Raw genomic sequence first — 57,671 nt, 5'->3', positions numbered from 1 at the left:
CATGATAGTGCGTAGAGAAAATCGTTCTTGATTTAATGACATTATTTATATATTCAATAATTGCTTGAGCTAAAGCCATACCATCATAGGTTGATGTCCCTCGACCAATTTCATCAAAAAGAATAAGTGATTGCTCAGTAGCTTTAGTAATGGCACGTTGTGCTTCAGTCATTTCCACCATAAAAGTAGACTGACCCATCAGAATATCATCACTTGCACCCATTCGAGTAAAGATTTGATCTACCAGGCTTAGCTTCATTGATTCACAGGAAACATAGCATCCCATTTGTGCAAGAATAACGTTTACTGCGACCATTCTCATAAATGTACTCTTACCACCCATGTTAGGACCAGTAAGTATGAGTGTTTTGATGTCTTGATTCATATCAACATCACTCGCAATGTATTGGTGTTCTGTTAATGTGTCCTCAAGTACTGGATGTTTTCCTGTTTTTATTTCTAACACTTTTCCTTCGACAAACTCTGGTTTTGTAAATCCAGGTTTGCTTGAAAGAGCTGCAAAAGCAACAAGTACATCCACATTAGCGATAATATCACCAATGCTATGAATACGCTTGGAATATGACTTCACGTAGTCACTCAATTCATTGAAAAGTTTTGTCTCCAATTCAAGAATTCGATCAGATGCCTGACTTGATTTAACTTCATATTCTTGAAGCTCTTCACTAATGTAGCGCTCTGCATTCGTTAATGTTTGTTTTCTAATGTAGCCAAACTCATCTTTGACATTTGCTATTTGTCCTTTAGAAATCTCAATAAAATACCCAAATGCTCGGTTATACGATACTTTAAGATTCTTTATTCCCGTTAAATCTCTTTGTTCTTTCTCATAGTTAATCAACCAGTTCTTACCATTACGAGATAGTTCAAACAACTCATCAAGCTCTTTGTTTACTCCATCATTAAAGGTTCTACCCTCTTTAAAGGTAACAGGAGCATCCTCACGTATTAAGGTATCGAGTTTATGAGTTAGTTCAAGTAGTGGATCGGCATTACGAACAAATGAAAACTCCTCAAAAGATGCAAGCATATTTTGAAGTGTTTCAAATACCATTAATGTCTTTTTTAATCTTACAAAGTCTTGTGCATTATGCTTATCTGTTGAAAGTCTTGCAACAACTCGGTGAATGTCATAGCTCTCTTTTAATTCAGCTATAATTCCATCATACAATGCATAATCAACAATCAGTGTATCAATTTGTTGATGACGTAGGATTAATGCTTCTTTACTGACAAGAGGTTTCATTAAGGCTTGTTTTAAGGCACGAGAACCCATGTTAGTCTTTGTCTTATTAATATAGTGGTACAAGGATAGCTCTTGGCTATTTTGATGGTCAATAAGCTCTAAGTTAGTCATGGTTGCATAATCCATTCGTAAGTATGCTTGATCATTGAGTACCACAACATCATCCAAATGATTCAAATGTCTCTTATGAGTATAACTTAAGTACTGAATTAAGCGTGCAAGTGCCATTTTAATCGATGGATCATTATGTTTCACAGTATCATCAATTTCTTCTTGATACGATACATAGATACTGGTCTTGTTTTTAATTTCTTGAATTGTCTGTGGGTCAAAGTGAGAACTTACAACGATCTCATGGACTTGAAACTGTTGAAGTACTTTTACTATTTCTACGAACTCGTTCATAACACGAATTGCTTGAATCGATCCGCTTACTACATCACAGCTTACAATTGTTGCATACACTAAATCACTTTCGATTGAAGCAATTTCTCGTGATTCATTATCATCCATTTCAAAATATGTACCTGGTGTAACAATTTCGACTACTTCGCGTTTCACAATTCCCTTTGCAGTTTTAGGATCTTCTACCTGTTCAACAATAGCTACTTTATACCCAGCACTAACAAGCTTTTGAATGTATGACTTTGCAGCATGATATGGAACGCCACACATTGGGGCTTTCTCATCCCCTCCTGCAGATCGTGAAGTTAAAACTAAATCTAAGACTTTTGAAGCTGTTATTGCATCTTCAAAAAACAATTCATAGAAATCACCAAGGCGATAAAACACCAACGCATCATTGGTGTTTTCTTTTATCTCCATATATTGTTGTAACATTGGTGTTAGTTTTGATTTAGACATTATTTGCCCCTTCCTCGATAACTGGGCTTATTTCTAATTTAGAAATACTTTGATTAATATTTCGCTGAATCATAAATGCCGATGTTCCGATAGATAGAATAAATCCTTGACGAGATTCAATAATCCTCACAACTCCTTGTCTATGAAGTGTTGAAACATTGAGTAAATCTCTATCTTTTAGCTCTACGTGAATATGTGTCATTGTACTTGAGATGGATTCAATATTTTCAATGCCACCGAATCCTTCGATAATATCATCAATTCGTGATTGTTTGTTTACAACATTTAAGACATCCATTGCAATTCTTGAGAAATAGAATCGTGTGAAAGCAAAGTAGCCAACAAACATGATCACACCAAATAAGATTACAATTATTATTTTATTGAAGTACATAGCATTTTGCGAAATACCAATTAGGTCGATAATATTCCCTGGAGTCGCTGCAGCGATATTTCCAAAGAAACTGAATCCAAGTCCGACTGAAAAACCAGTTAAGACAGCGTAAGTAAAACTTGTCATAAATAAATGGAATAGATAAAGTGTTGGGCTTGTTGCTAACATTAGGATTTCTATTGGGAACAATACACCACCAAGCATTGATACAAGGATACCAATAATGAGTACGATGATATTTCGGTTACGTGCTCGTTTATTTGACATGATTGATGTGATTGCTGCTAAGTATCCTGGAATTGAGAACATATTGATGACATAATATGCACTAGTATAACGCCCAAATCCTGAGTTCATAACCCCCTCTTTTAATTGAGCCGCCCAAATATTAACGTCTCCGAAGAATGTCTCTCCCGATAAGTTCATCCATGTTCCACCAGTAGCTGATAACCAGAACTCACGATAAATAATTGCATCAAGATTCGCTAAAGCTAATATTCTTTCAAGTGCTCCATAGGCAAACATACTCATTGGATTGTTTGCGTCCTCTGCAATAAACTTCATCATTGAGTCGATACTTTCAAGAATAAATGGCCACATGTATGTAAAGATTGCACCAATTAGGGCACTCCCTACTATTGCGGTAATAAACTTCGTTGTCTCGAAATCAATATAGTATAAATTACTTCTATTCTTACGTGCTGAAGTCTTACGATAAATATATCGAACCAACAGGAAGATAGATAGATATCCAAAGATTCCAGTATGATATACTGTAAATGATGTTTTACCAAATTCAAGTGAAAACGACTGAACAACAGCTGACTCTGTAGCTGCAGAATTTGTTAAAACTAACATAGTTGTAATAAACACTAAATAGGAAATAATTCCTGTTACAATGATGTTGGGTTCATTCTTCTCATGTGTTAATAATTTCATGAAAACATACAATGGGAAATATGTTAAAATAATACCACCGCAAGTCATTAGGAGTTGCGAGAGCGTTACTAAAAATTGATTATCTAATTTTAAAATATTATTCAAATAAGGATTTGCAATAATTGCGCCAATAGTAATAATTGTTGACGCGAAAAAAAGAGATTTAATGGGTAATTGTAGTTGTTCGTAATACGACTGTAATCGATTCATAAAAAATACACCTCTTACTAATTGTCCTTATCTATTATACACTATTATTTTCATTCACAAAAGGAGGCTCTATGAACAAATTCATCAATGAGTCGAAACGACAGTTCACTATCGATAAAGTATTACTTTTAGTTCTTTTGGGTCTAGCAAGCTTCAGTATTGCTGGAATCTATGCTTCGGCACCACTTCTAAATGGTGGCCAGGATGCTGCTAATGGACTAATCAAACAACAAATATTCTGGTTTGGTGTGGGGATAGGAGTTATCATCTTTCTAATAAAGTTTGGTATTGACCGTATATTCTCACTCGTTAACTATGTCTATATCATTCTAATGATTGCTTTATTAGGTTTGTTGATTCCAAAGTTTGGTATCGCAAAGCCGGGATTTATACCTTTAACTAATGGTATTTATGGTTGGTATCGATTTCCTTTCGCTTCCTTTCAACCAAGCGAGTTCATGAAAATTTGTTTGGTCATTATGGCAGCAAATACGATTACAAAACATAATGCCGAAAAAACAGATCAAAGCTTTAAATCAGATTTTCAATTAATTGCTAAAATTGCTGTATTCGCTTTGCCACCACTTATATTGATATTACTACAACCTGATACTGGGATTCCTATTGTCATCATTATTAGTCTTGCAGTAATGTTCATGCTCTCAGGAGTGCGTAAAGAGTGGTTTATTATTGTTGGTACAATAGCCATTGGTTCATTACTTGGAATTGTATTCCTTTATAACAACTATCCTGAGATTCTAGGAAAGATGCTTGGTGGAGGTTCCACGGGTTATCGATTAGATCGTTTCTATGGTTGGCTTGATTATGAAAAGTACGCTAATACTCATGGATATCAACTGTTTAGAGCTCTTATCTCCTATGGTACTGCTGGATTTACAGGACATCCAATAGGTGAACTAATTGCGCCTTTCCCTGAAGCACAAACAGACTTTATCTTTGCTGTTATTTCTAATTACTATGGCTTTATTGGTGGGGCATCTGTAATTTTATTATCGATTGCCTTTGATATTAGAGTCACTCAAATTACTTTAAGAAGTGATTTAAATCGTGAGCGTTATATGATGATGGGAGTGCTTGGAATGATTGTTTTCCAACAAGTTGAAAACATTGGAATGATTATGGCACTCTTACCGATTACGGGGATCACACTTCCCTTTGTTTCTTATGGTGGTTCATCTATTGTCTCGTATATGCTTGCCCTTGCTGTTGTATTCTATATGCACAGTGAAACTACCAATCGACACAGACACTAAAAAAGAAGGATTAATTCCTTCTTTTTTAAAACAATGCGTTTAATCTATCGATATGTGATATTTCTTTGAAATGTGCGAATTTCATTCTCTTGTCACTGTTTCTCACTCTTATTTCATGGATATCATCCAAATGGATATGAAGATGATCATAGCAAAGTAGTGCATGATCAAAGGAATCGCTCTTTAATGTTACTTGAATATTAGGGTTCATAATTAGTGGAGCACCTAAACTTCTCGAATGACGGTGGTGGATTCCAGATATTTCTGTTACCTGGAGTAACTCCAATCCTGGATATATTACTGCGCCACCGATGGATCGATTATAGGCTGTTGAACCATATTGTGCAGAAATGCAGACACCATTACCTCTAAAGGTTTCAAAATATGTACTATCAAGGTACAAATCCATAGCTTGTGTTTTTACAATGTTCTCAACGCGAACCTCGTTTAATGCATAGTAATGTTTGCTAGTATGGGTGTTGTAACATTCAACTTCAAGCACTTGCTTTTCCTCGATTACAGGTTCATTATCTATATTTTCTAGAAATTCTTCTACTTCTTGAGCTGTATAATCTGTCGAAAACCCCAATGTTCCTGTGTGAATTCCTACAAATGAAACATTATCTAATATATCTAGATATTCGTGAAAGGCTTTCAATAAAGTACCATCGCCGCCAACATAAATTATTAGCTCTGGATTCTTTTCATCAATAGTAAAATTTTTCTTTACCATTGACTCCCTAATATACTTACATAAACGTTTTGATTCTTCATCTCCACGATTAATTGTTATAAAACGTTTCATGTTACACTTCCTTTTCTTTCTCTCATATTGTAACATAGATATATGAAACGAAATCTAGAAATTGAATATAAAACACTTATAGAACGCGATACATTTGATGCATTTAGAAATGCGTTGTTTTTTTCTGCTCCTGTAAAACAAGTTAATGAGTACTTTGATACAGAGGATCTAGCATTATTTAAGAAACATATTATGTGTAGGATTCGGGTTATTGATTCGTATTATGAGTTTACTCTTAAAATACCTCAAGAAGATGGTGTTATGGAATTTGAAGTGGTGCTCGACGAAAACAAGCTCGAATCAAGCAACAAGGTCATTAATTTGCTTGAGAGTCATTCTGTTGATGTCACAGAAATGAACAAAGTAGCTACAAGCACAACATTTAGAAGTACTTTTGATGATCAGTATGGGACATGGTGTCTTGATGAAACGCACTTTGATAACTCTGTAGACTACGAGATTGAGTATGAACTCTTTGGTCCTCATGAAAAAGCATACCAACATTACGTTGATACGCTTGATAAATATAATATTCCATTTAGAAAGGCTAATCCTAAATTTATACGTGCACTACTTGATAATCAGAGAATAAATCGCTAGACTTTGCTGATTCACGTAAAACAATTGAGAAAACAAGATTCTTATCTTTGTTTTCTTTTTTTATCGTTTCGATAATTCCTACTATTGCGTATTGTTGTGTTCTTGCAGAAGTACATGGAAGATAGATAGTATATTGATTATCTTTCTTATCGTATGCTATTCCATTAACATGACGGAACTCTTTTAGCACTTGAATTAATTTGAATTGTTGCGTAGACCAAGGATGAGTAATACGATACAATGTTTCTCGAATTTCTTGTTCTTCCTTATCTTCTACAATTTCTCGTAGTGACAATTCTGGATTCAGTGAGGAATACCATGAATCGATACCGATTTTTAATGCCTTGTCTAAAATAGCTTGAGTAAGTTGTTCATCCTTATCTAAGTACATATATGATTCAAGTTGTTTTGGCATTTTGTCACCAACTTCACTTAGGTAAATTGGACCTTTGAAAAATATAATATTGTTGAGTTCAATAGATTGCAATGTTTTAGGGAGTGTTTCAGCCTTATTTGTACTTTGTAAAGCTTCAATAAAGCTGTCTCTATTATGATAACCGTTTTGAGTTTCATACTTCTCCCACATTTTATCGACGCTCATTTTAGTAAATGCAGCAGCTTGTCCATAGCCTATAATGCCCTTTTCCCGTGTCTTACTATGCATATATCTTCCATCCACAAAGAAAAGTAGTGACCCCTCAGAGAACTGATCGAAATTACGCATACTTAAACGCCAGAAGTTTAAATTACGACTTCCTGAGCTTCTAATATACTCTATCATTTTTTCGTCTGAAATATATGCAATTGAACTCATCGCTTCTCCTTTAGGACTCTATATCATTACGTCCTTCGAATGCTTTTTGCAGAGTCATATCATCCGCATAGTCTAAATGGCCTCCTATTGGTAAGCCAAATGCCAATCTCGTTGTTTTAACTTTTCCATCGAGTTTCTTTGCAATATAAAGTGTCGTCATTTCACCTTCAACTGTTGCATTTAAAGCGAGAATAACTTCACGTGTTTGATCATTTATACGATTTAATAGCGATTCTAAAGTTAAATCCTCAGGAAGGATTCCTTTTTGTGTGGATATTAATCCGTTTAATACATGGTACACTCCGTTATACTCATTCATTCTTTCAATACTAAATGCTTCTTTTGCACTAGAGACAACACATATAGTATTGTGATCCCTGCTTTTGTCGGAGCACACATTACAAACTTCTTGATCTGTAAGATTATGACAGATAGTACAAGTTCTTATTGAGTCTTTAACATCTATAAGTGATTTGGCAAATTGAGCAACATCTTCCATATCGTTGTCTAAAATGCTCAGAGCATAACGTTCTGCTGTCTTTTGACCAACTCCTGGAAGTATCTTTAGTGACTCAATTAAATTATTCAACGTTTTTGGGTACATACTATCATCCTAATCTAAAATTTCTACTTCATCTCCAAAGAGACTCTTTATTGCTCGAAGCGAAGCATCTTCTACTTCTTCTTGATCTCCAGGTAGTAAATCATTAATTTCTTGTTTTGATATTTGATTTGGAAGAGTCTGACTTTGAAGTCTTTCTCTAAAAGATTCAACTGTTTTCGAGAATTCATCCATTGTGATAGCTAAAATTGCTTTATCTATACCAAATATTTCTTGTGAGAACTTCAACAATTCGACTTGGTTTCGTGTTTCTCCAAGTTCTTTTGCTTCAATACTTGTTCCCATTGCAACTACTACAAAGTAATCGTTACTAATTACAACTTTTCCACCTGCTAAAAGTCGTGCTGGCCGTGCCCATGAAGGATTATTTCTATATTGATTAATACGTTCAAAACTACGCTCATCATCGATACGTATGTCTTTATTTCCTGTAACCATGAGACGTAATAACGTTTCTTCATCTAACTCAGTTCTTTGACTCTCTTGTAGATCCAAATCCAAAGATTCTTGAGTTTCCGCTTGATTGTTTGTTGTTTTTACTTCAGTAACTGTCTCTTCTTTTTCATTTTCTTGAACTTCAACAAATTGTTCAAACATCTGATTTGACTGAGGTTCTTCATAGGACTCAGTCAAGTCGATCTCATCTAATTTTTCTTCAATTACTGGTTTCTCTACTTTTTGAGATACTTTTACAACTTCTTGTGTATTACTTGCAAGTGCTGGTTTATCTACTAACGAGAATAATTCCAGTACAGATATTTCGAAATATGTTTCTGGTTGTTGAGTAAAGCGCATCTTCTCTACATACTTCAACAACACTTCGATCATGTGCATACGATCTTCAAGTTTTATTGATTCATCTAAATACTCAATAAACTTTAAATTATTGATATTTACCAAATTTTTATTCGAAGTATGACTTAGAATAACGCTATCTTTTATGTCTGTAATGAAATCCATGAGTAAACGTTCATATTGGACGCTTTGTGATTCCATAATTTTTATCATTTCCAGTAAGGCTTCCATATTTTGAGTAATAATATTCTCGAATAGTTCTATTTTTACGGTTTGAGAAATAATTCCATTCGTACTATTGATTTGATTAATTGTTATAGCATCGTCCGCTAATACAATTGCTTGTTCAAGAATTGTAAGAGCATTACGAAGTCCACCACCCGATAATGATGCAATTAAATCTGTAACACCTGGCTCAGCTTTTACTTCTTCGTTATCTAAAATATCATCTAATCGCTTAGAAATTGCTTTATTTGGTATTCTAGTAAAGTCAAAACGTTGACAACGTGAAATGATTGTAGGGATTACCTTATGGATTTCTGTTGTTGCAAGAATAAATACAACGTGACTTGGCGGTTCTTCCAAAGTCTTCAAGAGTGCATTAAAAGCACCTTGAGACAACATATGAACTTCATCAATAATATATACTTTATACTTTCCAAGAATTGGTGTATATTTTACTCTTTCGATAAGTCCTCTAATTTCATCAACGCCGTTATTACTTGCTGCATCTATTTCCACTAGATCTGGATGTGTGTTGTCATTAGCTGCTAAACAATTTTCACAGTGTCCACATGCTATTGTATCAGAGCTTGTACAATTTATCGCTCTTGCAAAGAGTTTTGCGATAGATGTCTTCCCTGTTCCTCTTGGACCACAGAAAAGATAAGCATGAGAAATCTTATCTTTCTTAATTGAATTTACTAATACATTCATAATATGTTCTTGTGCTACGACATCGTCAATTTTGACGGGTCTATATTTACGATATAACGATTGATACGACATTTTATCACCTACATATCATTATACCATAGGCTTAATCTGTTGTAATTAAATTCTTATTTTCGTATAATCAATATATGGAAAAGAAAAAAACAATTAGAAAACCGGATTGGTTGAATATCATTGGCATCCTTTTAATCCTCACTGGATTGACTATTGGAGGCATTGATTTATTTACAAAATATACAGATCGTCGTGATCAAGCACAAGAGTTACAAGATTTTATGAAGGCTCCTCAATTGACTGACACTTCTGAAATGCCAGAAGAAGATGCTAATAAGAATGTATGGGGCGCAATAACAATCGACAAGTTAGGAGTAAACCACTTAATTGCCAAAACAAACGACTGGAGTTATTTAAACCGTTACGTTGTGGCTTATGAAAGTTCACCTAACCCACCAGAGAATGGAAACTTTGCAATTGCAGGACATAACGGTAACTGTGCTTCTTGTGTATTTAGAGACTTTGATAAGTTGGAAACTGGAGATATTGTTAAATTAGATGATAAGGTTAATACTTATGTCTATAAGATTGAAAAAATCTTTACAGTATTCCATACTGATGTATCAGTACTTGATCATACACCTAATGAAGCCACTTTGACTCTCATTACATGTACACGACAAAGCACTGAGGATGAGTATCGTACTATTGTAAAAGCAACTCTTGTTGAAACCATACCAAACTAAAGAAAAGATAAACTTCATGAAGTTTATCTTTTTTTAATCTCTTTTTTCATCATCTTATGATCAATACCTGCATCATCGAATACAGGACCATAAGATTTGTATCCTGATTTTTCATAAAATGGGATAGCCTGAAGTTGGGCTCCTAGCTTAAGATACTTATACCCAGTGTTTTCTGCTTGACGTTCAATGTACCTCATCATTTTTGAACCAACACTTTTCCCTCGAAACTCTTTGAGTACTGCTACTCTACCTACTTTGACGCTATCTCCATCCATAATGTACCGAGATGCTCCTACCGCTTTACCTTTATACATGGCAACAACATGACGAACATCATCTCTTTCCAAAGAATCATACTCGTCTATTTCTTCTTCAATTGAAACATTTTGTTCTTCTACGAAAACTTTTGTACGGACTGCAAGATACTGTTCCCACAAATCACTATTTACTCTTTTAACAGCTATTTCTTCTTCTCTTCGTTCTTTAAAAAAAATCTGAATTAATTCTTTGTTTTCCATTTCTAATACCCCTTTTACTACGTTGGGATAATGATTAAACCCTTTAATATCATTTAGGTCAAAAACAGATCCATAACTACCACTTTTCGGCTCATATGCTCCAAATACAACCGTATCTAGATGTGATTGCATAATTGCACCTGCACACATTGGACATGGTTCCAAGGTTACATAAAGAGTACACCCTTCTAGATTCCATGTGTTCAAGTGTTTTGCTGCATCATTCATGGCAACAATTTCAGCGTGTGAATCAACACTATTACTAATCTCTCTCTGATTGTAGCCTATTCCGATAATTTTCTCTTCATAGACAACAACAGCACCAACAGGAACATCACCGTTTTCATATGCAATTTTCGCTTGTTCTATTGCTTTTAACATATAGTATTCGTGTTTCATCGTATCACCGCCTTTTGAGTATTAAAAAAGCCACTACACACATAAGAGCTAAATTAAGGCTGCTGTATTCCTACCCTGACCTGGTTCATTAGATTACGTTGTAGTAGCATAGTTATTATAACAAATTTATAATAAATATCAATGTTTCACGTGAAACATATTGAGTTTTCTTTATACTTTCACTTACACATATATGAATATCTTAATGATGCATAATTTGCTACATCAGATTGATTGTAATCTGATATTTACTACTTAATTACTGGTCTATATGTTATAATTCTCAGAGAAGGAGTTATGATATGACAAAGCTATTTGTAACAGATATGGATCACACCCTCTTAGATGATGAGTCTCGTGTTCCTGAAAATTTTAAAGAAATACTAGATGACGTAAAAAGTCAAAATAAATACTTGGTGCTCGCATCAGGAAGAACTTTAGTAAGCATTAAAAATAAAGTTCCTGAGTACGCTGATGAGTTATGCATTATTTCAGATAACGGTGCAATTGTTGAGCGATTTGGTAAAATTGAGTACGTTGACAGTCTGTCTGATAATGATGTTGTTGAAATTCTTGATATATTAAGAAACGTTAAGGAAACAACAGTGATCGCTGCAACTGCACATGATGCATTCATAGAACTCTATGATGATTCTCATATTGAGGCTTTAGTAGAGTACTATCCTAATTACACAAAAATTGATGATATTCTTACTATTGATGATCCAATATTAAAAATAACTGCTTTTTCAAAGGATTATACTGTCTTTAACTACGAAAACACAATCTACCCTAAACTTGGGGAGAAATTTAATGCTGTAGTTGCCGGAAAAGTGTGGGTAGACGTTATGAACAAACACACGGACAAAGGACACGCATTAAAGAAGCTTACAGAAATTTTAGATGTTAAATCTGAAGATGTCGCAGCATTTGGTGATTACAACAATGACATCGGTATGCTCACATATGCTGGCAAGTCTTATGCAGTAGCAAATGCACATGATGATGTTAAGAATGTTGCAAATGAAGTTATTGGCTCAAACAATGAAAATTCAGTTCTAAAAACAATTGAAGATCTTCTACAATTAAAATAAGCTAAACAAGAGCCCTTATCTAATAGATAAGGGCTTATTTTATTTGTTATCAGGAACTATTTTGTCTTTAAATCCCATGTATGGTCTTAAAGGTTCTGGTATTAGTACACTACCATCTTCTTGTAAGTTATTTTCTAAGAAAGCAATTAACATACGTGGTGGAGCAACAACAGTGTTGTTTAATGTATGAGCGTATACTCTTCCTTCTTTTGTATCAATTCTGATTTTAAGACGACGAGCTTGAGCATCCGTTAAGTTCGAGCAACTTCCAACTTCAAAGAATTTCTTTTGACGTGGACTCCATGCCTCAACATCTACTGATTTATGTTTTAAATCAGCTAAATCTCCAGAACAGCATTCCAACACGCGTACTGGAATATCTAAAGAACGGAAGAATGCCATTGTTAACTTATACATTTGTTCGAAGATAGCTGCACTTTCTTCTGGACGACAAACTGCAACCATTTCTTGTTTCTCAAATTGGTGAATACGATATACTCCTCGTTCTTCTATCCCATGAGCCCCTACTTCTTTTCTAAAGCAAGGAGAGTAACTTGTAAGTTTTTGTGGCATTGTTTCTTCTGGGTGAATTGTATCGATAAACTTACCAATCATTGAGTGTTCACTTGTACCAATTAAGTAAAGATCTTCTCCCTCAATCTTGTACATCATATTTTCCATCTCTTCAAAGCTCATAACACCCGTTACAACATGACTACGAATCATGAATGGTGGAATTACATAATCATAGCCACTATCAATCATAAAATCACGTGCATACGCAGTAACCGCTGAATGTAGACGTGCAATATCTTTTTGCAAGTAATAGAAACCTGTACCACTTGTTTTGCGAGCTGAGTCTAAATCAATACCATTGAAAGACTCCATAATATCAACATGATAAGGAACTTCAAATCCTTTATCTTCTGTTGACCCTTCACGGTACCACTCAACGTTCTCACTATCATCTCTACCAATAGGTACATCATCGGCTATAATATTCGGAATTTGCATTACTAGCTGTTGAAGCTTATCAAACAAAGGTTCTTCGCGTTGTTGAATGTCTTCTAACTCAACCGCCATGTCTTGAACTTGTTTCTTTACTTTTTCGGCTTCTTCAAACTCTTTTTTACCCATTAGCATTCCAATTTCTTTGCTTAACTTGTTACGCATTCCTCGTAACTCATCCGCACGAGTCTTAATACCACGGTATTCTTTGTCGAGCTCTACAATTTCGTCAACCATAGGTAATTTATGATCTTGAAATTTTTTACGAATGTTCTCTTTGATTAATTCTGGGTTCTCTCTGAACAAATTAATATCTAACATAATCTCTCCTCCAATAAAAAAAGCACCCACGTAAGGGACGGTATGAACCGCGGTGCCACCCTTTTCAAATGTTTCACGTGAAACATCACTCGTACAGATAACGGTTGTTGCCGGAAACATCTCAAGGGTAGAACTATAAAACAATTATAACGATTTGCACCAAACATCGTCTCTCTGCGATAATCTTATTTATATTAGTCCCTGTCATCGTGTTTCATAAATTATCTAATAAAATAGGCTCTTTGTCAACGTGAAGAGCAAAGGAAAAGGGCTATTCGCCCTTTTCTTCTGTTTCTTTTTCAGTAATTACTTCTGTTTCTTCTAATTCTTCTTCATTTTGAAGTATAGCAACAGATGCTACTGTATCATTTTCTGCTACTTTGATAACACGAACACCAATTGTGGATCGTCCGTAGATACCAATATCTTCAATAGGAGTACGAATTACTGTACCACCATTGGAGATTACGAGAAGATCTTCATCTCCATCGACTGCTCGTACAGATACTAATGGACCGTTCTTATCTGTCACATTAATAGTCTTAACACCTTTAGCTCCACGCTTGGTTAAACGATATTCATCAATCTCTGTTCGTTTTCCATATCCCTTTTCAGTAATTGCTAGGATATACTTACCTTCTCTGTCTGTTGCGACCCCAACTACTTCGCCACCATCGACATCAAATCCACGAACTCCAGAAGCAGTACGTCCCATTACACGAACATCCTCTTCCTTAAATCGAATTGCTTTACCGTTGCTACCACCAATGATAATTTCGTTAGTACCATCAGTTACTTTAGCTGCTACTAATTCATCACCATCTTTAAGTGAGATTGCGATTTTCCCGTTTTGACGGATTGAATCAAATTCTGAGACAGCAACACGTTTAACAACACCATATTTTGTCACAAAGAATACAAACTTAACGGATTCGTCATTATCTCTAACTACCTTGGTTAAAGTCTTAATTTCTTCTCCTTCATCCAAGTTTAGTAAGTTAACGACTGGTATACCTTTCGCAGTTCTACTTGCCGCAGGAACATTGAATCCTTTTAATCGATAAACTCGACCTTTATTTGTAAATAACATCAAGAAGTCATGAGTAGACATCGCAAGGAATTGGTCAACAACATCCTCATCGTAGGTACTCATACCTTTAACACCTTTTCCTCCTCTATTTTGAACATTGAAGGAATCTACTGTTGTACGCTTGATATAGCCGTTTACAGTCATTGAGATTACAATATCTTCTTGTGGAATAAGATCTTCATCAAGCATATCAAAGTCAGCTTCGATAATCTCTGATCGACGATCGTCACCATATTTTTCTTTAACTTCTAGTAAATCTGTCTTAATAATATCTAATAGACGACTGTGATTTGCAAGGATATCTTTTAAGTCATCAATTGTAACTAACAACTCTTTGTATTCGAGTTCTAGACGTTCTCTTTGTAATCCTGTGAGACGTCTGAATTGCATATCGAGAATTGCTTTCGATTGTATTGGAGTTAAACCGAAACGTTCTAGTAATCGATTACTTGCTTCAGTGTCATCTTTAGAGCTTCTGATAATATTCATGACTTCATCAATATTATCAATAGCAATAATCATACCCTCTAATAGGTGCGCACGTTCTTCTGCTTTTTTCAAATCAAAACGTGTACGACGTGTAATTACTTCAATTTGGTGATCTCGATAATGCTCGAGAATTTGTAAAATATTTAGTAACTCTGGTCTGCCATTTACAAGAGCCAGATTGTTTACACCAAAAGAAGACTGTAATGCAGTCATTCTATACAGTTGATTAAGAACAACTTCTGCTTGAACTTCACGTCGAAGTTCAATAACAATCTTAATACCATCACGGTTCGATTCATCACGAAGATCGGTAATACCATCAATTTCTTTATCACGTACAAGTTGAGCAATTTTCTCAACCATGTTCGCTTTATTCACTAAATATGGAATTTCAGTAATTGTAATAACTGGTTTCCCATTGCTTAATTCTGTAATGTCTGCCTTTGCCCTCATAACAACTGAACCTCGTCCAGTTTCGAAAGCTGACTTAATACCACTACGTCCTAATATATAAGCCCCTGTTGGAAAATCTGGTCCATAAATATGGTCTTCCATAAGCTCCTTAACAGTAATATCAGGATTTTCAATTAACGCGATTGTTGCATCTATAACTTCCGATAAGTTGTGTGGCGCCATATTTGTAGCCATACCAACCGCAATCCCTGTACCACCATTAATAAGCACATTAGGGATACGTGAAGGTAAAACAGCAGGTTCTTGCTCTTCACCATCATAGTTATCTTGGAAATCAACTGTATTCTTATTAATATCTCGAAGCATTTCCATCGAAATCTTCGACATTCTTGCTTCGGTGTATCGCATAGCAGCTGCTCCGTCACCATCGATTGAACCAAAGTTACCGTGTCCATCAATTAATGGGTAACGATACGAGAAGTCCTGAGACATACGCACCATTGAGTCATAAACAGCAGTGTCACCATGAGGGTGATACTTACCAATTACGTCCCCTACAATACGAGCAGACTTTTTATAAGGTTTATCACTAGTCATTCCTAAATCATTCATTGAATAGAGAATACGGCGGTGTACTGGCTTTAAACCATCGCGTACATCAGGTAGAGCACGTGCTACGATAACTGACATTGCATAAGAAACGAAGGATTGTTTCATTTCCTCGACAATACCACGCGTTTTTATTTTATCAAATTGTTTTGTTTCTTCCATGCGTCCTCCTAGATATCAAGATCTGCATATTGTGCATTAGCTTGAATAAACTCACGACGAGGTGCTACTTCATCGCCCATTAACGTTTCAAAGATTAAATCTGCCTCCATAGCATCTTCAATTTCAACTTGAATTAGTGTACGTGTAGCTGGATCCATTGTAGTTTCCCATAATTGCTCAGGATTCATCTCACCAAGACCTTTATATCGTTGAACATTGTGTCGTTCACCAAACTCGACCTTGAGTTCATCCAATTCTTCATCACTATAAGCATATGCGATTTTATTTCCTCTAGAAATTTTATAGAGTGGTGGTTGCGCAATATATACAAATCCACCTTCAATCACTGGTTTTAAGAATCGGTAGAAGAATGTTAAGAGTAATGTACGGATGTGAGCTCCATCGACGTCAGCATCGGTCATGATAACGATTTTATGATAACGAAGCTTATTAATGTCTAATTCTTCACCAATACCGGTTCCAAATGCTGTTAACATCATACGAATTTCAGCGTTATCAAAAATTCTATGAAGACGAGCTTTTTCAACGTTAAGAACTTTACCACGTAGAGGTAAAATAGCTTGGAATTTACTGTCACGACCTTGTTTTGCACTTCCGCCAGCGGAATCACCCTCGACGAGATAGATTTCACTTTCGGATGGATTACGGTTTGAGCAGTCTGCAAGTTTTCCTGGAAGCGAAGACACTTCAAGAGCTCCCTTACGACGTGTAAGTTCACGAGCTTTACGAGCAGCAACACGTGCTTTTGAAGCAACGATTGCTTTTTCAACCACAATCTTCGCGACATCTGGATGTTCCATTAGGAAACGATCTAGTTGTGAGCCGAAGATGTTTGATACGATTCGACGAACTTCACTATTACCTAGTTTAGTTTTTGTTTGTCCTTCATATTGAGGATCAGGGTGTTTAATTGAAATGATAGCTGTGAGACCTTCACGAACATCTTCTCCAATAAACCCATCATCATCTTTTTTAAGTAAATTATTATCTTTAGCATAGTTATTAATTACTCGAGTTAAAGCAAGTTTAAACCCATCTTCGTGAGTACCACCTTCTTGAGTATTAATGTTATTGGTAAAGGAATAGATGTTTGGTACAAAACCCTCGTTGTATTGCATTGCAACTTCAACAAGAATTTGTTCCTCTTCTCCCTCTACATAGATTATTTCTTTATGTAGTGTCTGTTTGTTCTTATTTACAAACGCAACATACTCACTAATCCCGTTTTCATAATGGAAAACACTCTCGCGTGTTTCTTCTGGCTCTCTCTCATCAATAAAGACAATTCTAATTGCTTTATTAAGAAACGCCATCTGACGTAAACGATCACGAAGTACTTCATGAGAATATTCCGTTGTTTCTGTAAAGATTGTTGGGTCTGCTTTAAATCTAACAGTTGTTCCTTGTTTTGTAGTTGGTCCAACCTCTTTAAGTGGTACTGCTGTCTCTCCACCGTTTTCAAAACGAAGGAAGTATTCAATACCATCTTTATAAATGCTTACTTCTAAGAATGATGACAAGGCGTTAACTACGGATGCACCAACACCGTGAAGCCCTCCAGAAACCTTATAGGCTCCTCCACCAAACTTACCACCAGCATGAAGTACTGTATAGATAGTTTCAGCAGTAGATACACCTGTCTTCTCATGAATCCCTACAGGAATACCACGACCGTTATCAGAAACAGTAACTACATTCTCTTTATCAACTATGACTCTAATTTCATCTGCAAAGCCCGCTAGAGCCTCGTCAATACCATTGTCTACAATTTCCCACACCAAATGATGCAGTCCACGAGCAGCTGTACTACCAATATACATTCCAGGACGTTTACGAACGGCTTCTAGCCCCTCTAAAACCTGAATATCTTCAGATGTATAGGAATGATTTACTTTTTCAACTGTCATACAGAACCTCCTAATTTTTGACGAACTTGACCACTCTCTACTTCAAATACATAATGATCACGATCCGTTATAATAAAACTTAAATCTGTTGTTGTTATAAATACTTGCATTGCATCTGGCAACATTTCTACAACACTCTTACGACGTCCGCTATCAAGTTCAGAGAACAAATCATCCAAACATAAAATCGGGTACGTCTTTGACTGTTTATGAATTAGCTCTACAAGAGCCAGTTTATAAGCAATCATGAGCATGCGACGTTGACCTTGAGAAGCAACGTGCAGAACAGGACTTCCATCCACTTTAAAAATAAAATCATCTCGATGAATCCCTACATTTGTCATCCGTGTTTCAATATCACGTTGCAGAGAATCTCTCATTCGTTGCAATAGTTTACTAGAAATATCTCCATCACAACTTACGGGTGATTTATATTCAAGCGATACAAGTGCCTCTGTCCCTGTAAGTTTTTGATATATTTCACTGATATATGGAATTATTTCCCGGGAAAACTTTTCCCGAATACATATAATTGGTTCCTCACTCTTTATCAGCTGATCCGTTAAGATCTCGAGATAGTCATAATCAACTGAATTACTTTTTAAATGAGCATTACGTTCTGTCAACAACTTGTTATAAGAACTTAGAAGACCAATATATTGATTGGACATCTTACCTAACTCTAAATCAATATCGTGACGTCGTCTTCGAGGAGTATCGCTAATAAAATTTAAATCATCGGGACTAAATAACACAACGTTACACTGTCCCATGAAATCACTCAGCTTCTTCACAGTATTTTGATTAATTTGCATGTACTTCCCTTTATCACTAATCACAACCTTAAGTTGTGTAGAATTATCGAGATCAGCATCTATACTTGCAAATTCTTTGGCTGTATGAATAAGCAGAGAATCATCAGCAACTCTAAATGATCTTCCAGACGACAAAAAAACAAGTGATTCGACAAGATTGGTCTTTCCTTGACCATTATCACCAACAATGACATTCAATCCACTATGGAACTTTAAAGATACATTGTTGAGATTACGAAACTGTCGCAACCGAAGATTATGAATCTTCATTGGTGTCTGATATGACATATTTGTGTCCATTTATTACTACTTCATCACCAACGTAAAGTTTACGTCCACGACGGTTATCATCTTCTCCATTCACCTGTATCGAGAATGTATGAATAAGATGTTTTGCTTCACCACCTGATTGAACAAAATCCTTTAGTTTTAAGAACTGTCCAAGTGTGATATATGAGCTATTTTTTTCCATAACATCCATCCTTTTTACACATGATTATTATACCATAAATACAGTATAATAGCACCTTTTTAGTATAAAGTTAAATCTCTGAAAACATAAAAAAAAGCGAGCTCTTAACTCGCTTCATAAAAGCATAAAATATAAAACTATTCTTCACCTTTAGGGAGTACAAATACTTGCTCTCCATCTTTGGATAATAGTTGTGTTCCACGAGCATAGTTTTGAACATATGCTGGATCTTCAAGTTTATCTTTTTCATTCTGTAAATCAACATTTTCGTCTTGTACTGAAGTATATTGTGTTTTAACTTCTTTCAACTCATTTCTTAGTTGAAATGTAGTATACACTTCTTTAACTGCACCTGTTATAAGGATTCCAGACATCACAAGGACAGCTCCTGCTGCTACCATTGAGAATAGTTTTACAATCGGCGATTGTTTTTTAGCTTTTCTGACTTTTGCCATATCTAATCTTCCTTTGCTATACCTTAACATTATACTGACAATCCCTATGATTTCAAGAGTTGGCAGTTTTCTTTCATGGTCCTAACACATGGTTCTATGTGAAAATACGATTAAAACATCGAAAACAGGTGAAAAACTACTGATTTAAGCTAAATTAGTGCTTTCTATGTGAATACCTTAACAATTTTAACGTGTGAAATTGAATCAATCTACTGCTTTTTCAATTCGTTTATCTTCAATCAATTCATACATTGGAGGATTACTACGTAATATTTTATCACTTAAAAAACTAACTTCTATCTTAATATGTCTGTGTTCAAATCGAATTTCTACGACGTCACCCACCTTAACTTCACTCGATGGTTTCGCTAATTTATCGTTGATTAACACTCGCGAATCATCTGCGAGATCTTTGGCAACGGTACGTCTTTTGATTATTCTCGATACTTTTAAGTATTTATCAAGTCTCATGATTGTTTCTCCTTAACATTATCTAGGATATAGATTAAATCTTCTGTCCATTCTTTATAGATGGGTACATGCAGTGTTATCTTTCTGTTGATATATTTTATCACAATATCGACAGAACGCTGAGATACGGTCTCAAACAGCGCCACACCATCTATTATATCACTGTATTCCTGAGTAAAAACAAGTTCAACACGGTTCACTCTTTCTTTAAATGAATCAATTCGCTCATCAGTTAAGAATATTTCTAATCGTTTTTTCTCGAGAAGCATCTGTACCGCTTGTGGTAAACTACCATATCTATCCGTCATGCTTTCATAGAATAACTGTAAGTCATGAACAGTACTGATGTTGTTTATAAATTGGTAAATCTCTAGTTTCTCAGTATCATCCTCAACAAAATTCTCTGGAAGATACCCACTAACATTGACACTAACAGAAGTTTCGGTTTGAGCTGAGTCTTCAACCTTCAAGCCTTTACGTTTATCGATTGCTTCTTTAAGAAGTTCAACATAAAGATCAATACCAACAGTATCAATGAAACCAGATTGGTTTCCTCCAAGCAATTCCCCGGCACCACGTATTGTGAGATCACGCATAGCAATCTTATACCCGCTACCAAGTTGTGTAAATTCCTTGATTGCCTGAAGACGTTTTTGCGCTACTTCTGTAAGATTTTTACTACTTGGAATCATGAAATATGCATAAGCAAGACGATCAGAACGACCAACTCGTCCTTTAATTTGATACAACTGAGACAGACCAAAACGTTGAGCATTATCAACAAGGATTGTATTAGCGTTAGGAATGTCAATTCCAGTCTCAATAATTGTAGTACAGACTAGGACGTTATACTCTTTTGCAATGAATCGAACCATCACATCTTCTATTTCAGTACGATCCATTTGACCATGTACTACGGCCACACTTGCATTCGCATTACCTCTTGCAATATGATTTGCGACATTATAAATTTGTTCAACATTATTGAATAAATAGAATACTTGTCCGCCTCTATTTATCTCTTTAGCAACAATATCGTGGATTGTTTTCTCATTCTTTTCGATTACATAGGTCATTACTGGGAGTCGATTGGAAGGAGCTGTATTCAATTGAGAGAGTGAACGAAGCCCAATAAGAGACATTTGAAGGGTTCTAGGTATTGGAGTTGCACTAAGAGATAAAACATCCACAGACACCTTTAACTCCTTGATACGCTCTTTGTGTTCTACACCAAAACGTTGTTCCTCATCAATTATTAGTAATCCTAAATCTTTAAACTTTACATCTCTTGATAAAACACGGTGAGTACCTATCAGTACATCTACCTTACCTTCTTTAACACGTTTAATTATGTCTTTTTGTTGAGCATCCGATACAAAACGGTTGAGAACTTCAACCACTATCGGATAGTTTTCAAATCTTTCTTTAAATGTACGCATATGTTGAGCACTTAGGATTGTTGTCGGACATAAAAAGACAACTTGTTTATGGTCCACAAAAGCTTTAAATGCAGCGCGTATCGCTACTTCAGTTTTACCAAAACCAACATCACCAATTAATAAACGGTCCATTGGTTCATCGCTTTCCATATCAGCTTTTATTTCTTTAACTGCCTGTACTTGGTCCGGTGTAAGATCATATGGGAATGATTTTTCAAACTCGATTTGGTATTCTGTATCTTTTTGATAGGCAAATCCTTTAGTATCCATTCGACTTGAATAAAGCTGAATTAACTTATCGGCAACCATCGCAATATCTGCTTCAACGCGTTCTTTACTCTTTTGCCAAGCGCTACTTCCTAATTTACTTAAACGCACTGCCATAGCCTCTGAAGACATGTATTTACGTACTAGGTTAAACTGCTCAAGAGGCACAAATAACTCATCATTATCACGATATTGAATACGCATGAAGTCTTTTTCAATGCCATCAATCTCTTTCGTCGCAATCCCCATATACTTACCAATACCGTATTGTCGATGAACAACGTAGTCTGATGTATCGAGATCTTGTAGTTGATTTAGATGTTCTGCTTTGGCGAACTTATCGTCATATCTAAACTTACGACGTTTAAAATGATACAACTCAAATGCTGTATACACTTGGACATCAACATCATCAAGAATGAATCCTTGCTCTATTTCAGAGTAATCTAAATAAATCCCGTGGTCTTTAGGGAAATCCGATAATATAGAATAATTCATATTATTATTTAAGAGTTCATTAATAAAAGACTCCATATTTTGGTCATCAAGAGCAATAATAACACGATTGGATATTGCTTCTTTCTTTAACCATTGAAGTGTATCGCTCAAGGATTCTGATACGATATTAGCTTGGTGCCAAGGAAGATAGATATCTTTAGATCCTTGGAACTCCTGAATAAAACGCGTAGTTTTCCCTTGAATACATTGCTTAAAATCATGATAGATTTCATGGAAAGGAATCATTGTATCTGACATAATCATTTCTTCTTGAAACTCAAGAACATCTTGGTCGTTTTGATCTAAGGTTCTATGAATTCCATTTTCTGTACTTATTAGAATAATTTCTTTACCAATAAAATCAAAAATAGTTGATGATTCATTCCAAAATGAAAGTAAAGGATATAGTGAAGCATCATACATTCCATTGAGAAGTTGGTCCTTCTTAATCTCCAAACTATCTCTTAAAGTGTCTGATGCATGTTTTAGAGCATGATCAAGGGGTATTATTATATCTTGAATGTTTTCACCACTTAGAATGACTTCAGTTGCGAAAACAATTGTTGCTTCATCAACCGTCTTCTCAGAACGTTGACTATCAATATCAAAATAACGAAGGCTTTCTACTTCTGTATCGAAAAACTCTATTCTTAATGGTTTATCCATTTGAATAGAATAAATATCAAGGATTCCTCCTCGCATTGCATACGTAAAAGGTTTTTCAACATACTTTTCACGACGATAGCCCATAAAATGAAGTTTCATCAACAAATCATTAATGTCAACATCATCTCCAATATGAACTGTGATAATACTATCTTTAAGAGTTTGTGGTGATGATATTTTGCGAACAGACGCGATTGCATGTGTTACACATACATCGAAATTTCCACTTAGTATTCTATATAAAGCATCAATACGATTTGATTGCATGACTTCTGATTGAACAATTGTCTCGACACGAAGTGATTCTTCTTGATTGTAGTAAACAACTCTTAAATCAGTTTGTAGACGTTGTAACGAATCTACAAGCTGCATTGCTTGAAACTCATTTTCTTTAACGACAAAAAGCGGTTCTTTTCTTTTTTGAACAGAACCACAGATTAATAATGTCTCTTGAAAAAGTGATAAGTGTGAAAATGTTGCACTGTCTTCAAGAAAAGCATTAACTATATTACTCTTTTCTAAATACTTGGATAACCAATTCATGAATTACCTTTCGTGTTATACACATTCATAATGGATAACATATCTTTTCCTAAACAGAAATCATAAGCAGCATCGACAGCTTTGTCGATTGCTACTTCTTCATCGATTTTACCCATAACATAATCAGCAGCATTCATATGAGGATGTGACCCTATCCCTACTTTAAGACGTGAAAACTCTTGTGTACCAAGATGTTGAATAATACTCTTAATTCCATTTTGTCCACCAGAACTTCCTTTAAGTCGAATCCTAAGTTGTCCAATTTCCATATCTTTATCATCAGTAATGACTAATAAATCATCCAAGTAGATATCATAATAATCAACAACAGCCGATACTGATTCACCTGATAAGTTCATATATGTTTGTGGTTTAATAAGAATAACTTTTTCGCTACCTACAAATGTTTCGCATACTTTAGCCTTAAATTTATCTGTAAAAGATGCACAGCCTAACTTCTTAGCAAGTTCATCAATAACGATAAACCCTGCATTGTGGCGTGTTTTTTCATACTTCTTGCCTGGGTTACCCAAGCCAACTATAACTTTCATACAAGCCTCCAAAGAAAGAAAAGAATAAGGAAGATTCCTTATTCTTTATTACTATCATAAACAATCTTAAGATGACGATTACGTCCTTCACCTTCACTTATTGTACGAATGTTTTTAACATCTGTAAGTTCTTTGTGAATAACACGGCGTTCATCATTTGGCATTGGATCCAAGGATACATCTACCTTTGATTTTTGAACTTGACGTGCAATACGTTTAGCCATTGCTTTAAGTTTTGCATAACGGTCATTCTTGTAATTATTGACATCAACAGTTACAAAGAAACGACGTTTGAAATGTGCACTTACTGCTTGGCGTGTCATTTGGCGAATTCCATCAAGTGATTTACCACCACGGCCAATAATGATTGCATTATTATCTGCATCAAGATTAACATTAATTGAATTGCCACTTTGTTCGATTGAGATTGATACAGGAATTTCAAATCCTTCAAAGAATTTCTCTAAATAATCATGAGTAAAGTCAACAACATCTTGGAGCGCATAAACTTCAGCAGTGACGCTTGATCCAAATCCAAGGAACCCTGCTTTTTCTTCTTTTATAAAGTATGTTAATTCTTCTACACTTACATTTTTCTCTTTAGCTACATTTACTAAAAGTTCTTCGATATTCTTTGCAGTATATTGCTTCATATGATGTCCTCCTTATCTCGAAATTATTGGTTTCCGTATTTCCAGTTAATGAATAGTGTTTGTCCTAATTGTGTAAATGCTGAAATCATCCAGTATAAACTCATACCGATATTCCAGTTTAATGCGAAGAATACAATCATCGCTAATGACATAAACATCATTGAGTTTGTATTGTTTGCTGGTGCTTTTTGACCAGGATATTTCTTCATCTTACGACGTGTCATATATTGTGGTAAGAACATTGATGATGCTTGCGCAACAATCATAAGTAAGAAGATTGCGATAACAACAACATTACCTGATGCAAATCCATCTTTAGGTGTTATTTCTAAGGATTGACCTAAAACAGTTCCACGAATAATAACATCAGCACGTGTAACAGCATAGTACATTGCAAATGTGATTGGTAATTGTAAGAAAGTACCACCTAATGCTGATAGAGGCTTAATATCATGTTTTTGATAAAGCTTTTGAATTTCTGTATTCATTGCCATTTTTGATTGTTGGTCTGTACGATTACGATATTTTTCTTGGATTCTTTGTTGTTCTGGACCCATCAATTGCATTTTTTGTTGTTGGATTGTTGAGTTGATTGAACTACGTAATGTTGCAAGACGAACAAGTAAAGCTAAGATAACGATGGCTAAGAAAGCACCTGTATATTGACCAAAGAAGTTAAGAATTTGTGCCATTGGCCAAACGAAGATAGCTTCGAACCAGTTTTCTTTACCCCATGTCCATGCATCACCCCAATGGATGATTTTGTCTACCATTATTTTTCCGGTATCTCTATCTATATAGTTTACACACCCTGTAAGCACTACCAGTGCAAACAGAATGATTATTAGTTTTTTATGTTTCTTCATTAAATTCTCCTAACATGCGTACCCTTACATTTTAACCGTTTTCATGAGTTTTTCCAAGTCTTTTTGGTTACTATCAAAGGTATTATTGAAATAGTTTTTTCTAACAAGGATAATCGCATCAAATTCAAGAGAATCGACATCAATACTACGTAACATATGTCTAACTTGTCGCTTAGTCAAATTACGCAATACAGCGTTCCCAAGTTTCTTAGGAACAGATATACCGATACGAGTTTTTTCATCCTTTTTATGAGCAAAATAAACACTAAAATTACTTGAATTCCTAAATTTCTTTTTTTGCATGATGCTCTGGAATTCTCGAGCATCTTTTATCCTGCGATCCTTTTTCATAAGTAATTACAAAAAAGCCACCCGCATGGGTGACTAATTATGCAGATAACACTTTTCTTCCTTTGGATCTACGACGTGCTAAGACACGACGTCCACCTACAGTTTTCATACGGGCTCTGAAGCCATGGACCTTTTGGTGTTTCCTTTTGCTCGGTTGATAAGTTCTCTTCATTGAAAACCACCTCCAGTTCTTCTTTTTACGATAAAGAGCAAATGCTTTAAAATTATATATAATCCTATGCCAAATGTCAATGTGTATTGATATCCAAAATTAATTTTTTCATAGATTATTTTTTCTTACAGTATACCGTTACAATATTTGCTCTTAATTTAGAAGAATAATACCTTTCTGAATAAATTATGTAATTTCAATATTAATTATCTGTAAAATATCAAAAAATCATATTAAAGTCCACAATAAAACAATTTGAAAATTAATGTGGTTAATTTTTGATAATAATGTTGATAACTTTTTTAACTTTCTAAATATTTCTATATTTCCACACGATAATCAACGTGTTATCAACATGAGTTATCAACAGTGTGGATAAGTGTTGATAACTCAAATATACTAACTATTTAAGCCGATATTATACGTTGATAAATCGTTGATAGATTTCGTTTTTTTTTTTTGATATACAAATTACCCACATATGTGTGGAGAGTTGATAATTCTTTCAACACTTATAAACATTTAAAAGTTGTGGAAAGATGTGGAAAACTATCTTTTGTCCACTGTTCATTGAGTTTTTAACTTATCTAAATGTGGATAACCTGTTTGTAAGTGATTTTCATAAGATTTCTTGATAACAATTTGGTATTATTAATAGTGCAAGGAGGACTATTATGACAACAATGCAATTCTATTTGGATGATGTTTGGACTAAAGTTAAAACATATATTCAAGAAAATAGTTCTCTCGAACCTGTAATATACAAAACATATATTGAAATGGATACACGTCTTGGATCAATAAGTGATACCTCCGCAACTGTTGTGGTTTCTTCATTTTTACAAAAAGTTATTATTCAAGATCAGATTGAGTTCCTAAATACAGCAATAAATGATGTCTTGGGTCGCGAGGGAATAAATACTAAGGTAATGGATGAGAATGAGTTTGCTAAAAAACCAAGTTTTTCACCAGATCCTGTTCAAGAAATCAATAATAATATTAAAAAATTCTCAAATGATCGGATTTCACCCAATCAAACCTTTAATAATTTCGTAGTTGGACCAAGTAATAAAGAGAGTCATTCTGCTGCTCTAGGCTGTGCTTATCGACCTGGTCAATTCTATACTCCATTATTCATTTATGGTAACTCCGGACTGGGTAAAACACACTTATTAAACGCTATTGGTAACTATATTAAAGATAATAATCAAGATGCACGAGTTTATTATACGTCGAGTTCAGATTTTGTTAGGGATGTCGCCAATTCAATTCAAAATCGAGAAATTGAAGAATTTAAGGAAAGAATGTATAACTTAGATGTTCTATTGATCGATGATATTCAATTCTTAGCTGGTAAAGAAAAATCACATGAGATTTTCTTCCATATATTCAATGAACTTATCTATAATCGTAAGCAAATCGTTATTACTAGCGATAGACTACCAACAGAGATAAAAGGCCTTGAGGACCGCTTAATTAGCCGTTTCTCTTCAGGTTTATCAGTTGGTGTTGATTCCCCTGAATTTGAAACATCGTTAGCTATCTTAAAAATGAAGATTGAAAACCGAAGTGTTGATTCTGATATCTTTGACGAAGAGGTCTTACACTATGTAGCATCCAATTTCTCTAAAGATGTACGAATGTTAGAAGGAGCTCTTAATCGATTGCTCTTCTATTCCATTCAATTCTCAGATAATGGACAACATATAGGTATAGAAACAGCAATGTCTGCCTTTAAAACAACAAAAGGTGAGAGCATTAGTACTACTGAACTAACAACTAAGACTATTAAACGTATTGTTGCAGACTATTATGGATTAACTCAAGCGCAGTTAATCTCGAAATCAAGAACCAAAGCTATTTCGAATGCACGACATATAGCAATATATCTATCTCGAAAACATTTAGATCTTCCTTACAATAAAATCGGTGAAGATTTTGGAAAACGAGATCATTCAACAATTATAAGTGCTTATGATAAAATTGATAAAAAATTGAAAACAGATGCATTATTAGCTAAAGCTATCTTTGAAATTGAAGCAGAATTCAAGTAACATTGTGTTCTGCTTTTTCTTTAAATTTATCCCCATCAATCCCCAATCTCTACACAGCCTAAAATCAATAAGAAACGCACTATCTAAACGATATTTGCGATGTTATCCACTTATCAACACCCCTTAATAGTAATAAGTATTATTTATAGTATATATATAGTAATAAAATGGCTTAAACAGATACTAAAGAATTGCTTATTATGTTATAATATTACTAAGTGAAAACTCATGGAGGAACGTATGAAATTTACTATTAAAAAACAAGCTCTATACAAATCCTTGGCATCTGTTGGTCGTGCAGCTTCTACTCATAGCCCATTACCAATATTATCTGGAATACTCTTTAATTTGAAAAACGATTCATTAGAACTTGTTGCTAGTGATTCAAACATATCAATTCGCGAAATTATAGAAAGAACTGATGATAATCAACTTACTGTCTATGAAGAAGGAAGAGTTGTTTTAGAAGCTCGTTATATTCTTGAAGCAGTGCGTAAACTTGATGCATCAATTATTAATATTGAAATTATTGATGGCGCTTTAACACGAGTGAGTGGTAATCAAGCTGAATATAATATTAACGGAAGTAAAGCTGATTTATATCCTGCGATTGATTTTGCTAAACCTGATACAACATTCACACTTAAAGGAACTGTATTCTCAGAAGTAATATCTCAAACAGCATTTGTTTGTTCTACAAGCGAAGATCGTCCTATTTTTACAGGTGTTAACTTTAAGACTGATGGTACAACACTTAACTGTATTGCAACTGATAGTTACCGACTTGCTAAAAAGACAATCGAAATTCCTGAAGGGTTAAACTTTAATATCTGTATTCCTGCTACAAACTTATATGAAGTTCAAAAAACAATTCAGACAGATTCTGAAGTTGAAATTGCAGTATCCGATCGTCTTGTTCAATTCTATGTTGATAATACATTAATTCAATCACGATTAATTGATGGTCTATTCCCAGATGTTAACCGATTGATTCCAAATGAGTATGGATTTGAAATGTTAATGAACAAATCAGAAATGATTAATGCTCTCGATCGTTCTTCATTCTTAAAAGCTGATGGATCATGGACAGTTAAATTAGAATCAAGCCCTGAATCAGTGATATTAAGTTCACGTTCACAAGAAATTGGTTCGTCTGAAGAAGTTCTACAACCTCTTGAATATATTGGAGGTATCCTCAAAATATCATTCAGTGGTCGTTATCTCATCGAAGCATTGAAATCATTTAAAACAGAGTCAATTAGAATTCTATTCGTTGGTGAGATGCAAGCATTTGTATTACGTTCACCTGGTGATGATTCAATTATTCAATTAATCTTACCACTTCGTACATTTGATTAATAAATCCAAAAGTCCTATTAAAATTAGGACTTTTTTACTATACTTAAATTAATAATGGAGGGATTGTATGTTAACTACTGAGCGACTTATTCTAAGAAAAGCAAGAAAAACAGATGTCACTGATTTATTAACACTAGTAAACAGTGATTACGTTCAGAAATATAATGTTATGTTGCCTTATACTCGAGATATACTTATTGAGGAACTTGATAGATTCTCGATAACACAAGGGTTTTGTATTGTTGAGAAAGCAAGTAGAAAAGCAATTGGTGTCATTCATATAGATCCTGATAGGATTCGCTACGGTGTTAATTCAGCACTCATATCTTATTGGTTAGGTGAAAAGTATGCTGGAAAAGGGTATATGAGTGAAGCTCTACATGCAGCATTGACTCATTGTTTTAATTTTTATCAATATGACATCATTACAGCTCGTGTATTTGCCGAAAATGAGAAATCGCATAAACTCATCAAGAAACTTGGCTTCAAGCAAGAAGGATACCTTAAAACAGCTGTGAAGGACTTTAAAGGTGTTATCCATGATGATGTAATGTATAGTTTATTTAAAGAGGACTTCGAAAACACATTATAAAGATGTGTTTTTTTTTTTTTAGGTTTTCCCAATTTGCACTCCTACTTATTTATAGATTGGAGTGATGAAGTTGAGATATACCTATTCCCATGTGCAGCAGCATGATCAAAAAGACTGCGGCATAGCGGTAATATCAAATGTACTGAAGCATTATGGTAAAAATATTCCGTTAATCAAGATTCGACAGAACACTTTCCTTAAAAATAATGGAATTAACTTATTAACAATGAAGAAGTGTTTAGAATCCTATCAATTTAATGTGAAAGTAGTAAAGGTAGAGCTAGAAGATATTGATAAAAAGATGAAATTCCCAATGATACTCCATTGTATTAACGAATATGGAATGAATCATTTTGTGGTACTTCATAAAATTAGGAGAAATCGTAATTTTATTATCTCTGATCCTGCAAAGGAATCAATTGAAGTCTATTCAGAGAGTCAATTGAAAGATTTATTTTCAGATATTGCAGTATTAATATCACCAAAGAATGACTTTGAACGTGTTAATGAGTCAGTATCCACGCTATCTTCTCTATTTAGAAATTTAATTGTTCCTCAGAAAAAACTACTAATATCAGTATTACTATCTTCTTTGTTTCTAAGTGTATTGGGTATTACTACAAGTTTCATTTCAAAAGTAATTATTGATGAGTACATTCCACTAAATTTAAATCAAAGTATCTTTAATGCTAGTTTAGTATGCGTCGTTATCCTTATAATTCAATCAATATTGTCATACATACGCACTTCTCACATTCTCTATTTAACACGTAAAGTTGATATTCCACTTATCTTGAAGTATTATCGTCACATTCTTTATTTGCCAATTGATTATTACTACGGACGCCAGATTGGTGATATCACTACGCGTTTTCAAGATGCCTTAACTGTAAAAGAATTATTACTGTCTCTGTCTGTTTCACTACCCTTAGATATTGTTGTATCAATGATATCTGCTATTTATTTAATGAGTATCAGTGGACAGCTTTTCTTAATCCTTGTAGTGAGTATTATCATTCAAATTATCATAGTCAATGTATTTAAGAAGTCATTTAAGAAAATCAATGAAGAAAAGATGGTAGTCCAATCTAAGTTAAACTCTCATATCATCGAAACATTCCAGAACATAGAAACTATTAAATCGATGAATGATGAGTACCAACAGTTCGATAAACTAGAACATAAGTTCATAGAAAGCTTAAAGACAAACTACAGAGAAGGAAAACTAAATAATATCTATTCAACACTTTCAAGCAGCATACCTTCTTTAGGAAGTATTGTCTTTTTAGGTGTAGGTTCAATCTTGATAATGAAGTCTATTATCAGTTTTGGAGAACTCATAGCATTTCAATCCTTGAGTCAATACTTTGTAGAACCAATTCAGAATATTATTTCTTTCCAATTAATGCATCAAGATTTAAGACTATCGATGAATCGATTAAGTGAGACTTTCTTACTTGAGACAGAAGATAGTAAAAAAAATAAAATAGATACGTTCTCAAACGGAGATATAAAGTTTGAAAATGTGATCTTCTCGTATGACTATCAAACAGTATTAAATAGATTAAACTTGAATGTAAAACAAGGAACTAAGGTTGCGATCGTTGGTGAAAGCGGTGCTGGTAAAAGTACAATTGCCCGTTTACTTATGAAGTATATGGAAAATTATGAAGGAGAAATTTCAATATCAGGTAGTAACATAAAGGACTACTCAGCTAATAAAATAAGACAAAGAATATCATACATTCCTCAAGGTGTATCAATGTTTTCAGGAACTATTTATGACAATTTAAAAATAGGAAACAGTGATACAATCTATGAAGCAATCATAAATTCCTGTAAGAAATCAGGGGCTGACCAATTTATTAGAAAATTACCTCAGCAATATTTTACTCATATTGAAGAAGGAGGTAAAAATCTTTCTTCAGGTCAACAACAACGTATTGCGATTGCAAGGGCACTTGCCAGGGATAGTGATATCTATATTTTTGATGAAATAAGTTCGAATCTTGATCCGAATTTAGAGAAGTACCTAAACAGTACGATATTCAATGAATTAAAAGGTAAAACAATCATCATAATTACTCATAGACTAACAAGCCTATATCAATGTGATTGTATTTTTTATCTAGAAAATGGTCAGATTGTTGAACAAGGAACACATGATGTATTAATGAATAAAAAAGGTAGATATGCTGCAATGTATAAGAGTCAAAACCCAGGAGAGAAAAGAAAATGCCAAAACTAAATGTAATCCCACATAGTACTCTAGTGCTTAAGAATGTATTTTATGAAAAGCATATTGAAATCAACCCTAATCAAATCGAAGCTATGATCATGAGATTTGAAACACGGCTCAAATTAAACAACATATCCAGTAATAAACCATTAATCTCTAAAGTAAGTGATACACAAATTAATCATAATGGTCAGATATGTGTTAATTATGAAATGTATGTTGAGTTAGATGACCAAGAGAATGCAGTAAATTTTGATGTAATGGAAAAAATAGAAATATCAAATTGTATTTCAATCCTATTTGAAGGTAATGTTCAATACTTATCCTTAGCTACATCAGCACTTGATATCTACCTTTATGAAAACAACATTGATGATATTGGGATTCTGTATAGTAAGTTCTACAGTAATGAACAAGGACTCATTAAAATCGAGTACTACAAACCGGTGAAATAATGATAATTGATAAAGAGCAGTATGAGAAATCAAGAGAGTATATGGAAAGAGTTCCATCGAAGAGCAGCTGGTTAATTATGTCTATTATTATTTTTTCAATCATACTTTTACTAGCACTATCGACAAGAATCTACAAAAACTACAGTATTGATATTCAAGGATATGTTTCATTGAAAAACATTGAGTATATCACTACCCCAAGTACAGGAATCGTAAAGGAAATTAGTGTAGAGGAAGGTGAAAATGTTGAATTAGGAGATGTACTGATTGTGCTCAATAACAAGACTCTTGATCATCAATATCAAACTTTAGTAGATAAGTTAACACACATAAATAGGCAAGAAGAAGTGATAAAGAAATACATAAAAGCCCTTAATAGTAAAATGAATATTCTTGATAATGAGGGTTTAGAAATGGAATATCATACAAAAATGATATATTACCTTAATCAAGTAAGTAATGACATTCAAACACAGAATGCGATTCAAGAAAAAATAGATAAGAAAGTGAAAACGATGAATCAAAGTAGGGATGAAGATGTTCAAAAAATGATAGGAGAAGAAATACAACAACTTAAACAAGAATACTCTCTATCAAGTCAAGCAAATACTCTTTATTTACAGTTAATGTCTGAAGCAGGAAATCTACAAACACGTCACCTTAATGATAAATACTTGATTGAAGCAGACCTAGATTTACTAAATAAATCTAGAAACTTGTTAACGATAAAAGCATCAAAAGCAGGAAAGGTCCACTACCTTCAGCCAATTAAGAGAGGGATTAGCTTGCAAGAAAATCAAATAATAGCATCGATTGTGAATTACGATGAATCTTCAAAATTTATTGAGGCATATATTCCAATCTATGAAAGGAATAAAATATCAGAATCAATGGAAGTAATTATCCAAATTTCTAAAGGAAGTAATCAAGTAAGAAAAGAACTGAGGGCACCAATATCAAATATTGATTCATCTGCTCTCATACACGAACAGAATGGTAATAATCAATCTGTGTATCGTATTGAAGTATCATTAAATGATATTAAAAAAGAAGTTGACGATATATTAACGAATGATTATCCTGTGAATCTAAAAATTGTTTATTCAAAAGAGAATTATTTTGAAATGTTGTTTAAGAATTTCTATTAAAAAAGAATCTTGTTAAAGATTCTTAAAGATTCGATACATAATGTCTTAAACGCATTGCTAAGGCAATAGTTTTAGCATCTGTAATTTCATTATTAACAATAGCTGCATCAATTTCATCGAGAGTCATCTGGTGAACACGAACTTCTTCGCCTTCATCAAGATTTTGTCCAACAAACTCCAAATCAGTTGCGTAGTAAAGGTAAAGCGTTTCATCAAGAAAAGCTGGTGATGTTTCAATATAGCCTAAAGGGACAATTGTATTGGCTTGATAACCAATTTCCTCTTGTAACTCTCTTTGAGCAACATCAATAAAATCTTCTTGATGATCGCGTTTTCCTGCTGGAAACTCAGTCATCATTTTATTTGCTCCGAATCGATATTGGTCAACCATATAAAAATGCACATTATCATGGGTAGCAGCAATTGTAGAGCCACCAGGATGCTTTAATACTTCTGCTTTAAATGGGCCAGACTTCGTTTCAAATGAAGTATTGTAGACATCAACAATGATACCATCGTATTGTTTTGTTTCTTTTATCTTAAAATTCATATGCCCTCCAAACAACCTTATAATACTAGAAAACACTTTTCATAACAACAAACTTACGTTGCATGCTATAATATTGAAGAGGTGTTAATATGGGATTATTTGTGTCATTTGAAGGACCGGACGGAAGCGGTAAAACAACGTTAACAAAATATATTTCGGAGTATTTTGAAGCAAAGGATACTCCAGTTTTATTGACTCGCGAACCGGGTGGTATCTCTATAGCAGAGAAAATCAGAGAAATAGTATTGGATCCAAATCATAAAGAAATGGATGATCGTACAGAAGCATTGTTGTATGCTGCAAGTCGACGTCAACATATTGTTGAAAAAATCAAACCAGCACTTGAAGATGGAAAATTGGTTCTATGTGATCGTTTTGTTGATTCATCATTAGCTTATCAAGGATATGCACGAGGCATAGGAATTGAAGAAGTATGGAATATGAATCTTTTCGCAATAGAATCATTCTTGCCAAATGTAACGATATTTATCGATATTGATCCTATAGTAGGACTAAATCGTACATCACAACGTGGTGCTAAAGATCGTTTAGAATTAGCAGGAGAATTATTCCATCAAAAAGTGTATGAAGGATATAAAGAAGTAATTGGTCGTTTCCCAGATAGAATTAAAGTTATTGATGGAAATCGTACTGTTGAAGAAATTGCAAAAGATGCAATTGAAATCATAGAAGGTATACTTAATGATTAATCAAGAGAAAGCACTTAATCTCTTTCATAAACAACAAGAAAAGAATATGGTATCGCATGCATACCTAATTGTAGGAAAACGCGATGCTTTTTCATTTGCGGAATACATGGCACAAAGTCTTATGTGTCAGGAACAGAAAATAGGAGCTTGTGGAACGTGTCCAAGTTGTATACGTATTAAAGAAAAACAACATGGAGATTACAGAATCTTAGGACAAGATGACGCAAGTATAAAAAAAGAAGAAATACTATCATTAAAAGATTCGTTTGGACAAACAAATCTAGAAAGAGATGGACACAAAGTGTATGTTATTGAGGATGTTGAGAACGCAAGTATTTCAGCATTGAATAGCATTCTAAAGTTCTTAGAAGAGCCAGAAAGTGATATTACAGCAATCTTAACAACTTCTGTGCCTAATCGAGTACTTGAAACAATACAATCTCGTTGCATGATGATTCAATTAGAAGAACCAGATAAAGAAATACTGTATAAAGCAGCACTTGAACAAGGATTGGATGCATTAGATGCCTATGTACTTGCACAAACAGAAGCTAATCTAGAGACAATCATTGAATTATCTGACAGTGAAGTCTACCATCAAGTAAAAGATATAGCAATTGAGTTTATTAAGATGCTAGATCAAAAGAGAGTTCATGAATCCATCGTTTATTTACAACATGAAGGCATCAAGAATAAAAAATTAGATAAAGATAATATTTCTCTTCTCTTTGATATCTTAATTACCATGATGACATTAAATGACAATGAGAATATTCAATCCATATTATTAGACATGACTATGCAAGATAAAGTTATTTATAAAGGTATCTTTGTAGCAATGAAAGATCGCATAAGACCAGGAATTAATGTAAATTTACTGATTGATCAATGTGGTTATGAAATTATACAAAATTTCAAACGGAGTAGCTTATGATCCAACAAAGTTTTAAAAATAACATGCCGAGCTTATTTCTAGTAGCAACACCAATTGGTAACCTACAAGAAATGACACCACGAGCTATTGAGACGCTTAAGACAGTTGATGTCATTGCAGCTGAAGATACACGAACTACTAAGAAGTTACTACAACATTTTGATATAAAGACACATACAATTAGCCATCATTTACATAATGAGAAGCAAAGTTCACAAGGCATTCTGGATTTACTTGCTGAAGGAAAAAATGTTGCTTTAGTAAGTGATGCAGGTTATCCATTAATATCAGATCCAGGACAAACACTGGTGAGTGAAGTAGTAAAAGAGGGTTATAATGTCATTCCTATATCAGGTTCTAGTGCTTTTTTGAATGCTTTAGTTGCTTCGGGATTAGTGACGCAACCCTTTGCATTCATGGGTTTTCTAGAAGCAAAGGAATCGCAGCTAAGAAAGCAATTAATCCAAAATAAGTCACTACCAATGACGACAATATATTATGTATCTGTGCATAAACTTGAGAAAACATTAGAAATAATAGAAGAAGAGTATGGAAATCGTAATATATGTATGGCAAGAGAAATTACAAAACTTCATGAAGAGTTTGTGAGAGGAACAATTTCTGAAGTAAGAGAAGCCTTAGATGTTGTAAAAGGAGAATTTGTACTTGTTATTGAAGCAGAACAAATTCAAGATGAAAAAACAATTGAAGACTTCTTAAGTGATATTGAAATAGCGATTAGTAATGGGCAATCAGTTTCAAGAGCAATTGCGACAGTTGCTAAAGAAAACGGATTATCAAAAAATGAATTGTACGCAACGTACCATGAAAATAAATAATTAGGAGAATAAGATGAAAATTTTTGATTATGAGGATATTCAATTAATACCAAATAAATGTATTGTTAAAAGTAGATCAGAATGTGATACAAGCATAGAATTTGGAAATCGTCGTTTTGCAATGCCAGTAGTTCCAGCAAATATGCAAACAGTCGTTGATGAACCTTTAGCAATTTGGTTTGCAGAGAATGATTATTTCTATGTAATGCACCGTTTTAATGAAGAACGTCGTTATGATTTCATTAAAGATATGATTAAACGTAATCTCTATGCATCAATAAGTGTTGGTGTTAAAGCTAGTGAATATGATTTTGTTAAGAAATTGGCAGAAGATAGAGTTATCCCTGAGTATATTACAATTGATATTGCTCACGGACACTCAGATGCTGTTATCTCAATGATTAAACATATTAAAGAATACTTACCTGAGACATTTGTTATTGCTGGTAACGTAGCTACTCCAGAAGCGGTGCGTGAACTAGAAAATGCAGGTGCTGATGCAACAAAAGTTGGTGTAGGCCCTGGTAAAGTATGTATTACTAAACTCAAAACAGGATTTGGTACCGGTGGATGGCAACTTTCAGCTCTTGCATGGTGTGCTAAGGCAGCAAGAAAACCATTAATTGCTGATGGTGGAATCCGTGATCACGGGGATATTGCTAAATCAATTCGTTTTGGAGCATCAATGTGTATGATTGGTTCACTATTTGCTGGTCATGAAGAATCTCCAGGAGAAACTGTGACAATTAATGGTGAAAAATTCAAGGAATATTTTGGAAGCGCATCAGAATATCAAAAAGGCGAACACAAAAACGTTGAAGGTAAAAAAATTCTATTACCCTACAAAGGTTCAATCAAAGATACACTTAATGAGATGAAGCAAGATTTACAATCTTCAATCTCATATGCAGGTGGAAATGATTTAGAATCAATACGTAAAGTAGACTATGTAGTTGTAAAGAATTCAATTTTCAATGGTGATCGTTAGTTTTGTGATATAATAGCAATGGTGATGCAAATGAATCTTAAATTAACAAAACAACGTCAACAGATTCTCGATTTAATCCAAGCATCCGATGGCCATATGACAGCTGATGAAATTCATACAGCACTAAAAGATCAAGGTAAATCAATCGGTATCGCAACTATTTATCGAAACTTAAACGTTCTCTATGCAGAAAAACTTATTAATCGTGTACGTCATCCTGAATTAGGATACATTTATGATAAAAACACACACGATCATTATCATTTTAGATGCCAAAGTTGCAATCGTATTTTCGACGTGGAAATTCCATATAGAGATGAACTGCACGCTATTGTAGAGAAAGAATTACATTGTCTTGTAATCAGTCATGATATGTCCTTTGAAGGGATATGCGAGTCATGTCTGGAAGAAAAGAAAAAGAAGAAAAGCGACTAATCCCGTGCAAACGGGATTTTATTTAATAGGAGGGAACTATGCATCGTAGTGTATTAAATTTTCGCGATTTAGGAGGATTAAAGGTTGAAAATGGAACCGTTAAACCTCACCGTTTATTAAGAGGAGGACCTTTAAAAAATCTTACTCAAGATATTGAAGAGACACTTCTTAATGAATATGAATTAAAAAATGTAGTGGATCTCAGAACTCTTGATGAACAAGATAGAGAACCAAACGTAATATTAGAGGGTGTTACATACACTCATCTTGATATTATTGGGAAAGGTGTTCGTCAATCTGCTGATCCTGAAGCGATGTTAAAAGCAGCTGAGAATAAAAGCAGTCAAACATCACTTGATTATATGAAAAGTCTAAACGACATTTTTGTAAGAGATGAACATGCACAAAAAGAATACCGTGAATTCATTCAAATATTATTGAAGAATGAAGAAGGATCAACCTACTTCCACTGTTCAGCTGGAAAAGATCGAACAGGTTTTGCAGCTGCATTAATTCTAAAATTATTAGGAGCAAGTGATGAAGTAGTAATGAAAGATTACTTGCGTACAAATGAGTTGAATCATGATAACCGTATTATGATGCGTCAAAAGATGCTAAATGAAAATCCAAATGCTACTAAAGAAGAGATGGAAAACTTTGAGGGTTATATTATCGTCAAAGAAGAATACATTTCAGAGGCATTTAAAGCAATTCAAGAAGACTACGGAACATTTGAGAACTATGTAGATAAAGTACTGCAAATCAATGCAGAAGATATCGCAAAACTACGTAAGGAATATGTTGACGAGGCATAAAAATAGGAACTTTATCGAAAGATAAGGTTCCTTTTCTATTACATTCTATTTGGAGCTTCGAAAGTAACACCTTTAGTATCAACTTTAATTGATTGAATACGTTGTTCAGTAAGTGGACGATCACTCTTATCACGCTCAACTTCTACAATCTTATCGACATTCTCAATCCCGCTTATTACTTTACCAAACCCAGCATACAATCCATCAAGATGTGGTGCTGCTTGATGCATAATGAAGAATTGCGATCCAGCTGAGTCATTCTCTTGGCTTCTTGCCATTGAAATAACCCCACGTTCATGTTTAAGGGTATTTTCAATACCGTTAGAACTAAATTCTCCACGAATACTGTAACCAGGACCACCCATTCCACTTCCTTCAGGGTCGCCACCTTGAATCATAAAACCAGGAATAATACGATGGAAAATTACACCATCATAGAAACCTTCATTCGCAAGGGAAATAAAGTTACGAACTGTGTTAGGTGCTGTTTTCGCATAAAGTTGGATTTCAATAACGCTACCATCTTCCATTGTGATTGTAGCAACTGGGTCATTCTCTTCACCATGATTTACAACAGGGTTCTTGCTTGTATCTTCTACAGGTTTTGCTTCTTCTTTTTTTGTACTACATGCAGTTACAAAAAGAAGTAAAGCAATCAAAATAATATATTTAGACTTTTTCACTATAAATTCCTCCATTAACTCTAAACATTATATGTTAAAACTGAAAATAATTCATGAAATAGACGTGATATAGGGGAATTTAGTATAGAAAAATGAGATAAGGCAGAAGATAGCGTAGAAATATAGTAAGTAAACGATGAATCAGTAAGTGTATAGCGTTGTAGCATAATAACAAATACGATATAATAGCTTAGAAGAAAGCTGAGGCAAAATAATGAAAGATAAAAATAATTACTACATTTCGACAGCGATTGCGTATACTTCAGCAAAACCACATATTGGTAATGTCTACGAAATTGTATTAGGCGATGCGATAGCACGTTTTAAAAGAGCTCAAGGTTATAATGTCTATTTCCAAACAGGAACTGACGAACATGGTCAAAAAATTGAAGAATATGCTCAAAATGCGGGTATTTCTCCTAAAGAACATGTAGATAATGTATCTACAATCATTCGTAATCTTTTTGATTTAATGAATGTTGACTACGATTATTTCATTCGTACAACAGATGAATACCACAAGGAACAAGCACAAAAAATATTCAAACGTCTTTACGATCAAGGAGATCTTTACAAAGGTTTCTACGAAGGTTGGTACTGTAAGTCAGATGAAGCATTCTATACTGATTCTCAAGTAGAAGATGGAATTTGTCCTGATTGTGGTGCTAAGTTACAAAGAGAACGAGAAGAAACATATTTCTTCAAAATGAGTAAGTATCAAGATCGTCTTGTACAACACATTAAAGACAATCCTTCCTTTATTCAACCAGAATCAAGAAAAAATGAAATGCTTCAAAACTTCTTGAAAGAACCACTATTAGATTTAGCTGTATCCCGTACAAGCTTTAAATGGGGTATTCCTGTTGATTTTGATTCAGAACATGTCATCTATGTATGGATTGATGCACTTATTAACTATATTACAGGTATTGGTTATGATGCCGACGGAAACAGTTCAGCTAAGTTTGATGAATGGTGGCCAGCAGATGTACACTTAATTGGTAAAGACATCTTACGCTTCCATACTATTTATTGGCCAATTATGTTAATGGCTCTCGACTTAGAGTTACCAAAACAAATTTTTGGTCACCCTTGGTTATTAACAGGCGATGCTAAAATGAGTAAATCAAAAGGGAATGCAGTGTATGTAGATGATGTTGCATCAGTACTTGGAGTTGATCCAGTACGCTATATTATGCTTCATGAAATGCCATACGAACGCGATGGTCATATTACTAATGAAATCATGGTAGAACGTATTAACACGAACCTTGCCAACATTATCGGTAACTTGGTAACACGTACAGTAAGTATGGTTAACAAATACTTTGATGGTAGTCTTACACATCACAGTACTCCAGAACCTATTGATGAAGATCTAATCCAATCAATAAAAGATTTATTACCAAAAATTGAACAAAAGATGGAAACACTTCATGTTTCTGATGCAATGAGTGAGATTGTAAGCTTATTCCGTAAGGGTAATAAATATATTGATGATACCCAACCATGGTTGTTAATCAAAGAAGAAGCAACTCATGAACGTCTTCAAACAGTACTCTATAACTTAGTTGAATTAATTCGAGTAGGTGGAATTGCATTAGCACCATTTATTCCTGAAACATCCGCAAAAATTCTAAGACAAATCAATGCTGAGGATACAAGTTTTGAATCAGCACGTAAATTTGGAGTTACAGAAGCAGGACATAAAGTAATAGAAAAAGCAGAAGTAATCTTCTCAAGACTTGATAAAGAAGAAACCATAGCGAAACTTGAAGAAGTAATCAATAAACCTGTTGTTGAAGAAGGAGTAATGGAACAAATTACTTTCGATGAATTCCAAAAAATGGTTCTTAAGACAGGAACAATTGTATCTGTTGAAAAACATCCAAAAGCAGACAAATTATACGTAATTCAAGTTGACCTTGGTACCAAGACAGTTCAAGTTGTCAGTGGATTAGTAGAAAACTTTACAATTGAAGAGTTACAAGGTAGAAAAGTAGTAGTTGTCGAAAACCTTAAACCTGCAAAACTTCGTGGTATTGAATCAAATGGTATGATTCTTGCTGCTGAAGATGAGAATGGCCTTGATTTAGTATCTGGTGGTAACGTCATGAATGGAACAAGAATTAGCTAATTAATATTAATCAGAAATAATCAGGTCAATAGCTTGGTTATTTCTTTTTTGTTTTATTAGGCAATTCTTGGTAGAATGTTAATTAAAGGAGAGAGACATATGAAATTAGTGCTTGTTAGACATGGTTATACAGTAGGAAATGACCAAGGACTTTACACTGGATGGAGTAATACAATCTTATCGAGAAAAGGAATCGAAGATTTAAAACAATATCGAAAAGAATATGACTATCCTAAAACAGATCGTTACTATACTTCTGATTTAGTACGTACAATCGATACGTTCCATCTATTATATGGTGAAGAAACACCAATAAAAGAATCAACTTTTGCTTTTAGAGAAATTGGATTTGGAGATTATGAAGATTTGAAATGGAATGAGATTGATGATGTTCCATACAATGATATGTATATTCTCAACAAACCACACGTTAACGGTGAGACAATCTCACAAGTTACGTTACGACTCTTTGGAAAATTAACACAAGTCTTCTCAGATATGAGTAAAAACGGTGAAGATTCAGTAACCATTGTTTGTCACTCAGGAGTAATTAAGACAATCCTAATCTTCTTAAAATCATTACCATTTAGTGATTTTAAGGAAATTGCGACACCTAATGGATTGGGTTATATCTTAGATATTGATTTCGATATCGAAAATAACTTCTTAACATTAAACAGATACGAACCTATTCCAAAGAAAAAATAGTTTGAAAAAAGTATGCTTCGGCATACTTTTATTCTGTCTTCTTAAATTTTTTGAGGATAGGAACCATGACTGCAGTAACAATACCAACAGAGAAGCCAGTATTATACAGGTTCATACCAGCATGCATGTATCCAGAGTTGAGTGCTACTGAGGAATTGATGTAGCTCGCAACAACACCCCAGAAGAAACCAAAATGTCCGGCGATGGGTGCAAGCGCTGTACCAAATAGAGCTGCAAAGATACTTGATGGTAATTCGGGAGTCCAACTCTTAGTCAGAGATCCTAAATAAACACCCAAGAAGATGGGAATAATATTAAGAGCATGTTTTCCTAAACCGGAAAAGCCTACTACTGTTAGAATCGCTCCAATGATGGGTCCATTCAACTCTCCTTTTGCGATAAATAAAACATAGATTAGAGAGAGAAAACCATTAATCGACATATTGAATAGTGTTGTAGCCCAACCATATTTGATCAGGTAATCATTATCCTGATAACCAGAGTTCTTAATTAGTAAACGGTACTTCTTAAACACGTTTCGGTCTTGTATAAGCGCCCAAACAAGAAGTATCGTAAAAAACAATACTAAGGAGTAACTATAGAACTGTGTATTGCCAGTATCAATAATTAAACGTTGTTTGGGAACATAGCCATAAGACTTTAGAATAGAAACATAAAGGGTTGCAAGGATACCAACTGCAAAACCTGTGTTGTAAAGATTGAATCCTTGATGAGTATTCATTAAGTGACGAGCAACAGGTTTAATAATAAAGCCGATGGATGCACTAATTAAAAAGGCACTTAAGAAACGTAAAGGAAAATGATATGAACCAAGATATAAGACTTCATTAAATATAGGAGAAAAGCTCGTTGCTAATAATGAAATATGTACAATTTCACGATATTTCTCTTTGGTAATTCGTGCATATAAAAATGTCCCAAAAAGGATAGGAATGATATTAACAATGTTCTTGCCAAAGAAAGAGAAACTAAACATTAGAGATACAGAAGCGAGAACAGTACCATTGATCTCGGCTCCTGAAACATCGATGATTAAGATAGAAAACAAAGAAACAAGACCCACATTTACTAAAGTAGCACCGAGTCCACCAATAGCAATAAAGTCTGTAATGAGTACGTTAGACTCAAAAATAATGCGACCAAGCCCTTGAATAACTTCAGGAAAAGAAGCCATAGAAAAACCAAGTATTATCGAAGCAAGGCTAATCGTATAGAGGTAGAATCTTACTTTTGTTCTCATAAATCACGTCCTTATGGGACAATATTAAAATATAACAAAACAAAAAACAAGAAATTAACAAAAAATTACACACATAAAAAGCACATACTCTTAACTAAGTATGTGCTTGGTATTTGTTAGTTATCAATAAATGGAATCAAAACATAATTAGTAAAGAAATTATCTGCAAACTGTGTTTCTACAATAATATAAGATAACTTCTGCTCTCTTTCTCCCACATCATGATAACAGTAGGCACAGGTTTTTTCTTGTAACCCATGTACAAATTCAGTTGAAACTTTGCTTCGTGTTTTAGCGATATCATAGAAGACACTTGAATTTGTAGGGAAGAACAGTCCGTAATCGAAAGAAACTGAATCCATACCCAGATTTTGATAATCAATAGCATAATATAGAAAATCTGAAACAGTTGATAACTGTGAGCTATTACTTTCAAGATATTGAATTGTTTCCGTCATCCTTTCATCAATAGCTAAGGATGAGTATGATTGTGCTGGGTATCTATCATTTATTTTATAGGAATTATAGAAAATCGTGTAAACGATAGGGCTAGGTGATGAAAGAAGTGTATCACCCTCAATATTTTGTAAGTCTTTAAGGTAATGAATTGCGAGTTCTTTATTTTGACCCTTAAAATTTAATTTCTGTGTAAGAGTTCCATTAAATACTGTCAATGAATCAACTTTGTAGTCTGGATTAAATAATGGCATCTTAATCATTTGCTTCTTAGAGTAACCAATCTTTGCAAGTGAACGAATTAAATCTTTTCTAACCATATAGGATCGGGAAACACTGCTTTTACCTTCCAGATGGTATGTAAATTCAAAGTTTGAATAATCATTGTAGTTATATCTAGAGAATGAATTGTTGTTTAATAGTACTGAGGTATCATCATTTCGGTATGCATCCAATATTGACATGTGCAAGGATCGGAAAGTGTCGATATTCTCTTGATCATCAATTACTAGTTTACCTCCTTGTTGAGGAGTAATAGGAACCTCATAGAAGGAGTCTACATTAAGAACAATGTTCTTGATGTCTTCTTTGTCAGGAATGCGATCAATATATCCTAAACCACCTGTGAATACGTAACCATAGCAAAGCGCAAACGTTAACACGGTTACAATGGAGAAATTTCTTAAGGTTTGTAAGGATCCTCGTGTTGAGCGATTCTTGATAATGTTTAGGATGAAATAAGCGATACAAGAAATAAGAACAGGAATTATTAAGTTATTAATTGCTAATAAGTTACTGCTATTACTGAACGAAGACCAAATTGAAGTTACAAAGATTAAGAATATTCCTGTAAACAAGGAAGAAACGAAGGTAAAGAAGTAACGATTTGTAAAAGGTTCTTCTGTTTTTTCAGAAGGCCTCGTCTTATATAGATTAACGCTAAAGGCAGCAATACCTACAGAGAGTAAGAACCAAACTGACGAAATTACATCAGGACGATAATTCTCTGAATAATTAGTTACAATTTCAAAGAGTGCATAATGTGGTGATATTAGTGATAAATACTCTACGGAATTAAACTGATATCCCACAATATATGAGTTCGCAAAGAACTGAATTGCTACAAAAGCAATAAAAGGCAAAATAAAGAGAATTCCAGTATAAATAATTGAATCCGATAAGGTACCAGTATTCATAATGATATATATCGTTATGATGATAATGCTAGTGATAATAACGACCATTCTAATATAAGACAGTAAATAAAAGGATGATAGTATTAGATTGAGTCGAAGACTACCAACGATGATTCCTAATACATATGCAATTGTAAATGGAATGAGTACCGTAGTAATGCTACTTAATAAGTTGGTAATGTATAAATCACGTCGTTTAATTGGTAATGAGTGAAATGTATCAATTGAATTCTTAGAGAAGAGATAATTGAAGTACATATAAGGTGTAATGATTGCAATAACGACAACAACTAATAGTAAAAAGATAATAGTTACTGGCATTGTGTTCTCAGATATTTGCGAATAGATATCTGTGCTTCTTAGTAATAAAGGAATAGGGAACGTTGCCATGAATAGAGCTGTGAAGACTGCAATCAGTACTTTAAATCGCTTTAATTGAAAGATAAGTAGAGATGAACGTATTCTAGATTTACATAGGTCTTTCATTATGTGCCTCCATTTCATAGATGAAGATTTCATCTAAAGTTAATGTGTCATTTTCTAATAAGATTGGTTCGAGAGCTTGAAGCTTTTGAATGATTTCTTCACGATCTCCTTTAATCACAAGTGTAAATATTCTCTGATTTCCATTGATGTGTAGCGGATTCAAAGAGTCAAAGACACTTGCATCCATAACATCCTTAAATGCAAGACGGAAGCGATGGTATAAGCTTGCATAGGTGTTTTCGTTGTAATGAGAGTGAAGTTTCTTTTCATCAATCATTAAAATTGAGTCGCAAATTTCGCTTAGCTCAGATAGATTGTGCGATGAAATAATTGTAATCGTTTTGTTACTTGAACTAGAATCACTGATTAATTGTCTAACTTTAAAGCGCATGAAAGGATCTAAACCATCAAATGCCTCATCTAGAAGCAATATCTTAGTTCTTGCAGAGATTCCCAAGATTAAAGCAACTTGACGTTTCATACCTTTGGAAAAGGAACTGATAGCTTGAGATTCGTTGAAACCAAAGACCTTTAGCAATTCATAATATAAATTTAGATCAAACTTAGGATAAAACAGTTGATAGAATTGCATCATATCTTTGATTGTAGATTTTGTTAGGAAGTAAAGATCATCACTTACAAAGAATACCTCTTTCTTTATATTTGGATTATCAAAAACGGATTCTTCATTTATTGCAACGATTCCTGCATCAGCATCAAGAACTCCAGCAAGAAGTCTTAGAATTGTTGATTTACCAGAACCATTTCTACCTACTAGACCAACAATTGAACCTTCTTCAATCTTAAAACTAATATCTTCCAATACATGTTTGTCATCATAGTTTTTATTTACATTAATAAATTGAATCATTGTTTATACCTCTCGAGATAATTTAATATAGATTCTTCAGTCTCTCCAAGTTCTATAAGATTCTTATAAGACAGAAGAAAAGTTTCATAGGCTTGAGTAACGATGGGATTATCTTCTTGTGAATCGCTGACGAAGAAACCTACTCCTGCTTGCGATATGATTAGTCCATTCATTTCACATTCGTGATAAGCTTTTGCAACAGTGTTCGGATTGATACCGAGATCTTTGGCAAGTGATCGAACAGTTGGTAATTGATCATTAGGTTTTAATACCCCTAAGGCAATGAATTTCCCCACTTGTTCAATGATCTGCTCAAAGATTGGTTGGTTGCTATTAGATTGTATACTAAACATTGTAACCCCCTGTCTGTACTACTTATAATAATACAGTAATACGACAGGGCAAAAGTGTCAAGTGAAACATATCACAAAAAATGTGAAATATTGACTTTATTAGTAGGTCTGTGATAAATTAATGCACACTACTCTAATATCAAACTAAATTGTGATAAAATCAATGCGGAGGCAATAATTATGTATGATGTAATCGTTGTAGGAGGCGGTCATGCCGGGGTTGAAGCTAGTATTGCAGCAGCTCGTATGGGACAAAAGACAGCACTCTTTACATTAAATATAGATAGAATTGCAGCAATGCCTTGTAACCCATCTATTGGTGGTCCAGCAAAGGGAATTGTTGTAAGAGAAATTGAAGCTCTTGGTGGCGTTATGGGTAAAATTGCCGATAAAACTGCGCTTCAATTTAGAATATTAAATTCAAGTAAAGGACCGGGGGTTCAGTGCCTTCGTGTTCAATCTGACAAAATAGAATATAGTAAAGCAATGCGTGATGCTGTGTTAGCTGAACCAGGTGTTGAAATCGTTCAAAAGATGGTTGAAAGTATTGCTACTGAAAATGGAAAAATCACTGGTATTATCTGTAAAGGTGATGAGTTTATTCCTGCTAAAGCAGTTATCATTACTTCTGGAACATATATGAGTTCAAAGATATTAGTATCATCAACAGTAACTCATTCAGGGCCAGAAGGTGATCCAACAACAAATAAACTATCTGGATCACTTCGCAGTCTAGGTTTAAAGACATTCCGTTTAAAAACAGGTACACCAGCTCGTATCTATACGGATAGTATTGATTTCTCACAAACCACATTACAACCAGGTGATGATAAACCATATTACTTCTCAAATAAAACAAAAAAAGAAGATGTTATTCAAGAACAATATCCTTGTTACTTAACATATACAAATGACGAAACACATGCAATTATCAATGCTAACTTAGAAAAATCAAGTATGTATTCAGGTGTTGTTGAAGGTGTTGGTGCGAGATATTGTCCATCTATTGAAGATAAGATTGTTCGTTTTGCAGATAAAAATCGTCATCAAATCTTCTTAGAACCAGAAGCTGCATCACTTGATACAACATATGCACAAGGTCTTAGTTCATCTCTACCAGAAGATGTACAAGATGCAATGATTCGTACTGTTCCAGGACTTCAAAACTGCCGTGTACAAAAGTATGGTTACGCAATTGAGTATGATGCAATTGATCCAATTCAACTTAAACCTTCCTTAGAAATAATGACAGTTGATGGCTTATTCACAGCAGGTCAAATCAACGGTACTTCGGGTTATGAAGAAGCTGCAGGCCAAGGTTTAATGGCTGGTATTAATGCCGCATTAAAAAATCAAGGAAAAGAAGCACTTGTTTTAAAACGAGATGAAGCGTATATCGGAGTTATGATTGATGACCTTGTTACAAAAGGAACATTAGAACCTTATCGTCTCTTAACATCCCGTGCAGAGTATAGACTTTTACTCCGTCATGATAATGCATACCGCCGTTTATCACATTACGGAGAAGAAATTGGTCTTCTAAGTGAAAAAGACTATCAAGAAATTGCAGAAGATATAAAGACTATTGATTCTACTATTGAAGAGCTTAAGACAATTAAGATTCCTCACAATGATGTATTTACTAAGTTCTTTGAGTCAAAAAACTCACCATTCGAAACTCATGATCTAACAATCTATGATGCTGTTAAACGACCAGGAATTGAGTTAGAAGAAGTTCTTGATCTTATGGGAATGGAAGTAAGACATGATTTAGCATTCCAAATGCAAGTAGAAATTAAGTATGAAGGGTATATCCGTAAAGCAATGAAGGAAGCAGAAAAGCTTCGTTCAATGGAAAACATTAGATTACCTGAAGACTTCGACTACGAAAAAATTGATAATCTATCAATTGAAGGTCGTCAAAAACTATTAGCTGTCAAACCAATTACAATGGGTCAAGCATCCCGTATATCTGGAGTTAATCCAGCTGATATCGCAATTCTCGCAATAGTGTTAAAACAGAGAACACAAAGCAAATAGAACACGTCAAAGTGTTCTTTTTTTGACTTGTGTTAATAATGAATTGTTATGACAGATGAGTATGATATAATTAGAGTTAGAAACGAGGGTTGATTTATGAGAATCGGTACTATAGGTAGTGGTTTAATTGTAAAGAATTTCGTTACTGCTGGGCGTTTAGTAGATGGAGTAACATTTGATGCTGTTTATTCGCGTACTAAAGAGAGAGCAGAGGCTTTTGCGAATGAATTACAAATACCAAAAGCCTATGATTCTTATGAATTGATGCTCGAAGATCAAGAACTTGATGCAATATATATTGCATCACCAAATAGCCTTCATTACAGCCAAGCAATTCAAGCAATGAAAGCTGGAAAACATGTAATTGTAGAGAAACCATTTGCAGGAAATACAGAACGTGTTGAAGCAATGATTCAAATTGCTAAAGAGAATAAAGTATTCTTATTTGAGGCGATATGTAATATTCATATGCCACATTATGAATATATTAAAGAACAAATCAAAGAAATTGGAAATATCAAAGTCGTTCAATGTAATTACAGTCAATATTCAAGTCGCTATGATCAGTTATTAGAAGGTAATATTGCGAATGTATTTAATCCCGAATATTCTGGTGGTGCATTGGCTGATATCAACATCTATAACATTCATTTTGTAGTGGGATTATTTGGAAAACCATCATCTGTTAAGTATGTTGCGAATCTGCATGAAAACGGAATTGACACCTCAGGTATCGTAACATTGACATATCCCGATTTTGTAGTAGAATGTGTGGGCGCAAAGGATAGTTTTTCTCAAAATTTTGTTCAAATACAAGGTGATAAAGGATACATAATGGTGCCTTCATCTGCAAACATTATGAGGTCAGTATCAACCATCACCAAAGATAAGGATGTTGAGCATCATATTCAAGATAAACCTGTTCTTTATTATGAAATAGAAGCATTCAAAAACATTATTGACTCAAATGATTTCGAAAAATGCTACAAACTACTGCAACATAGTTATGATGTGGTTGAAGTAGTAGAAGCAGCTCGAAGAGATATTGGAAAGTATTTTAAGGATTAATAGATAGTATGACAGATAAAGATTTTTATAAAGCAGTTCAGGATTTAGGAATTGTTGTTTCAGAGCCAATGAAACAGCAATTTTTCTTGTATAAAAACTTAATACAAGAAGTTAATAAAGTACTAAACTTAACAGCAATTGATGATGATTCCGGTATCTACCATAAACACTTTTATGACTCACTACTAATATCACCACTTATTAAAGAGAACACAACAATTTGTGATATTGGAAGTGGTGCAGGATTTCCAGGAATCGTTTTAGCGATAGCTCGACCGGATATTCATATGACCTGTGTTGAACCAACTACAAAACGAACCAATTTCCTAAATAGAGTAGTTGATGAGTGTGGCTTAAAGAATGTTACAGTTGTTAATGAACGAGCAGAGGATTATATTCGTGAAAAACGAGAGAGTTTTGATTATTCAACTGCACGTGCTGTTGCCTATTTAGATATATTGAGTGAGTTATGTTTACCTTTTGTAAAAATAGGCGGTGTATTTATCGCCATGAAAGGTCAAAAAGGCCTTGAAGAATATGATGTTTCTAAGAAAGCAATTTCTATACTGGGGGATCGTTCAAAGCTTCGCATAAGTTTGAAGATGATGTGATGGGCGAACGATATAACTTAGAAATTCTTAAAAACAAAAAGACACCCAATAAATACCCTCGTAGTTATGCTAAAATAAAGAAGACGCCGTTGTCAGGGAGGAACCATGAGTAATCGAATTGATATACCAGTAGAAAAGATAAAACCAAACCGTTATCAGCCACGTACCGTGTTTGATGAAGAAAGCTTGTTTGAATTATCGCAATCCATTCGAGAAAATGGCCTTATCCAACCAATTGTTGTACGTGAAATGGGCGATTATTATGAAATAATTGCTGGGGAACGTCGTTACCGTGCTATGTTAATGGCCGGTTACCAAGATATTCCATCAATTATAAGTAATATCGATGATGAAGAAAGTGCTACACTTGCTCTCATTGAAAATATACAACGTGAAAATTTAAGTGTTTTAGAAGAAGCAAAGGCCTATCGTGATATACTAAGAATCCAAGGGATTACGCAAAAACAACTTGCTAACCAAGTTGGAAAATCACAGTCATCCATTGCAAATAAAATTCGTTTATTAGAACTTTCTGATCCAATTTTAGAACAATTAGGTAATCGCAAGATTACTGAAAGACATGCTCGTGCTATGTTAGGTCTAGAAACAGAAAAACAACAAGAAATATTACAAGAAGTTATTGGTAAGAAGTTAAATGTTGCACAAACAGAAGCTCTTATTAATAAACCAAAGAAAAGAAAACCACTTACCAAAGGTATTTCAGGAAATATCAAAATTGGTATTAATACAATTAATCAATCTATTGGAATGATTGAAAAAACAGGAATTCCAGTAAATCATTCGATGCAAGAAACAGAGGATGAGGTAATTATCACTATAAGATTTAAGAAATAACATGAAGGATGTGACAGTATGGGCAAAATTATCGCAGTAGCAAACCAAAAAGGCGGTGTTGGTAAGACAACCACAAGTATTAACTTATCAGCTGGACTAGCGTACCTTGGTCAAAAAGTACTTCTAATAGACTTAGACCCTCAAGGAAATGCTTCCCAAGGAGTTGGTGCTAATAGGATGTCAATTAAAGACAGTACCTATGACTTGATTCTTACAAATAAAGAAGTACAAGATGTACGATTACAACTTACGACACCACCAATGGACCTTATACCAGCGACCATTGATTTAGCTGGTGCAGATCTTGAAATGGTCGAATATAAAGTCGGACGGGAACGTCTATTGAAAAATAAGTTACTTAAAGTTCAAGATGATTATGATTTCATTATTATTGATTGTCCACCTTCACTTGGTCTCTTAAATACCAATGCCCTGACTGCTGCTGATTCAGTAATTATTCCAGTTCAATGTGAGTATTATGCACTTGAAGGATTAACACAACTATTATCAACAATTCGATTAGTACAAAAACTATTTAACCCTCAATTGAAAATTGAAGGAGTTCTACTCACGATGTTTGATGTGAGAACTCGATTAAGTATTGAGGTTCAACAAGAAGTTCGTAAATATTTCAAAGAACGTGTTTATAAAAGCAATATTCCACGAAATGTTAAATTATCTGAAGCACCATCACGTGGAGCAACAATCTTTGAATATGATTTGAAATCTGAAGGGGCTAAAGCATACGCCTCACTGTCAAAAGAAGTCTTATCTCAAACAAAGAAGGAGCGTGAAAACAATGGTTGATGACAAAAACCGTTTAGGACGTGGTCTTGGAGCTATATTTGGTGATGATGTTTCATCAGTTTTAGAAGATATTCAACAAGGAAATACTGATGAGTTTGGTGGCGTTAAAACAATGTTAAAAATCAAGGATGTTCGTACGAACCCTTACCAACCTCGTCGTCATTTCGATGAAGACAAATTGAATGAACTTGCTGAATCAATTCAAACTCATGGTCTCTTTACACCTATTTTAGTAAGAGAAACAAGTAAGGGTTATGAACTGGTTGCAGGAGAGCGTCGTTTACGTGCAAGTAAAAAAGCAGGACTTGATGAAATCGCTGCAATCGTTGTTAGTTTTGATGATTCCCAGATGATGGAAATCGCAATCATTGAGAACGTTCAACGTGAAGATCTAAATGTTATGGAAGAAGCACAAGGCTATCAATCACTTATTGAGAAACTTGGTCTAACACAAGAAGAAGTAGCGAACAGAGTGAGCAAGTCCCGTAGTCACATCACTAACTTACTCCGTTTACTGAAGCTTCCTAAACAAGTGCAAGAGATGGTTTCTGCAAATAAACTTACAATGGGTCATGTTCGTCCACTCGTTACAATTCAAGATGAAAAAGAAATCGTTAGAATTGCTCAAGAAATTTATGACAGAAAGTTATCTGTTCGTGAAGCTGAGAAATTAGTCAATTCACTTGGAAAAGAAGAAAAGCCAGTAGATAAAAAGAAGGATAATCCAGAATACAACTATGTGAAGTCACTCTTTGAGAAGAAACTCCAAACTCGTATTAGTGTTGACCCACATAAAGTCACCATCCATTTTACGGATGATGAAGATTTGAATAGAATCCTAGAGTCATTAGGAATTATTGAATAAGCAAGAATGGACGAAAGTTCATTCTTTTTCTTTAAAATAAGCTAGTAGTAACATTAATAAAGTATTGAATGCATATTATTACCGATTGATGACACTATGCTTCAATAGAAGATAATATTTATGTAAAGTATTAAGTAAACACGTAAGGAGATTTTTATGTCAGAAAAAATAGAAATAAAACAACCTCCCTTGAAATTTAGAGAGACACAGTCTTTACTAAAGGAACTGGAGAGTCATCTAGGGATGCCAATCATTGTATACTGGAACTCATTTAATGGTGGAGTATGTCAAAATGATGTCATGGCATTTTATAACTTATTTAAAAAGGTAGGGAAAAAGAAAAAAGTAGCGCTCTTTATAAAATCAGATGGTGGTGATACTGTAGCTGCATTACGTATCGTTAATGTAATTCGTAACTATGCAGACCATGTTACAGCACTGATTCCTCTTGAGGCAGCTTCATCAGCAACTTTAGTAACACTTGGAGCTGATGAAATTAAGATGGGACCACTTGCTTACATCACTCCTATTGATTCATCCAAACGTCATCAACTTTCACCACTTGACCCAGTAACAAACGGGAAGGTATCTGTATCTCAAAACGAGGTTCAACGTATTGAGAAGCTATGGAAAGAGAATGCACCTGAAGGATCATCAAATCATCACTACCAAGAATTATACAAATACATCCACCCGGTAGTACTTGGATCTCTTGATCGCTCAAGCTCATTATCGATTCGTGTTGGTAAATCTATTTTGTCTTATCACAATGATGACGAAGAAGAATGTGAACGTATTAGTATCAAGTTGAACAGCGATTATCCAGCGCACTCATATCCTATTGTTTTACATGAGGCAAAAGAACTAGGACTCAACGTCAGTGAAATGGATCCTAAAATTCATGACTTACTATTAGAATTAAATAGTGTGTATTCTGAGATGGGTAATAAAGCATTTACAGACTTTGATGAGTATAATTATCATGATAACCAAATTCTTAATATTCTAGAAGCAAACGATCTTCAATTGTACTACCAAAATGATAAAGATTGGTCATATATTAAAGAAGAACGTCGTTGGCAAGTTCTTAATGACAATAGCTACTGGTATAAAGTCAGCTTTGATGAAGATAATAATGTAGAAAAAGATATTCTATATATTTCATAATGTGATATTAAAGGTAATGCTACAGGTATTACCTTTTTTCTTGGTTCATCTGTGATAAAATATAGAGAGGCAAAGGTGAATCTATGAATTTAATATTAATAACACAGATATTTGCAGTAGTTTTAGCAATTAGTGCAATACCATTAGGAATTTATCTTTATAACAAAAAGATAATCAACAATTATACAATTATCGCTATTTTAGCGTATTTAGCATTCTTTAGTAATTTTGAAGGAACACCCATATTTGCTTGGAATACTAATAATATTATTCTAAGATTTATCAATGATTACTTAATTATTAATCTATGCGCTGCAGCACTTACATTTATTGCTGTGGCGATAGCAATGAGAATAATCAATGCTTTTACAAAGAAGAAATAGGAGGTAATAACATGATTTTAGCATTTACAGGGGCAGGAATTAGTCAAGCGTCTGGAATTCAAACATTCATGGAACGTCCAGACATAAGAGATCATTTACACAGAGATTTTGCAATCGAGAATCCCGAAGAATATCGTAAGACTCTAAGAAATTTAGTTGATGTTGTAGAACAAGCAGAACCAAACGATGCTCACATTGCTTTAGCAGAATATAAAATCCCAATCCTTACAATGAATGTGGATGGATTGCATCAAAGTGCAGGGAGCGAAAGCGTTGTGGAACTTCACGGAGGACTTCCTACAGAAGATGAAATGGATTATGCGGATCAACTCTACAATAAGCCAGTGTTGTATGGTGATCCTGCACCGAATTACTATAAAGCAATAACTAAAGTCTCTGCTTTAACAGAAGATGATATCTTTTTAGTTATTGGGGCTTCTCGCTTCACTCAGATTGCAGTTGAGCTTAGAGAAATCGCTCATTATCAAGGGGCAGAAATTATTGAAATTCAAGAAGATGCAGTTCGAGAAGTACGATATGTATTAGAACAAGAATTTAAGAACAAATAAAAATGAAGCAACTTTATTAGGAAACTAAAGAGTTGCTTCATTGCACTTTATAACAATCTTCCTTATAATAAACACATGATAACAGATACAATAGTAGCAATTATAACGGCACTCCAAGAGAGTGCAATATCCGTCATTAGGTTGAGTGGTAGCGATGCAATTCCGTTAGCCAATCAACTCTTTTCACGTGATTTAAATGAAGTAGAGTCACACACTGTCTCATATGGTCATATTATTGATCCTATTAAGAATCAAGTGGTTGATGAGGTTTTGGTAAGTGTGTTTAAAGCACCAAAAACGTACACTCGTGAGGATGTAGTAGAAATAAGCTGTCATGGTGGTGTTCTTGTAACAAAAAAAATATTAGAATTGTGCTTATCCATAGGAGCACGTATGGCTGAACCAGGTGAGTTTACCCAAAGAGCGTTCCTTAATGGACGAATTGATCTTTCACAAGCAGAGTCAGTTATGGAATTGATTCAAGCGCCCAATGAGTTTGCTCAAGAACTCGCAATTTCTGGCGTTCAAGGAAGTGTTACACAACTCATTAATCCATTACTAGAAAAACTGATACAAATTATCGCAAATATTGAAGTAAACATTGATTACCCTGAGTATGATGATGTTACTGTCCTTACTGAAGATGTAATTTTACCACTCTCTAAAGAGTTCTTACTGGATCTCGATAAGATTCTTAAAGAGTCTAAGAGTGGAAGAATTATGAAAGAAGGCGTTAAGACAGTAATATTAGGAAAACCTAATGTTGGTAAATCAAGTATTCTAAACGTCCTACTGGATGAAGATAAAGCAATCGTAACGGATATAGCTGGAACGACAAGAGACCTTGTAGAAGGCTGGATACGTCTTCAAAACGTTGCCTTACACTTAATCGATACCGCTGGTCTTCGTGACACAGGTGATGTTATAGAACAAATAGGAATTGAAAAGAGCCGACAAGCTTTGGAATCTTCTGAACTAGTGATTGTAGTCTTTGATGCTTCACAAGAACGTGATGAAGAAGATAAGATGTTACTAGAGCTTACAAAAGATAAAGATCGAATTATTGTTTACAATAAAACTGACTTAATTAAGAATGAAGATAGTGAAGGTGTTTCTGTTAGTGCAATTGAAGGAGATATTCATGAACTTATTGATGCCATCAATACAAAGTATGAAGATCATACCGTTGCATTAAGACGACCAACACTTTCAAATCAACGACATATCGCAGCTGTACAAAAGAGCTATTTAGCAATGCAAAGAGCAATAGAAGCTCTAGAAATAGGTATGGAGCTTGATTTGGTCACAATAGACCTTAATGAATCTTATATTGAACTTGCATCAGTAGTAATGGCTAAAGAAAACATAAACGTTCTTGATGAGATATTCTCAAGATTCTGTTTAGGGAAGTAGAGATAGTAATGAATAAAGGATGGATAGATTCACATGCTCATTTAGTAAGTGAATCCTTATATGATAACTTTGATGAATATGTTCAAAATGCAATC

General features: G+C 34.2%; 55 protein-coding genes and 1 other RNA gene (2 of these 56 only partly in view). 29 read left to right on the top strand and 27 right to left on the bottom strand.

What is annotated here, in order from left to right; translation table 11 throughout:
- Together mutS and G7059_RS01490 are read right to left on the bottom strand one after the other, a co-directional pair.
- On the bottom strand, window positions 1-2,131 hold the 5' portion of the coding sequence (gene mutS / locus G7059_RS01495; protein WP_166080323.1) for a DNA mismatch repair protein MutS. The gene continues 380 nt to the left of window position 1, outside the view; 2,131 of the gene's 2,511 nt are visible here — the first part of the coding sequence; it begins with the start codon at window positions 2,129-2,131; the stop codon falls past the left edge of the window.
- The gene (locus G7059_RS01490; RefSeq protein WP_166080322.1) at window positions 2,124-3,674 is read right to left on the bottom strand and encodes a PTS transporter subunit EIIB; all 1,551 of its coding nucleotides are present in this window, start codon (window positions 3,672-3,674) and stop codon (window positions 2,124-2,126) included. The genes mutS and G7059_RS01490 overlap by 8 nt, the downstream gene beginning before the upstream one ends.
- A 71-nt stretch (window positions 3,675-3,745) precedes the next feature.
- Between G7059_RS01490 and G7059_RS01485 the strand changes: the two genes are divergently transcribed.
- Window positions 3,746-4,948 carry an FtsW/RodA/SpoVE family cell cycle protein gene (locus tag G7059_RS01485; RefSeq protein ID WP_166080321.1) on the top strand — a complete coding sequence of 401 codons (1,203 nt, stop codon included), beginning with the start codon at window positions 3,746-3,748 and terminating at the stop codon, window positions 4,946-4,948.
- Window positions 4,949-4,973: 25 nt separating this feature from the next.
- On the opposite strand, the gene G7059_RS01480 is transcribed toward G7059_RS01485, so the two are convergent.
- Window positions 4,974-5,753, bottom strand: a complete 780-nt coding sequence (locus G7059_RS01480) for an NAD kinase (protein ID WP_166080320.1) — start codon at window positions 5,751-5,753, stop codon at window positions 4,974-4,976.
- 42 nt (window positions 5,754-5,795) lie between these two features.
- Between G7059_RS01480 and G7059_RS01475 the strand changes: the two genes are divergently transcribed.
- Window positions 5,796-6,353, top strand: a complete 558-nt coding sequence (locus tag G7059_RS01475) for a CYTH domain-containing protein (protein WP_166080319.1) — start codon at window positions 5,796-5,798, stop codon at window positions 6,351-6,353.
- On the opposite strand, the gene G7059_RS01470 is transcribed toward G7059_RS01475, so the two are convergent.
- Genes G7059_RS01470 through dnaX form a run of 3 tightly spaced genes read right to left on the bottom strand, consistent with a single transcriptional unit; the run spans window position 6,313 to window position 9,592 of the window.
- Window positions 6,313-7,167, bottom strand: a complete 855-nt coding sequence (locus tag G7059_RS01470; protein WP_166080317.1) for a hypothetical protein — start codon at window positions 7,165-7,167, stop codon at window positions 6,313-6,315. The genes G7059_RS01475 and G7059_RS01470 overlap by 41 nt on opposite strands.
- Before the next feature lie 10 nt (window positions 7,168-7,177).
- Complete coding sequence (gene recR / locus G7059_RS01465; RefSeq protein WP_166080316.1) at window positions 7,178-7,771, bottom strand: recombination mediator RecR; 594 nt, start codon at window positions 7,769-7,771, stop codon at window positions 7,178-7,180.
- A gap of 9 nt (window positions 7,772-7,780) precedes the next feature.
- Window positions 7,781-9,592 carry a DNA polymerase III subunit gamma/tau gene (gene dnaX / locus G7059_RS01460; protein WP_166080315.1) on the bottom strand — a complete coding sequence of 604 codons (1,812 nt, stop codon included), beginning with the start codon at window positions 9,590-9,592 and terminating at the stop codon, window positions 7,781-7,783.
- Window positions 9,593-9,666: 74 nt separating this feature from the next.
- Between dnaX and G7059_RS01455 the strand changes: the two genes are divergently transcribed.
- Entirely contained in the window at window positions 9,667-10,278 is a 612-nt protein-coding gene (locus G7059_RS01455; protein WP_166080314.1) for a sortase, read from the top strand.
- 23 nt (window positions 10,279-10,301) lie between these two features.
- Here G7059_RS01455 and G7059_RS01450 read toward each other — a convergent pair whose 3' ends face one another.
- Window positions 10,302-11,195, bottom strand: a complete 894-nt coding sequence (locus tag G7059_RS01450) for a GNAT family N-acetyltransferase (RefSeq protein ID WP_166080313.1) — start codon at window positions 11,193-11,195, stop codon at window positions 10,302-10,304.
- 23 nt (window positions 11,196-11,218) lie between these two features.
- Window positions 11,219-11,306, bottom strand: an RNA gene (ffs, locus tag G7059_RS01445) — signal recognition particle sRNA small type.
- 191 nt (window positions 11,307-11,497) lie between these two features.
- On the opposite strand from ffs, the gene G7059_RS01440 reads away from it, so the two are divergent.
- Complete coding sequence (locus tag G7059_RS01440) at window positions 11,498-12,289, top strand: HAD family hydrolase (RefSeq protein ID WP_166080312.1); 792 nt, start codon at window positions 11,498-11,500, stop codon at window positions 12,287-12,289.
- 39 nt (window positions 12,290-12,328) lie between these two features.
- Here the strand turns inward: G7059_RS01440 and serS are convergent, their stop codons facing one another.
- The 13 genes from serS to rpmH all read right to left on the bottom strand — a co-directional run bounded on the left by serS (window position 12,329) and on the right by rpmH (window position 26,529).
- Window positions 12,329-13,618 carry a serine--tRNA ligase gene (gene serS, locus G7059_RS01435; RefSeq protein ID WP_166080311.1) on the bottom strand — a complete coding sequence of 430 codons (1,290 nt, stop codon included), beginning with the start codon at window positions 13,616-13,618 and terminating at the stop codon, window positions 12,329-12,331.
- Window positions 13,619-13,889: 271 nt separating this feature from the next.
- On the bottom strand, window positions 13,890-16,382 hold the full coding sequence (gyrA, locus tag G7059_RS01430; RefSeq protein ID WP_166080310.1) for a DNA gyrase subunit A: 2,493 nt from the start codon (window positions 16,380-16,382) through the stop codon (window positions 13,890-13,892).
- Window positions 16,383-16,390: 8 nt separating this feature from the next.
- Window positions 16,391-18,310 (bottom strand): DNA topoisomerase (ATP-hydrolyzing) subunit B, encoded by a 1,920-nt coding sequence (gyrB, locus tag G7059_RS01425; protein ID WP_166080309.1) that lies wholly within the window; start codon window positions 18,308-18,310, stop codon window positions 16,391-16,393.
- Window positions 18,307-19,395 carry a DNA replication/repair protein RecF gene (recF, locus tag G7059_RS01420; protein WP_166080308.1) on the bottom strand — a complete coding sequence of 363 codons (1,089 nt, stop codon included), beginning with the start codon at window positions 19,393-19,395 and terminating at the stop codon, window positions 18,307-18,309. Before recF ends, gyrB begins: the two co-directional genes overlap by 4 nt.
- Window positions 19,382-19,606, bottom strand: coding sequence for an RNA-binding S4 domain-containing protein (locus G7059_RS01415; RefSeq protein ID WP_166080307.1), 225 nt, complete (start codon window positions 19,604-19,606; stop codon window positions 19,382-19,384). Before G7059_RS01415 ends, recF begins: the two co-directional genes overlap by 14 nt.
- Before the next feature lie 128 nt (window positions 19,607-19,734).
- The gene (locus tag G7059_RS01410) at window positions 19,735-20,052 is read right to left on the bottom strand and encodes a septum formation initiator family protein (RefSeq protein ID WP_205700219.1); all 318 of its coding nucleotides are present in this window, start codon (window positions 20,050-20,052) and stop codon (window positions 19,735-19,737) included.
- A gap of 204 nt (window positions 20,053-20,256) precedes the next feature.
- Window positions 20,257-20,523, bottom strand: a complete 267-nt coding sequence (locus G7059_RS01405) for an RNA-binding S4 domain-containing protein (RefSeq protein WP_166080306.1) — start codon at window positions 20,521-20,523, stop codon at window positions 20,257-20,259.
- Window positions 20,520-23,936 carry a transcription-repair coupling factor gene (gene mfd / locus G7059_RS01400; protein ID WP_166080305.1) on the bottom strand — a complete coding sequence of 1,139 codons (3,417 nt, stop codon included), beginning with the start codon at window positions 23,934-23,936 and terminating at the stop codon, window positions 20,520-20,522. Before mfd ends, G7059_RS01405 begins: the two co-directional genes overlap by 4 nt.
- On the bottom strand, window positions 23,933-24,487 hold the full coding sequence (gene pth, locus G7059_RS01395) for an aminoacyl-tRNA hydrolase (RefSeq protein WP_166080304.1): 555 nt from the start codon (window positions 24,485-24,487) through the stop codon (window positions 23,933-23,935). Before pth ends, mfd begins: the two co-directional genes overlap by 4 nt.
- A gap of 38 nt (window positions 24,488-24,525) precedes the next feature.
- Entirely contained in the window at window positions 24,526-25,140 is a 615-nt protein-coding gene (locus tag G7059_RS01390) for a R3H domain-containing nucleic acid-binding protein (protein ID WP_166080303.1), read from the bottom strand.
- Window positions 25,141-25,163: 23 nt separating this feature from the next.
- Entirely contained in the window at window positions 25,164-26,006 is an 843-nt protein-coding gene (yidC, locus tag G7059_RS01385) for a membrane protein insertase YidC (RefSeq protein ID WP_166080301.1), read from the bottom strand.
- Between the two features lie 24 nt (window positions 26,007-26,030).
- On the bottom strand, window positions 26,031-26,357 hold the full coding sequence (rnpA, locus tag G7059_RS01380; protein WP_166080300.1) for a ribonuclease P protein component: 327 nt from the start codon (window positions 26,355-26,357) through the stop codon (window positions 26,031-26,033).
- 37 nt (window positions 26,358-26,394) lie between these two features.
- The gene (gene rpmH / locus G7059_RS01375) at window positions 26,395-26,529 is read right to left on the bottom strand and encodes a 50S ribosomal protein L34 (RefSeq protein ID WP_166080299.1); all 135 of its coding nucleotides are present in this window, start codon (window positions 26,527-26,529) and stop codon (window positions 26,395-26,397) included.
- Window positions 26,530-27,203: 674 nt separating this feature from the next.
- Here rpmH and dnaA point away from each other — a divergent pair.
- The 6 genes from dnaA (at window position 27,204) to G7059_RS01345 (ending at window position 34,376) form a co-directional block, all read left to right on the top strand.
- Window positions 27,204-28,583 carry a chromosomal replication initiator protein DnaA gene (gene dnaA, locus G7059_RS01370; RefSeq protein ID WP_166080298.1) on the top strand — a complete coding sequence of 460 codons (1,380 nt, stop codon included), beginning with the start codon at window positions 27,204-27,206 and terminating at the stop codon, window positions 28,581-28,583.
- A gap of 240 nt (window positions 28,584-28,823) precedes the next feature.
- Window positions 28,824-29,942: a DNA polymerase III subunit beta gene (gene dnaN, locus G7059_RS01365; RefSeq protein ID WP_166080296.1), complete on the top strand. Its 1,119-nt coding sequence runs from the start codon at window positions 28,824-28,826 to the stop codon at window positions 29,940-29,942.
- A gap of 67 nt (window positions 29,943-30,009) precedes the next feature.
- Complete coding sequence (locus G7059_RS01360; RefSeq protein WP_166080295.1) at window positions 30,010-30,534, top strand: GNAT family N-acetyltransferase; 525 nt, start codon at window positions 30,010-30,012, stop codon at window positions 30,532-30,534.
- A gap of 64 nt (window positions 30,535-30,598) precedes the next feature.
- Window positions 30,599-32,782: a peptidase domain-containing ABC transporter gene (locus G7059_RS01355; protein ID WP_240920551.1), complete on the top strand. Its 2,184-nt coding sequence runs from the start codon at window positions 30,599-30,601 to the stop codon at window positions 32,780-32,782.
- Window positions 32,770-33,228, top strand: a complete 459-nt coding sequence (locus G7059_RS01350; RefSeq protein ID WP_166080293.1) for a hypothetical protein — start codon at window positions 32,770-32,772, stop codon at window positions 33,226-33,228. Before G7059_RS01355 ends, G7059_RS01350 begins: the two co-directional genes overlap by 13 nt.
- Window positions 33,228-34,376 carry an HlyD family efflux transporter periplasmic adaptor subunit gene (locus G7059_RS01345; protein ID WP_166080292.1) on the top strand — a complete coding sequence of 383 codons (1,149 nt, stop codon included), beginning with the start codon at window positions 33,228-33,230 and terminating at the stop codon, window positions 34,374-34,376. Before G7059_RS01350 ends, G7059_RS01345 begins: the two co-directional genes overlap by 1 nt.
- Window positions 34,377-34,398: 22 nt before the next feature.
- Here G7059_RS01345 and G7059_RS01340 read toward each other — a convergent pair whose 3' ends face one another.
- Window positions 34,399-34,926, bottom strand: coding sequence for an NUDIX hydrolase (locus tag G7059_RS01340; RefSeq protein ID WP_166080291.1), 528 nt, complete (start codon window positions 34,924-34,926; stop codon window positions 34,399-34,401).
- A gap of 89 nt (window positions 34,927-35,015) precedes the next feature.
- Between G7059_RS01340 and tmk the strand changes: the two genes are divergently transcribed.
- Genes tmk through G7059_RS01310 form a run of 6 tightly spaced genes read left to right on the top strand, consistent with a single transcriptional unit; the run spans window position 35,016 to window position 39,647 of the window.
- Window positions 35,016-35,636 (top strand): dTMP kinase, encoded by a 621-nt coding sequence (gene tmk / locus G7059_RS01335; RefSeq protein ID WP_166080290.1) that lies wholly within the window; start codon window positions 35,016-35,018, stop codon window positions 35,634-35,636.
- A complete protein-coding gene (locus G7059_RS01330) occupies window positions 35,629-36,570 on the top strand; it encodes a DNA polymerase III subunit delta' (protein WP_166080289.1) in 942 nt (313 codons plus the stop codon). Before tmk ends, G7059_RS01330 begins: the two co-directional genes overlap by 8 nt.
- Window positions 36,567-37,409, top strand: coding sequence for a 16S rRNA (cytidine(1402)-2'-O)-methyltransferase (gene rsmI, locus G7059_RS01325; RefSeq protein ID WP_166080288.1), 843 nt, complete (start codon window positions 36,567-36,569; stop codon window positions 37,407-37,409). Before G7059_RS01330 ends, rsmI begins: the two co-directional genes overlap by 4 nt.
- Before the next feature lie 13 nt (window positions 37,410-37,422).
- Complete coding sequence (gene guaC / locus G7059_RS01320; protein WP_166080287.1) at window positions 37,423-38,397, top strand: GMP reductase; 975 nt, start codon at window positions 37,423-37,425, stop codon at window positions 38,395-38,397.
- Between the two features lie 30 nt (window positions 38,398-38,427).
- Complete coding sequence (locus G7059_RS01315; RefSeq protein ID WP_166080286.1) at window positions 38,428-38,832, top strand: Fur family transcriptional regulator; 405 nt, start codon at window positions 38,428-38,430, stop codon at window positions 38,830-38,832.
- Between the two features lie 38 nt (window positions 38,833-38,870).
- Window positions 38,871-39,647, top strand: a complete 777-nt coding sequence (locus G7059_RS01310) for a tyrosine-protein phosphatase (protein ID WP_166080284.1) — start codon at window positions 38,871-38,873, stop codon at window positions 39,645-39,647.
- Window positions 39,648-39,685: 38 nt separating this feature from the next.
- On the opposite strand, the gene G7059_RS01305 is transcribed toward G7059_RS01310, so the two are convergent.
- The gene (locus tag G7059_RS01305; protein ID WP_240920550.1) at window positions 39,686-40,177 is read right to left on the bottom strand and encodes a peptidylprolyl isomerase; all 492 of its coding nucleotides are present in this window, start codon (window positions 40,175-40,177) and stop codon (window positions 39,686-39,688) included.
- Between the two features lie 367 nt (window positions 40,178-40,544).
- On the opposite strand from G7059_RS01305, the gene metG reads away from it, so the two are divergent.
- Both metG and G7059_RS01295 read left to right on the top strand, forming a co-directional pair.
- The gene (metG, locus tag G7059_RS01300) at window positions 40,545-42,467 is read left to right on the top strand and encodes a methionine--tRNA ligase (protein ID WP_166080282.1); all 1,923 of its coding nucleotides are present in this window, start codon (window positions 40,545-40,547) and stop codon (window positions 42,465-42,467) included.
- Window positions 42,468-42,566: 99 nt separating this feature from the next.
- Entirely contained in the window at window positions 42,567-43,175 is a 609-nt protein-coding gene (locus tag G7059_RS01295) for a histidine phosphatase family protein (protein ID WP_166080281.1), read from the top strand.
- A 28-nt stretch (window positions 43,176-43,203) separates the two neighbouring features.
- On the opposite strand, the gene G7059_RS01290 is transcribed toward G7059_RS01295, so the two are convergent.
- The 4 genes from G7059_RS01290 to G7059_RS01275 form a co-directional block, all read right to left on the bottom strand.
- Window positions 43,204-44,436, bottom strand: coding sequence for a DUF1576 domain-containing protein (locus G7059_RS01290; RefSeq protein ID WP_166080280.1), 1,233 nt, complete (start codon window positions 44,434-44,436; stop codon window positions 43,204-43,206).
- Between the two features lie 116 nt (window positions 44,437-44,552).
- The gene (locus G7059_RS01285; RefSeq protein ID WP_166080279.1) at window positions 44,553-46,574 is read right to left on the bottom strand and encodes a hypothetical protein; all 2,022 of its coding nucleotides are present in this window, start codon (window positions 46,572-46,574) and stop codon (window positions 44,553-44,555) included.
- Window positions 46,558-47,445: an ABC transporter ATP-binding protein gene (locus tag G7059_RS01280; RefSeq protein WP_166080278.1), complete on the bottom strand. Its 888-nt coding sequence runs from the start codon at window positions 47,443-47,445 to the stop codon at window positions 46,558-46,560. Before G7059_RS01280 ends, G7059_RS01285 begins: the two co-directional genes overlap by 17 nt.
- Window positions 47,442-47,798 (bottom strand): GntR family transcriptional regulator, encoded by a 357-nt coding sequence (locus tag G7059_RS01275; protein ID WP_166080277.1) that lies wholly within the window; start codon window positions 47,796-47,798, stop codon window positions 47,442-47,444. The genes G7059_RS01280 and G7059_RS01275 overlap by 4 nt, the downstream gene beginning before the upstream one ends.
- 180 nt (window positions 47,799-47,978) lie before the next feature.
- On the opposite strand from G7059_RS01275, the gene mnmG reads away from it, so the two are divergent.
- The 11 genes from mnmG to G7059_RS01220 form a co-directional block, all read left to right on the top strand.
- Window positions 47,979-49,838, top strand: a complete 1,860-nt coding sequence (mnmG, locus tag G7059_RS01270; RefSeq protein WP_166080276.1) for a tRNA uridine-5-carboxymethylaminomethyl(34) synthesis enzyme MnmG — start codon at window positions 47,979-47,981, stop codon at window positions 49,836-49,838.
- A gap of 96 nt (window positions 49,839-49,934) precedes the next feature.
- Window positions 49,935-50,906 (top strand): Gfo/Idh/MocA family protein, encoded by a 972-nt coding sequence (locus tag G7059_RS01265; protein WP_166080275.1) that lies wholly within the window; start codon window positions 49,935-49,937, stop codon window positions 50,904-50,906.
- 8 nt (window positions 50,907-50,914) lie between these two features.
- Window positions 50,915-51,517, top strand: coding sequence for a 16S rRNA (guanine(527)-N(7))-methyltransferase RsmG (gene rsmG / locus G7059_RS01260; protein WP_240920514.1), 603 nt, complete (start codon window positions 50,915-50,917; stop codon window positions 51,515-51,517).
- Window positions 51,518-51,622: 105 nt separating this feature from the next.
- Window positions 51,623-52,372: a nucleoid occlusion protein gene (noc, locus tag G7059_RS01255; RefSeq protein WP_166080274.1), complete on the top strand. Its 750-nt coding sequence runs from the start codon at window positions 51,623-51,625 to the stop codon at window positions 52,370-52,372.
- Window positions 52,373-52,390: 18 nt separating this feature from the next.
- Window positions 52,391-53,179, top strand: coding sequence for a ParA family protein (locus G7059_RS01250; RefSeq protein WP_166080273.1), 789 nt, complete (start codon window positions 52,391-52,393; stop codon window positions 53,177-53,179).
- A complete protein-coding gene (locus G7059_RS01245; protein ID WP_166080272.1) occupies window positions 53,172-54,044 on the top strand; it encodes a ParB/RepB/Spo0J family partition protein in 873 nt (290 codons plus the stop codon). Before G7059_RS01250 ends, G7059_RS01245 begins: the two co-directional genes overlap by 8 nt.
- A 156-nt stretch (window positions 54,045-54,200) precedes the next feature.
- Window positions 54,201-55,211 carry an ATP-dependent Clp protease proteolytic subunit gene (locus G7059_RS01240; RefSeq protein ID WP_166080271.1) on the top strand — a complete coding sequence of 337 codons (1,011 nt, stop codon included), beginning with the start codon at window positions 54,201-54,203 and terminating at the stop codon, window positions 55,209-55,211.
- 83 nt (window positions 55,212-55,294) lie between these two features.
- Window positions 55,295-55,594, top strand: a complete 300-nt coding sequence (locus G7059_RS01235; protein WP_166080270.1) for a hypothetical protein — start codon at window positions 55,295-55,297, stop codon at window positions 55,592-55,594.
- Window positions 55,595-55,605: 11 nt separating this feature from the next.
- Window positions 55,606-56,163 (top strand): Sir2 family NAD-dependent protein deacetylase, encoded by a 558-nt coding sequence (locus G7059_RS01230; RefSeq protein ID WP_166080269.1) that lies wholly within the window; start codon window positions 55,606-55,608, stop codon window positions 56,161-56,163.
- A 75-nt stretch (window positions 56,164-56,238) separates the two neighbouring features.
- A complete protein-coding gene (gene mnmE, locus G7059_RS01225) occupies window positions 56,239-57,576 on the top strand; it encodes a tRNA uridine-5-carboxymethylaminomethyl(34) synthesis GTPase MnmE (RefSeq protein WP_166080268.1) in 1,338 nt (445 codons plus the stop codon).
- A gap of 8 nt (window positions 57,577-57,584) precedes the next feature.
- Window positions 57,585-57,671 carry the 5' end (the start) of a TatD family hydrolase gene (locus G7059_RS01220; protein WP_166080267.1) on the top strand. The gene runs 702 nt beyond the window's last position, so only the first 87 of its 789 coding nucleotides appear in the window; the start codon lies at window positions 57,585-57,587; its stop codon lies off the right edge, out of view.

It is taken from the genome of Erysipelothrix sp. HDW6A (assembly GCF_011400295.1).
Lineage (GTDB): Bacteria > Bacillota_I > Bacilli_A > Erysipelotrichales > Erysipelotrichaceae > Erysipelothrix.
Note: the sequence above shows the minus strand (reverse complement) of the source record. Positions and strands in the feature narration are given on the sequence as shown.

Coding starts and splice junctions, on each gene's coding strand:
- G7059_RS01490 (WP_166080322.1), bottom strand. CDS start 3,674: ATGAATCGATTACAGTCGTATTACGAACAACTACAATTACCCATTAAA.
- G7059_RS01485 (WP_166080321.1), top strand. CDS start 3,746: ATGAACAAATTCATCAATGAGTCGAAACGACAGTTCACTATCGATAAA.
- G7059_RS01480 (WP_166080320.1), bottom strand. CDS start 5,753: ATGAAACGTTTTATAACAATTAATCGTGGAGATGAAGAATCAAAACGT.
- G7059_RS01475 (WP_166080319.1), top strand. CDS start 5,796: ATGAAACGAAATCTAGAAATTGAATATAAAACACTTATAGAACGCGAT.
- G7059_RS01470 (WP_166080317.1), bottom strand. CDS start 7,167: ATGAGTTCAATTGCATATATTTCAGACGAAAAAATGATAGAGTATATT.
- recR (WP_166080316.1), bottom strand. CDS start 7,771: ATGTACCCAAAAACGTTGAATAATTTAATTGAGTCACTAAAGATACTT.
- dnaX (WP_166080315.1), bottom strand. CDS start 9,592: ATGTCGTATCAATCGTTATATCGTAAATATAGACCCGTCAAAATTGAC.
- G7059_RS01455 (WP_166080314.1), top strand. CDS start 9,667: ATGGAAAAGAAAAAAACAATTAGAAAACCGGATTGGTTGAATATCATT.
- G7059_RS01450 (WP_166080313.1), bottom strand. CDS start 11,195: ATGAAACACGAATACTATATGTTAAAAGCAATAGAACAAGCGAAAATT.
- G7059_RS01440 (WP_166080312.1), top strand. CDS start 11,498: ATGACAAAGCTATTTGTAACAGATATGGATCACACCCTCTTAGATGAT.
- serS (WP_166080311.1), bottom strand. CDS start 13,618: ATGTTAGATATTAATTTGTTCAGAGAGAACCCAGAATTAATCAAAGAG.
- gyrA (WP_166080310.1), bottom strand. CDS start 16,382: ATGGAAGAAACAAAACAATTTGATAAAATAAAAACGCGTGGTATTGTC.
- gyrB (WP_166080309.1), bottom strand. CDS start 18,310: ATGACAGTTGAAAAAGTAAATCATTCCTATACATCTGAAGATATTCAG.
- recF (WP_166080308.1), bottom strand. CDS start 19,395: ATGAAGATTCATAATCTTCGGTTGCGACAGTTTCGTAATCTCAACAAT.
- G7059_RS01415 (WP_166080307.1), bottom strand. CDS start 19,606: ATGGATGTTATGGAAAAAAATAGCTCATATATCACACTTGGACAGTTC.
- G7059_RS01410 (WP_205700219.1), bottom strand. CDS start 20,052: ATGGCAAAAGTCAGAAAAGCTAAAAAACAATCGCCGATTGTAAAACTA.
- G7059_RS01405 (WP_166080306.1), bottom strand. CDS start 20,523: ATGAGACTTGATAAATACTTAAAAGTATCGAGAATAATCAAAAGACGT.
- mfd (WP_166080305.1), bottom strand. CDS start 23,936: ATGAATTGGTTATCCAAGTATTTAGAAAAGAGTAATATAGTTAATGCT.
- pth (WP_166080304.1), bottom strand. CDS start 24,487: ATGAAAGTTATAGTTGGCTTGGGTAACCCAGGCAAGAAGTATGAAAAA.
- G7059_RS01390 (WP_166080303.1), bottom strand. CDS start 25,140: ATGAAGCAATATACTGCAAAGAATATCGAAGAACTTTTAGTAAATGTA.
- yidC (WP_166080301.1), bottom strand. CDS start 26,006: ATGAAGAAACATAAAAAACTAATAATCATTCTGTTTGCACTGGTAGTG.
- rnpA (WP_166080300.1), bottom strand. CDS start 26,357: ATGAAAAAGGATCGCAGGATAAAAGATGCTCGAGAATTCCAGAGCATC.
- rpmH (WP_166080299.1), bottom strand. CDS start 26,529: ATGAAGAGAACTTATCAACCGAGCAAAAGGAAACACCAAAAGGTCCAT.
- dnaA (WP_166080298.1), top strand. CDS start 27,204: ATGACAACAATGCAATTCTATTTGGATGATGTTTGGACTAAAGTTAAA.
- dnaN (WP_166080296.1), top strand. CDS start 28,824: ATGAAATTTACTATTAAAAAACAAGCTCTATACAAATCCTTGGCATCT.
- G7059_RS01360 (WP_166080295.1), top strand. CDS start 30,010: ATGTTAACTACTGAGCGACTTATTCTAAGAAAAGCAAGAAAAACAGAT.
- G7059_RS01355 (WP_240920551.1), top strand. CDS start 30,599: ATGAAGTTGAGATATACCTATTCCCATGTGCAGCAGCATGATCAAAAA.
- G7059_RS01350 (WP_166080293.1), top strand. CDS start 32,770: ATGCCAAAACTAAATGTAATCCCACATAGTACTCTAGTGCTTAAGAAT.
- G7059_RS01345 (WP_166080292.1), top strand. CDS start 33,228: ATGATAATTGATAAAGAGCAGTATGAGAAATCAAGAGAGTATATGGAA.
- G7059_RS01340 (WP_166080291.1), bottom strand. CDS start 34,926: ATGAATTTTAAGATAAAAGAAACAAAACAATACGATGGTATCATTGTT.
- tmk (WP_166080290.1), top strand. CDS start 35,016: ATGGGATTATTTGTGTCATTTGAAGGACCGGACGGAAGCGGTAAAACA.
- G7059_RS01330 (WP_166080289.1), top strand. CDS start 35,629: ATGATTAATCAAGAGAAAGCACTTAATCTCTTTCATAAACAACAAGAA.
- rsmI (WP_166080288.1), top strand. CDS start 36,567: ATGATCCAACAAAGTTTTAAAAATAACATGCCGAGCTTATTTCTAGTA.
- guaC (WP_166080287.1), top strand. CDS start 37,423: ATGAAAATTTTTGATTATGAGGATATTCAATTAATACCAAATAAATGT.
- G7059_RS01315 (WP_166080286.1), top strand. CDS start 38,428: ATGAATCTTAAATTAACAAAACAACGTCAACAGATTCTCGATTTAATC.
- G7059_RS01310 (WP_166080284.1), top strand. CDS start 38,871: ATGCATCGTAGTGTATTAAATTTTCGCGATTTAGGAGGATTAAAGGTT.
- G7059_RS01305 (WP_240920550.1), bottom strand. CDS start 40,177: ATGGAAGATGGTAGCGTTATTGAAATCCAACTTTATGCGAAAACAGCA.
- metG (WP_166080282.1), top strand. CDS start 40,545: ATGAAAGATAAAAATAATTACTACATTTCGACAGCGATTGCGTATACT.
- G7059_RS01295 (WP_166080281.1), top strand. CDS start 42,567: ATGAAATTAGTGCTTGTTAGACATGGTTATACAGTAGGAAATGACCAA.
- G7059_RS01290 (WP_166080280.1), bottom strand. CDS start 44,436: ATGAGAACAAAAGTAAGATTCTACCTCTATACGATTAGCCTTGCTTCG.
- G7059_RS01285 (WP_166080279.1), bottom strand. CDS start 46,574: ATGAAAGACCTATGTAAATCTAGAATACGTTCATCTCTACTTATCTTT.
- G7059_RS01280 (WP_166080278.1), bottom strand. CDS start 47,445: ATGATTCAATTTATTAATGTAAATAAAAACTATGATGACAAACATGTA.
- G7059_RS01275 (WP_166080277.1), bottom strand. CDS start 47,798: ATGTTTAGTATACAATCTAATAGCAACCAACCAATCTTTGAGCAGATC.
- mnmG (WP_166080276.1), top strand. CDS start 47,979: ATGTATGATGTAATCGTTGTAGGAGGCGGTCATGCCGGGGTTGAAGCT.
- G7059_RS01265 (WP_166080275.1), top strand. CDS start 49,935: ATGAGAATCGGTACTATAGGTAGTGGTTTAATTGTAAAGAATTTCGTT.
- rsmG (WP_240920514.1), top strand. CDS start 50,915: ATGACAGATAAAGATTTTTATAAAGCAGTTCAGGATTTAGGAATTGTT.
- noc (WP_166080274.1), top strand. CDS start 51,623: ATGAGTAATCGAATTGATATACCAGTAGAAAAGATAAAACCAAACCGT.
- G7059_RS01250 (WP_166080273.1), top strand. CDS start 52,391: ATGGGCAAAATTATCGCAGTAGCAAACCAAAAAGGCGGTGTTGGTAAG.
- G7059_RS01245 (WP_166080272.1), top strand. CDS start 53,172: ATGGTTGATGACAAAAACCGTTTAGGACGTGGTCTTGGAGCTATATTT.
- G7059_RS01240 (WP_166080271.1), top strand. CDS start 54,201: ATGTCAGAAAAAATAGAAATAAAACAACCTCCCTTGAAATTTAGAGAG.
- G7059_RS01235 (WP_166080270.1), top strand. CDS start 55,295: ATGAATTTAATATTAATAACACAGATATTTGCAGTAGTTTTAGCAATT.
- G7059_RS01230 (WP_166080269.1), top strand. CDS start 55,606: ATGATTTTAGCATTTACAGGGGCAGGAATTAGTCAAGCGTCTGGAATT.
- mnmE (WP_166080268.1), top strand. CDS start 56,239: ATGATAACAGATACAATAGTAGCAATTATAACGGCACTCCAAGAGAGT.